The 51,585-nt window shown below is 73.2% G+C and carries 47 protein-coding genes; 14 read left to right on the forward strand and 33 right to left on the reverse strand.

What is annotated here, in order from left to right; genetic code table 11:
• The 3 genes from JWR81_RS31840 to JWR81_RS31850 all read left to right on the forward strand — a co-directional run.
• Positions 1–1,773: arabinosyltransferase domain-containing protein (locus JWR81_RS31840; protein ID WP_297661316.1), on the forward strand; the 1,773-nt coding region annotated here is incomplete at its 5' end.
• 119 nt (positions 1,774–1,892) lie between these two features.
• Complete coding sequence (locus JWR81_RS31845; protein WP_297661318.1) at positions 1,893–3,779, forward strand: glycosyltransferase; 1,887 nt, start codon at positions 1,893–1,895, stop codon at positions 3,777–3,779.
• A gap of 51 nt (positions 3,780–3,830) precedes the next feature.
• Complete coding sequence (locus tag JWR81_RS31850; protein ID WP_297661320.1) at positions 3,831–4,640, forward strand: SDR family oxidoreductase; 810 nt, start codon at positions 3,831–3,833, stop codon at positions 4,638–4,640.
• Positions 4,641–4,650: 10 nt separating this feature from the next.
• Here the strand turns inward: JWR81_RS31850 and JWR81_RS31855 are convergent, their stop codons facing one another.
• The 4 genes from JWR81_RS31855 to glf form a co-directional block, all read right to left on the reverse strand.
• Positions 4,651–6,681 (reverse strand): DUF6541 family protein, encoded by a 2,031-nt coding sequence (locus tag JWR81_RS31855; RefSeq protein ID WP_297661322.1) that lies wholly within the window; start codon positions 6,679–6,681, stop codon positions 4,651–4,653.
• Between the two features lie 130 nt (positions 6,682–6,811).
• Positions 6,812–8,830, reverse strand: coding sequence for a glycosyltransferase (locus JWR81_RS31860; RefSeq protein WP_297661324.1), 2,019 nt, complete (start codon positions 8,828–8,830; stop codon positions 6,812–6,814).
• 114 nt (positions 8,831–8,944) lie between these two features.
• The gene (locus JWR81_RS31865; RefSeq protein WP_297661326.1) at positions 8,945–10,648 is read right to left on the reverse strand and encodes a hypothetical protein; all 1,704 of its coding nucleotides are present in this window, start codon (positions 10,646–10,648) and stop codon (positions 8,945–8,947) included.
• 114 nt (positions 10,649–10,762) lie between these two features.
• Positions 10,763–11,959, reverse strand: coding sequence for a UDP-galactopyranose mutase (gene glf, locus JWR81_RS31870; RefSeq protein ID WP_297661328.1), 1,197 nt, complete (start codon positions 11,957–11,959; stop codon positions 10,763–10,765).
• A gap of 229 nt (positions 11,960–12,188) precedes the next feature.
• On the opposite strand from glf, the gene JWR81_RS31875 reads away from it, so the two are divergent.
• Complete coding sequence (locus JWR81_RS31875; RefSeq protein WP_297661330.1) at positions 12,189–12,827, forward strand: class I SAM-dependent methyltransferase; 639 nt, start codon at positions 12,189–12,191, stop codon at positions 12,825–12,827.
• Here JWR81_RS31875 and JWR81_RS31880 read toward each other — a convergent pair.
• From JWR81_RS31880 to JWR81_RS31890, 3 genes are read right to left on the reverse strand one after another with little or no spacing between them, the layout of a single operon-like run.
• Positions 12,745–13,761, reverse strand: a complete 1,017-nt coding sequence (locus tag JWR81_RS31880; RefSeq protein ID WP_297661332.1) for a lysylphosphatidylglycerol synthase transmembrane domain-containing protein — start codon at positions 13,759–13,761, stop codon at positions 12,745–12,747. The two genes, JWR81_RS31875 and JWR81_RS31880, sit on opposite strands and share 83 nt — an antisense overlap.
• Positions 13,762–13,763: 2 nt before the next feature.
• On the reverse strand, positions 13,764–14,753 hold the full coding sequence (locus JWR81_RS31885; RefSeq protein WP_297661334.1) for a glycosyltransferase family 2 protein: 990 nt from the start codon (positions 14,751–14,753) through the stop codon (positions 13,764–13,766).
• Complete coding sequence (locus JWR81_RS31890) at positions 14,740–17,664, reverse strand: hypothetical protein (protein ID WP_297661336.1); 2,925 nt, start codon at positions 17,662–17,664, stop codon at positions 14,740–14,742. Before JWR81_RS31890 ends, JWR81_RS31885 begins: the two co-directional genes overlap by 14 nt.
• A gap of 174 nt (positions 17,665–17,838) precedes the next feature.
• On the opposite strand from JWR81_RS31890, the gene JWR81_RS31895 reads away from it, so the two are divergent.
• Genes JWR81_RS31895 through JWR81_RS31905 form a run of 3 tightly spaced genes read left to right on the forward strand, consistent with a single transcriptional unit; the run spans position 17,839 to position 22,168 of the window.
• A complete protein-coding gene (locus tag JWR81_RS31895; protein ID WP_297661338.1) occupies positions 17,839–19,890 on the forward strand; it encodes a DUF6541 family protein in 2,052 nt (683 codons plus the stop codon).
• Positions 19,887–21,155: a hypothetical protein gene (locus JWR81_RS31900; protein WP_297661340.1), complete on the forward strand. Its 1,269-nt coding sequence runs from the start codon at positions 19,887–19,889 to the stop codon at positions 21,153–21,155. Before JWR81_RS31895 ends, JWR81_RS31900 begins: the two co-directional genes overlap by 4 nt.
• Entirely contained in the window at positions 21,152–22,168 is a 1,017-nt protein-coding gene (locus JWR81_RS31905) for a glycosyltransferase family 2 protein (RefSeq protein WP_297661342.1), read from the forward strand. Before JWR81_RS31900 ends, JWR81_RS31905 begins: the two co-directional genes overlap by 4 nt.
• Positions 22,169–22,247: 79 nt before the next feature.
• Here the strand turns inward: JWR81_RS31905 and JWR81_RS31910 are convergent, their stop codons facing one another.
• The 3 genes from JWR81_RS31910 to JWR81_RS31920 are packed head-to-tail and all read right to left on the reverse strand — an operon-like array spanning position 22,248 to position 24,033.
• Positions 22,248–22,652, reverse strand: coding sequence for a DUF2304 domain-containing protein (locus JWR81_RS31910; protein WP_297661343.1), 405 nt, complete (start codon positions 22,650–22,652; stop codon positions 22,248–22,250).
• Positions 22,652–23,434 (reverse strand): glycosyltransferase family 2 protein, encoded by a 783-nt coding sequence (locus tag JWR81_RS31915; protein ID WP_297661344.1) that lies wholly within the window; start codon positions 23,432–23,434, stop codon positions 22,652–22,654. Before JWR81_RS31915 ends, JWR81_RS31910 begins: the two co-directional genes overlap by 1 nt.
• Complete coding sequence (locus tag JWR81_RS31920; protein WP_297661345.1) at positions 23,431–24,033, reverse strand: class I SAM-dependent methyltransferase; 603 nt, start codon at positions 24,031–24,033, stop codon at positions 23,431–23,433. The genes JWR81_RS31915 and JWR81_RS31920 overlap by 4 nt, the downstream gene beginning before the upstream one ends.
• A gap of 75 nt (positions 24,034–24,108) precedes the next feature.
• Between JWR81_RS31920 and JWR81_RS31925 the strand changes: the two genes are divergently transcribed.
• From JWR81_RS31925 to JWR81_RS31935, 3 genes are read left to right on the forward strand one after another with little or no spacing between them, the layout of a single operon-like run.
• On the forward strand, positions 24,109–24,657 hold the full coding sequence (locus tag JWR81_RS31925; RefSeq protein WP_297661346.1) for a dTDP-4-dehydrorhamnose 3,5-epimerase family protein: 549 nt from the start codon (positions 24,109–24,111) through the stop codon (positions 24,655–24,657).
• Positions 24,645–25,484: a dTDP-4-dehydrorhamnose reductase gene (rfbD, locus tag JWR81_RS31930; protein WP_297661347.1), complete on the forward strand. Its 840-nt coding sequence runs from the start codon at positions 24,645–24,647 to the stop codon at positions 25,482–25,484. Before JWR81_RS31925 ends, rfbD begins: the two co-directional genes overlap by 13 nt.
• Entirely contained in the window at positions 25,462–26,679 is a 1,218-nt protein-coding gene (locus JWR81_RS31935; protein WP_297661348.1) for a class I SAM-dependent methyltransferase, read from the forward strand. Before rfbD ends, JWR81_RS31935 begins: the two co-directional genes overlap by 23 nt.
• Here the strand turns inward: JWR81_RS31935 and rfbB are convergent.
• The 9 genes from rfbB to JWR81_RS31980 all read right to left on the reverse strand — a co-directional run bounded on the left by rfbB (position 26,669) and on the right by JWR81_RS31980 (position 34,805).
• Positions 26,669–27,655: a dTDP-glucose 4,6-dehydratase gene (gene rfbB / locus JWR81_RS31940; RefSeq protein WP_297661349.1), complete on the reverse strand. Its 987-nt coding sequence runs from the start codon at positions 27,653–27,655 to the stop codon at positions 26,669–26,671. The genes JWR81_RS31935 and rfbB overlap by 11 nt on opposite strands.
• Before the next feature lie 3 nt (positions 27,656–27,658).
• Positions 27,659–28,576 carry a glucose-1-phosphate thymidylyltransferase RfbA gene (gene rfbA / locus JWR81_RS31945; protein WP_297661350.1) on the reverse strand — a complete coding sequence of 306 codons (918 nt, stop codon included), beginning with the start codon at positions 28,574–28,576 and terminating at the stop codon, positions 27,659–27,661.
• A 34-nt stretch (positions 28,577–28,610) separates the two neighbouring features.
• Positions 28,611–29,546, reverse strand: coding sequence for a decaprenyl-phosphate phosphoribosyltransferase (locus JWR81_RS31950; protein ID WP_297661351.1), 936 nt, complete (start codon positions 29,544–29,546; stop codon positions 28,611–28,613).
• Positions 29,543–30,031, reverse strand: a complete 489-nt coding sequence (locus JWR81_RS31955) for a phosphatase PAP2 family protein (RefSeq protein ID WP_297661398.1) — start codon at positions 30,029–30,031, stop codon at positions 29,543–29,545. The genes JWR81_RS31950 and JWR81_RS31955 overlap by 4 nt, the downstream gene beginning before the upstream one ends.
• Before the next feature lie 482 nt (positions 30,032–30,513).
• A complete protein-coding gene (locus tag JWR81_RS31960) occupies positions 30,514–31,317 on the reverse strand; it encodes an HAD family hydrolase (RefSeq protein ID WP_297661352.1) in 804 nt (267 codons plus the stop codon).
• A gap of 12 nt (positions 31,318–31,329) precedes the next feature.
• Positions 31,330–32,373 (reverse strand): MerR family transcriptional regulator, encoded by a 1,044-nt coding sequence (locus JWR81_RS31965; protein ID WP_297661353.1) that lies wholly within the window; start codon positions 32,371–32,373, stop codon positions 31,330–31,332.
• Positions 32,374–32,526: 153 nt separating this feature from the next.
• The gene (locus tag JWR81_RS31970; protein ID WP_297661354.1) at positions 32,527–32,964 is read right to left on the reverse strand and encodes a DUF350 domain-containing protein; all 438 of its coding nucleotides are present in this window, start codon (positions 32,962–32,964) and stop codon (positions 32,527–32,529) included.
• 20 nt (positions 32,965–32,984) lie between these two features.
• Positions 32,985–34,151 (reverse strand): glutathionylspermidine synthase family protein, encoded by a 1,167-nt coding sequence (locus tag JWR81_RS31975; RefSeq protein ID WP_297661356.1) that lies wholly within the window; start codon positions 34,149–34,151, stop codon positions 32,985–32,987.
• Positions 34,152–34,805 carry a hypothetical protein gene (locus JWR81_RS31980; RefSeq protein ID WP_297661358.1) on the reverse strand — a complete coding sequence of 218 codons (654 nt, stop codon included), beginning with the start codon at positions 34,803–34,805 and terminating at the stop codon, positions 34,152–34,154.
• 308 nt (positions 34,806–35,113) lie between these two features.
• Between JWR81_RS31980 and JWR81_RS31985 the strand changes: the two genes are divergently transcribed.
• Positions 35,114–36,205: a septum formation family protein gene (locus tag JWR81_RS31985; protein WP_297661360.1), complete on the forward strand. Its 1,092-nt coding sequence runs from the start codon at positions 35,114–35,116 to the stop codon at positions 36,203–36,205.
• A complete protein-coding gene (locus JWR81_RS31990) occupies positions 36,202–36,555 on the forward strand; it encodes a metallopeptidase family protein (protein WP_297661362.1) in 354 nt (117 codons plus the stop codon). Before JWR81_RS31985 ends, JWR81_RS31990 begins: the two co-directional genes overlap by 4 nt.
• 58 nt (positions 36,556–36,613) lie before the next feature.
• On the opposite strand, the gene JWR81_RS31995 is transcribed toward JWR81_RS31990, so the two are convergent.
• From JWR81_RS31995 to JWR81_RS32005, 3 genes are read right to left on the reverse strand one after another with little or no spacing between them, the layout of a single operon-like run.
• Complete coding sequence (locus JWR81_RS31995; protein WP_297661364.1) at positions 36,614–37,246, reverse strand: histidine phosphatase family protein; 633 nt, start codon at positions 37,244–37,246, stop codon at positions 36,614–36,616.
• Entirely contained in the window at positions 37,243–38,178 is a 936-nt protein-coding gene (gene pheA, locus JWR81_RS32000) for a prephenate dehydratase (RefSeq protein WP_297661366.1), read from the reverse strand. The genes JWR81_RS31995 and pheA overlap by 4 nt, the downstream gene beginning before the upstream one ends.
• A gap of 31 nt (positions 38,179–38,209) precedes the next feature.
• Positions 38,210–39,085, reverse strand: coding sequence for a hypothetical protein (locus JWR81_RS32005; protein ID WP_297661368.1), 876 nt, complete (start codon positions 39,083–39,085; stop codon positions 38,210–38,212).
• Between the two features lie 84 nt (positions 39,086–39,169).
• On the opposite strand from JWR81_RS32005, the gene JWR81_RS32010 reads away from it, so the two are divergent.
• Positions 39,170–39,985 (forward strand): DUF2470 domain-containing protein, encoded by an 816-nt coding sequence (locus JWR81_RS32010; RefSeq protein WP_297661370.1) that lies wholly within the window; start codon positions 39,170–39,172, stop codon positions 39,983–39,985.
• Here the strand turns inward: JWR81_RS32010 and JWR81_RS32015 are convergent.
• Together JWR81_RS32015 and JWR81_RS32020 are read right to left on the reverse strand one after the other, a co-directional pair.
• Entirely contained in the window at positions 39,982–40,305 is a 324-nt protein-coding gene (locus JWR81_RS32015; RefSeq protein WP_297661372.1) for a DUF3817 domain-containing protein, read from the reverse strand. The two genes, JWR81_RS32010 and JWR81_RS32015, sit on opposite strands and share 4 nt — an antisense overlap.
• A 19-nt stretch (positions 40,306–40,324) precedes the next feature.
• Entirely contained in the window at positions 40,325–40,789 is a 465-nt protein-coding gene (locus tag JWR81_RS32020) for a hypothetical protein (RefSeq protein WP_297661374.1), read from the reverse strand.
• Between the two features lie 98 nt (positions 40,790–40,887).
• Here JWR81_RS32020 and JWR81_RS32025 point away from each other — a divergent pair, with 98 nt between their 5' ends.
• Entirely contained in the window at positions 40,888–41,646 is a 759-nt protein-coding gene (locus tag JWR81_RS32025; RefSeq protein ID WP_297661400.1) for a CPBP family intramembrane glutamic endopeptidase, read from the forward strand.
• Between the two features lie 55 nt (positions 41,647–41,701).
• On the opposite strand, the gene JWR81_RS32030 is transcribed toward JWR81_RS32025, so the two are convergent.
• The 9 genes from JWR81_RS32030 to JWR81_RS32070 all read right to left on the reverse strand — a co-directional run.
• Positions 41,702–42,619, reverse strand: coding sequence for an SDR family NAD(P)-dependent oxidoreductase (locus tag JWR81_RS32030; protein ID WP_297661376.1), 918 nt, complete (start codon positions 42,617–42,619; stop codon positions 41,702–41,704).
• Positions 42,620–42,686: 67 nt separating this feature from the next.
• Positions 42,687–43,625 carry a DUF5926 family protein gene (locus tag JWR81_RS32035; RefSeq protein WP_297661378.1) on the reverse strand — a complete coding sequence of 313 codons (939 nt, stop codon included), beginning with the start codon at positions 43,623–43,625 and terminating at the stop codon, positions 42,687–42,689.
• Between the two features lie 226 nt (positions 43,626–43,851).
• Entirely contained in the window at positions 43,852–44,769 is a 918-nt protein-coding gene (locus JWR81_RS32040; protein WP_297661380.1) for a DUF4328 domain-containing protein, read from the reverse strand.
• 65 nt (positions 44,770–44,834) lie between these two features.
• On the reverse strand, positions 44,835–45,164 hold the full coding sequence (locus JWR81_RS32045) for a rhodanese-like domain-containing protein (protein WP_297661382.1): 330 nt from the start codon (positions 45,162–45,164) through the stop codon (positions 44,835–44,837).
• A gap of 127 nt (positions 45,165–45,291) precedes the next feature.
• Positions 45,292–46,926, reverse strand: coding sequence for a cation acetate symporter (locus JWR81_RS32050; protein WP_297661384.1), 1,635 nt, complete (start codon positions 46,924–46,926; stop codon positions 45,292–45,294).
• A complete protein-coding gene (locus JWR81_RS32055) occupies positions 46,923–47,255 on the reverse strand; it encodes a DUF485 domain-containing protein (protein WP_297661386.1) in 333 nt (110 codons plus the stop codon). The genes JWR81_RS32050 and JWR81_RS32055 overlap by 4 nt, the downstream gene beginning before the upstream one ends.
• A gap of 135 nt (positions 47,256–47,390) precedes the next feature.
• Entirely contained in the window at positions 47,391–49,142 is a 1,752-nt protein-coding gene (locus JWR81_RS32060; RefSeq protein ID WP_297661392.1) for a cation acetate symporter, read from the reverse strand.
• Positions 49,143–49,149: 7 nt separating this feature from the next.
• Complete coding sequence (locus JWR81_RS32065; protein ID WP_297661394.1) at positions 49,150–50,928, reverse strand: cation acetate symporter; 1,779 nt, start codon at positions 50,926–50,928, stop codon at positions 49,150–49,152.
• Between the two features lie 6 nt (positions 50,929–50,934).
• Positions 50,935–51,585, reverse strand: a 651-nt coding sequence (locus tag JWR81_RS32070) for a hypothetical protein (RefSeq protein WP_297661396.1), incomplete at its 5' end; no start/stop codon positions are given.

A 51,585-nucleotide genomic window follows, 5' to 3' on the forward strand; every position in this document is an offset into this window, starting at 1 on the left:
GGCGTCACCACCGCGCTGACGCCCGGCGGGCTCATCGCGTTCATGCCGTTCCTCGCCGGCCTGCTGCCGGTGCTGCGGGTGCTGCGGTCCCGCCGCGACCTGCACGTATGGCCGCTGGTGATCGCGCTCGTGGCCGCGCCGTCGGTGGCGGTGCTGTTCATGCTGTCCGACCAGAGCCTCGCGTCGATGCTCGAGAGCACGCGCGTCCGGACGCTCATCGGCGGCGGGATGCCCTGGTTCCAGGAGTTCGAGCGCTACGCGAACCTGCTGGAGCCCGGCTCGTTCCAGGGGTCGATCGGCAAGCGGGCCGCGGTGCTGTTCACGCTGCTCGCGGCGGCGGGCGTGATGTGGGCGCTGCACCGCGGGCCCGAGCGCCGCAACCGGGCCGGAATCGCCCCCGGCCCGGCCGGGCGGCTCGTCACGGGGTTCGGGCTCGGCCTGCTGGCCATGACGTTCACCCCCACGAAGTGGACGCAGCACTTCGGCGATTTCGCCGGCACCGGAGCGGCCGTGCTGCTGCTCGGGCTCGTGCTCTTCGCCGCGGGCCCGCTGAAGGAGCGCCCGCGGGCGCTCGTGACGGGACTCGCGGCCGTCACCGGGGTCGGCGGGCTGGTGCTCGCGGGCTACAACATCTGGCCGTACGCGTCGAACTGGTTCTCCCCCACGTTCAGCTCCGTCCCGCCGCAGCTCGCGGGCAAGGGCGTTTCGGCGTACGTGCTCGCAGTCGGCGGGCTGCTGGTGACGGTGCTGCTCGTGCGGTCGGCGTGGCTGCGGGCGGGCGGCGCGACGGCCGTCGGGACGCCGCGGCGGGTGCCCGCGCCGGGCCCGGTCACGGCGGTCGCGCTGGTGGCGGTGCTGCTGCTGCAGGTCGGCGGGCTCGCCCGGGTGGCCGTCGATCACCGCGACAGCTACACCCTCGCCTCCGACGGCCTCGCGACGCTGCGCGGCGAGCCCTGCGGCCTGGAGCGGCTGCTCTCGGTCGAGACCGACCCGTCCGCGGGGCTGCTGCCACCGGCGGGCGGCTCGATGACGGGCGCCGAGCGCACCGTCGACGTGGGGGGCACGAGACTGCCCGGCATCGCGGTGTCCGGCACGACCACCACCGGCTGGTTCACCCTCGACCCCGCCCAGCGTGACGACACGCTGCCCGTGGTGGTCACGACGTCCGGCACCACGCGACCGTCCGACCGCCTGACCGTCGAGTACGGGTCGGGCGGTCAGGTGATCGGCAGCCGGTCCGTCACCTCCGGCTCGGACACGCCCACCGACGTCCGCCTGATGGCCCCGCCCGGTGCCGACTCCGTGCGCCTCGCCGTGACCGCGCCGACGGCAGGCCCGCAGCCCGCGGCACTGGTGTCGCTGCCGCGGGTGCCCCGTCTGACGCCGATGGAGACGCTGCTGCCACCGGGCAGCAGCGCGGTCCTCGACTGGCCCGTCGCGTTCCTGTTCGGGTGCATCGAGCCGACACAGCTGCCGCTCGGCACGACGAGCCTCCCGACGTGGGAGGTCGGCCCACCGGCGACCGATCCGTCGGCCGGGATCACCTACGCGCCGAGCTTCGGCGGCCCCTTCGCCGCACCGCGGCTACTGGTCACCGAGCAGCGCATGGCCACCTACCTCGCCGGTGACCCGCTCCGTGACGCCGCTCAGCTGTTCCGCTGGACCCCCGTCACCCCGATGATCACTCCGACACCCGTCGTCGCAGTTCACAGCGTCGCGGGATGGCACTCGGACGGACGCACCCGGGTGCCGGGACTGGATCCCGTGGGCTGACCCGACGACGCACCGGCTGATCGCCGCCCCCACAATGGCAGCGAACTCGTGCACACTCGACCGGAGGACGGCCGCTTCGCATGCTTCGCACACCGGACAGCACGGACACTTCGACCGACGTGGCCGCTCCCGCTGACGACCGGGAGACCGGCCCCGCCGACGGCGGGAGGCCCGCGCCGATCCTGGCGCAGCGCGGCCTGTTCTTCGGACCGTCGGGAAAGGCACCGGAGGATCTCTACTCCGTCGTCGAGATGGGCACCGCGCGCCGCAGGCGCCACCGGATCGACCTCTCCCCGGGTTCGCGGGTGCACACCAACACCTACTTCGGCCGCTTCCACGCCACCTACTGGCAGCGCTGGACCCCGGTGACCGAGGTGGAGGTCGAGGCCGTCGTCACCGGCTCCGGCCGCGTCCGGCTGATGGCCTCGGACACCAACAAGGTCTGGCGCGTCGCCGCCGTCGCCGACGTCGAGGACGTCGTGGAGCAGAAGGTCCGCTTCGTCGCCCCCATCGACCGCTTCCTCGACGGTGGCGGCATGTGGCTGGAGCTCACCACCGAGATCGACGGCATGAGCGTCTCCGACGTCCGGTGGAGCGTCGTTGCGGTGCGCCCGGTGCCGCGCACCGACCTCGTCATCTGCACCTACAACCGCGTCGACGACTGCCTCAACACGCTCCAGTCGCTCGCCGACGACCCCGGCGCGCTCGCGCTCGTCGGCACCGTGGAGGTCGTCGACCAGGGCAGCGACCCGCTGGAGTCCCGCGAGCGCTTCCTCGATGTGGCGGCGGCGCTCGGCGAGCACCTGCGCTACGTCCGCCAGCCCAACCTCGGCGGCGCTGGCGGCTTCACCCGCGGCCTCTTCGACGCCACGGCGGGCGCCCCCGAGGAGCAGTCCGACATCCTGCTCATGGACGACGACGTGATGCTCGAGCCCGAGATCGTCGTCCGCCTGACGTCGTTCGCGGCGAGCACGGCCACGCCGATGATCATCGGCGGGCAGATGCTCAACCTGCTGCACCCGGGCCACCTGCACGTCTCGGCCGAGCGCGCCGACCCGGAGAAGCTGGTCAACGGCCTGGAGATCGCCGGGGCGCTCCGCGAGGCCTACCTCCTCGGCCTGGACGAGCGGAACCTGCCGATCAACCAGGAGCGGCGCGTCGACGCCGAGTACAACGGCTGGTGGTCGTGCCTGATCCCGGCCGCGATCGTGCGGGAGATCGGCTACCCCCTGCCAGTGTTCTTCCAGTGGGACGACGTGGAGTACGGCTACCGCGCCCGCGCCCACGGCTTCCCGACGGTCACCCTGCCCGGTGCCGGCGTCTGGCACGCCGACTTCGGGTGGAAGGACTGGGACGAGTGGCACAGGTACTTCAACCTGCGCAACGCCCTGATCATGGCGGCGCTGCACACCGACTTCTCCACCAAGCGCGTCATCACGCGCGTCGGGCACCTGCTCTCGACGTACCTCATCGCGATGCACTACGGCCTGACGGCCACGCTGCTGCAGGCCGTCGAGGACTTCCTCGATGGGCCGGAGATCCTGGATGACGGCTCGGTGGCCGCGGCCGCGGAGATCCGCCGCATCCGTGCCGCCTACCCCGAGACCATCGTGCACCCGATGTCGGAGATGTCCGACGACTTCCGCGACCTGCAAATCGTGCGCGCCGCCAACGAGCCGGGCAACCTCTGGCTGACGTTCGCGAAGCGCGCCGCGTACCACGTCTTGGGACGGGCACCGCACGGCACCGGCACCGTGGCCGCGGGTGACGCGCACTGGTGGCACGTCTCGCTGTTCGACCGCGCGGTGGTCACGGACATGGGCGAGACCGGCGTCCGCATCCGGCAGCGCGATCCCGAGCGGGTGAAGACGCTGGCCAAGCGCGGGCTCGTGGCCATGCGCCGCCTCCGCAGCGAGGGCCCGGCGGTGGCGCAGCGCTACCGCGACGACATGGGCCGGCTCACCAGCCGCGCGAACTGGGCGCGCCTGTACGGGGTGGACGAGTAGCCCCGATCGAAGGCTACCGCCGGTAAGTTACTTCGGGTAACCTCTGCGGTCATGAAGGACTTCGCGGACAAGGTCGCCGTCATCACCGGGGCCGGATCGGGCATCGGCCGGGCGCTCGCCCTCGACCTGGCACGCCGGAGCGCGCGGCTGGCCCTCTCCGACGTCAACGCCGACGGAGTGGCCGCCACCGCGCAGGCCTGCCTCGCCGCGGGCGCGAAGGCCGAGCACCAGGTGCTCGACGTCGCCGACCGCGCCGCGTTCGACGCCTACGCCGCACAGGTGGTGGCCGAGCAGGGCCGCGTCGACCTCGTGGTCAACAACGCCGGCGTGAGCATGACCGGGCCCGTCCTCGACCTCACCGTCGAGGAGATCGAGTGGATCATGGGCGTCAACTTCTGGGGCGTCGTGCACGGCACCAAGGCGTTCCTGCCGCACCTCGTCGGCGCGCACTCCGGCCACATCGTCAACATCTCGTCGGTCTTCGGGATCATCGCGGTGCCGGGGCAGTCGGCATACAACGCGTCGAAGTTCGCGGTCCGCGGCTTCACCGAGGCACTGCGCCAGGAGATGCTCTCCGCGCGCACCGGCGTGGCCGTGAGCTGCGTGCACCCCGGCGGGATCAAGACCAACATCGCGCGCGGCGGCCGGTTCGCCGCGGGTGTGGACGCGGGCGCCACCGCCGATCTGTTCGACCGCATCGCCCGCACCACCCCCGAGGTCGCCGCGGCCACGATCCTGCGCGGCGTCGAGCGCGAGCGCGCCCGCATCCTCATCGGCCCCGACGCGTTCGCCATCGACGGCATGCAGCGCCTGCTGGGATCGGGCTACCAGGCGATCGTGCGTCGCGTGGCGTCGCGCTGAGCGGGCGCGGTCAGATCCCGATCACGCGGGCGTCCAGGCGGGGCTCGTCCAGCGCCTTCAGCACCGTGTACCGATTCTCGAACGGCACGAGGACCACGGCGTCGGGGCTGGTGGCGAGGATCCACCGCACAGCCGCGGCGGCGCCCGGCCCGGGGTCGACGAAAAGGGTGCGCGCGGCCACGTAGTTGCGCTGCGTCGTCCACGTGCCGGTCAGTGCGAGATACCACTGGGACGCGAGGATCGAGTTGATCGGGCGGTCCGGGCGGGCGTCGACGTAGAACGAGTCGGGCGGGATGTCGCCGCCCGTGCGCTGCAGCCGCTCGATCCGCACGGCGATGTCGGACGACGTCGGGGGCTGCCGCAGCACGCGGACCTGCTGGACGAGGTCGGCCGACCCGGGCGCCTCGGCGGAGAGCCCGATGCCGCTCAGGCCGGCGACGGTCAACCCGAACACCTGGGTGACGGCCAGCGCGACGCACACCGAGGCGACGAACCCGCGCACCGCCGCCCACGGCCGCAGGGACGGGGGCCGCCGCCTGCCGGCGAGATGGGCCACCGGGATCGCGAGCAGCACGAGCAGGATGATCTCGGCGCCGAGCATGAACTTGAGCCCGTAGTAGGTGGCCTCGCCGCTGGCGTCGATCTGCATGACGACGAGCACGGTGGCCGTGATCGCGCCGACCACCGGCACCGCGGCCAGCGCGGCGATCCGGGCCCGGGTGCTGCGGCCCGCGGAACCGATCGCGCCGACGGACCCGCGCCGCACCATGAGGCAGGCCCCGAGCACGCCCAGCGCCGCACCGAAGGCGAAGCCGAGGTTCACCGGGGGCGCGCCGCCCGTCAGCGTCAGCGGGCTGGCCGCCTGCACCCGGGAGATGACCACGACGGTGCGCCACAGGCACCCGAGCACGGCGAGCACCACCACCGCACACACGACGGTGACCCGGACCGACGACCGCGCCCAGCGACGACGCGCGAACGGGAGCGTCAACGCGATCACCACGGGCGCCGCCAGCACGAGCAGCAGCACCCAGCTCGACGCGATGCCCACCACCGCGCCCCCGATCGCGGCGAGCGGGAGCGGCGCCCACACGCGTGCCATCGGCAGCCCGACCAGAGCGATCGCGACGACCAGCGCGCACGCGACGGTGAAGTTGCCGATCCCACCCTGGATCGAGGTGGCGCCGGGGCCGAAGTAGAACACCGCCGCGACGAACGCGGCGACCGGCGCGGCGATGCCGGGGCGCCCGCGCAGCACCGGCAGCGCGCAGAACCCGGCGACGAGCATCGTGGTCACCGCGATCACGAGCAGGGCCACGGCCTGCGAGTACAGCAGGAGCTCGGAGCCGATGCTCCCGGGCACGGGCCCGACCATCACCTCGATGAGCGTGGCGACGACCGCATGGAAGCCCTGCGGGTAGTTGAAGAACTGCCAGGTGCCCCCACCCGGGGGCGCCGCGAGTACGTCGGCCGTGACGCCGGTACGCCGGATGCCCTCGACCATGGCGAAGTGGGCCGAGTTGTCCCAGCCGCTCATCAGCATGCCCAGCGTCTGGGACGTGGTCTTGACCTGCAGCCACGGCTGGAGCTCGACCAGGCCGAGCCCGACGCTGAGCGGCACGAACACGTCCACGCGACGCAGCCGCGGGACGAGCGCCCGCATCCGCAGGCGGGGGCGGCGGCCCGCGCCGACCCAGCCGGCGACCGCAGCGGCGAGGACGGCCAGCCCGATCGCGACCCGGCCCGTGGTCCCGACCGGCAGCGGCACCCACCACAGCAGGGGTACCCAGCCGAGCAGCAGGCAGCCTGCCAGCAGGATGCGCCGGCAGAGGTCGCGCGAGGTGGGGACGAGCAGCACGAGCAGCGCCCCGACGAGCAGCCCCGCGGTGCCCTCGAGCACGCCCGCACGGCGGCCGACCAGCACGACCACGGCCGCAGCCACCGCCGCGACGAGCCCGCGCAGCAGCCTCCGGTCACGTCCCCGCGACGGTGGGGGTGGCGCGGGACGCAGAGCCGGCACGACCTGCGCAGGCGCTGCCACGGTTCTCGCTCTCTCAGCTGCCGCGGTAGGGGCTCTCGGGCCGGTGCCGGGCGGTGGGTTTCTCGGCTCCGACCCTACTGCCGGGACCTGTGCCCGCAGTGAACCCCCGTCGATCAGCGGCCGAACACGGTCAGCGGTCGAAAACGTTGCGCTTCCAGGCTTCGCGGCTCGTCAGCTCCGGCTGGGCCTCGCGGTAGCGGCGGCGCAGCTCGGGCCAGTCGCGCGCCACCTGGCGCAACTGCGCCACCGACGTCGCGAACATCGACCGGAACAGCGCGGGGTCGCGGCGACGGAATGTGACCCCGCGGCCGTCCGGCGTCGAGACGGTGGCGGAGTCCAGCCGCGCCAGGATGAACCACTGCGCGTACCGCGAGGGCAGGTTGCGCTGGGGCACGACCCGGTGGGCGGGGTCGGGCGCCCGCAGGTTGTGCACGACGCTGCGCGCGAGGTTCTTCACGATCGCGACCTTGGTGGTGGGGGGCTCGGGGAACGCCTGCGCCGCGAGGGCGTCGAGGTCCGAGAGCGGCACCTGGGTGGCCGAGTCGAGGGGGCGACCGTCGTCGTACTCGGCGCGCTTGGAGCGGATCTGCCCGAGGATCACCGGCAGCGACGGGAAGAGCTCCTCGGGGCCGGCGAGGAAGTCGCGCAGCGCCATCTCCTGCAGCGCCACGGCCGAGTACTCCATGAGCATCAGGTGCCGCAGGGTGCGCTTGATGGTGTCCTTGACCAGCGCCTTCGCGCTGTCCGGGCCGTGCAGCGCGGCCGCGACGAAGCGGTTGCGGTAGTGGAAGTAGGCCTGCCAGTCGCTGGTGTCGTCCTTCTCCAGGAAGGACATGTGCCAGATCGCGATGCCCGGCACGGTGGCGGTGCGGTAGCCGCGCGAGCGGGCGCGCAGGCCGTACTCGGCGTCGTCCCACTTGATGAACAGCGGCAGCGGCATGCCCAGGTCCTCGGCCACCGCGCGCGGGATGAGGCACATCCACCAGGCGTTGTAGTCGACGTCGGTGCGGCGGTGCAGCCACGGCGTCTGACGCAGGGTGCGGTCGGCCAGGTCGTGGTGCGGCTCGGTGCCGGGTGCGTTGCGCCAGAGGAACGCGTTGCGGTCGACGACCTCGCCCATGGTGGAGAGCTGCGAGCGCGCCTGCAGCGAGAGCATCTGCCCGCCGACGAGCATCGGCTCGCGGGCGTGCCGGGAGAACGCGACCGCGCGGAGCACCGAGTCGGGCTCCAGCAGGATGTCGTCGTCCATGAAGAGGATCTGCTCGCAGTCGGTGGTCTCGAGAGCCTCGTACATGACGCGTGCGTAGCCGCCGGAGCCACCGAGGTTGGGCTGGTCGATGATCCGCAGCTTGTCGCCGAGGACGGCCGCGGCGGCCTCGAAACCAGGCTCGTCGCGGACCTTCTTCGTGCCCTGGTCGGCGATGAGCACCTTGACGACGCTGTCGAGCACCATCGGGTCGGAGCCGATGGCGGTGATCGTGGCGACGGCGTCGGCGGGACGGTTGAACGTCGGCATGCCGATGGCGACGGCGGCCCGGCCGGGGGCGGCCTCGGCCGCGTACCAGCCGCCGCCGTGCAGCGTGAGCTCGCCGGCGTCGGTGGTGAGGTCGAACCAGTACCAGCCGCCGTCCTCGAACGGGCGCAGGTCGAGCGGCACCTCGATCCAGCGGCGGCCGCTACCGCCGATGACCTCGCCGTACTCGAAGATGTGCGAGCCGTCGGCCTTGGTGCGGTAGACGTCGACACGGCCCGTGCCCTCGACCTCGAGGCGCAGGTGCACCTCGGTGAGCGCGCTCCAGCGGCGCCAGTAGCTCGCCGCGAACGCGTTGAAGTAGGCGCCGAACGACACCTCGCTCTGCTCGCTGACCACGGCCGACGTGCGGGAGGTCGCTCGCACCTTGCGCGCGCCGATCGAGGAGCCCGCGAAGCTCAGGACCTTCCGCACCGGCTCGCCCGGCGACGACGGCATGGAGGAGACGCGCAGGCCGTTGCGCTCGTCCATGTACAGCGAGCGGACGCTCATCGGGTCGCCCGTGCGCGGCAGGAGGACGCGCTGCAGGAGGCTGCCCGGATGCTCGGACGCCGACGGCGCTCCGGCGGGGTCCGCGGACGTCGCGGAGGTGGGAGACGTGGCGGCGGTGGTGGTCAAAGCGCAGTCCTCGTGTCATCGGGGTCTCGGCCGTGCGGCGGGGCTGTCGTACACGCACCGAGGTCGAGGGTAGCGGCGTGAGGAGCGCCACCCGCGGGGCGGTCACGGCGCGGTTCAGGCCGTGGTCGCGCCCGGAGTCAGGCGGTCGCCGCACGACGCGAGCGGGGTGGCCCGCTGGGCCGCGTCGGCGGCGAGGGACTGCCGTGCCCAGGCCTGCAGCCGGGCCATCTGCTCCGGGCCCGTGACGAGGTCGCGGCGCACCCAGTTGCCGCCGCCGTTGGGCGTCGGCCCGATGAGCACGTAGCCGGCCACGAACCGCGGGTCGGTGTCGAACGCCATCTGGGTGCGGAACTGCCCGTGCGACCGGATGAACGACGGCTTCACGACGTCGAACACGTAGTTCCGGACGCCGGCCCAGTCCTTGGCCGCCCAGAACCGTGCGATGGTCGGCTCGGCCAGTCCGGCGCCGTCGGTGAGCAGCGACGTGCCGGTCAGCGCGGCACCGCCGATCTCGGGCGCGAACAGCGTGGGGCTCCTCAGCCCGAGGATCTCGACGTAGCCGTTAAACTCGCGCCCGGTGTTCTGCACGATCAGGCACATCGGGGCCACGGGCTCGGCCCGGTAGCTGCGCGCGGCGGCGACCCACTGGCTGCCCGACAGCACGGCGGCGGCCACCACCACCACGGCCACCACCGCGCGTCCGCGCAGGCGCAGCCGGCCCACCACCTCGACAGCGGCCAGCGCCACCACCAGCGAGCCCAACACCCAGACGGGCGTGGCGAAGCGGTACTGGGTCATCCAGTCCGAGATCAGCACCCCGAACGCCGCCAGGGCCAGTGCCAGCGGGACGAGCACCAGCACCACCGCGGTGCGCACCGGCGAGCGGCGCCCGAGCGCGGCCCCGACCACCAGCACCCCGCCGAGGACGGCGAGCCAGCCCGCGTACGCGACGAGGTCGCTCACCTTGGCGAACCCGGCCGCGGTGGGCAGCCCCTGCGACTTCGCGACGGCGGTGGTGGGCAGCCACGCGTGGAACGTCGACCAGCGCCAGAGCAGGTACGCCCCGTACGGCACGGCGAAGGCCAGCGCCGCGAGCACCGCCGAGCCGAGCCCGCGTAGCCACGTGCCGCGGCGGAGCAGGACGAGCATCGCCAGCGGGTACGCGGCGGCGTAGATCATGCCCTCGGGCCGGGTCAGCGCGGCGAGCGCGGCGAGCAACCCGCAGGCCACCGCGGGCCCCGGCGTGGCGAGCCGGTCGCGGGCCCCGGACCGCACCAGCACCGTGGCGATGCCCGCCGTCGCGAGCGCGAGCAGCGAGTTCTCCAGCCCCGACACGCACCAGATGACGAACGACGGGATCACCGCGCATGCGCAGCCCGCCAGCACCGTGACGACGGCGGGCCGCCGCGACACGGCCGACGCGGCGGCGAAGAAGCACGCGAACACCCCCGCGACCAGGACCAGCGCCAGCGACTTCGGGTAGGCGACGTAGTCCGGCACCCCGAACCAGGTGCCGTGGTCGAACAGCCCGAGCCACCGCCCCACGACCAGCAGCGCGAGCCAGGCCGGGTCGGAGAAACCCTCGACGGGCGGCAGCCCCGGCTGCAGCACGGGGCCCGCCCCGATCGCGACGGACCGCGCGTAGGCGAACGTGATGCCCGCGTCGTCGACCTCCCAGCGGCCGTACAGCGAGGCGTGCAGGCCGAACAGGACGGTGGGCACGAGCACCGCGGGCACGACCGCCCACGACCGCCGCCTGCATGGCCGTGACGGCGGCGCCACCTCCGTCGGGGCGGGGGCGGCGAGCGTGTCCGTCATGGTCGAGAAGTCTGTCAGCACCCGATCCGCTCGCCGTTTCGCGTCGTCGCACCCTCCAGGGAGCGTGCGAGGACGCGAAATCGCGCGCAGATGGGACGGCGCGCCGGGCCGGGCTCAGTCCTCGGCGGACTCCGTGCCCGCCAGCGCGCGGCCCTCGGTGAAATACGGAGCGATGCGGTTGTCGAACATCGTCAGCGCCGAGCCGATGGCCATGTGCATGTCGAGGTACTTGTACGTGCCCAGGCGGCCGCCGAAAAGGACGTTCGCGTTGGCCGTCTCCTTGCGGGCGAGCTCGCGGTAGCGGGTGAGCTTCGCGCGGTCCTCGGGGGTGCCCACCGGGTAGTACGGCTCGTCGCCCGGCTCGGCGAAGCGCGAGAACTCCCGGACGATGACCGTCTTGTCCTTCGGGTAGTCGCGCTCGGGGTGGAAGTGGCGGAACTCGTGGATCCGTGTGAAGGGGACGTCCTCGTCGTTGTAGTTCATGACCGAAGTGCCCTGGAAGTCACCGGTGTGGGTGAGCACCTCCTGCTCGAAGTCGAGCGTGCGCCAGGAGAGTTCGCCCTCGGAGTTGCCGAAGTAGCGGTCGAGCGGGCCGGTGTAGACGGTGGGGGTGCCCACGGGGATCTCGGCGCGCACGTCGAAGTAGTCGACGTCCGTGCGGACCTCGATGTTCGGGTGGTCTGCCATCCGCTCGAGCCACGCGGTGTAGCCCTCGCGGGGCAGGCCCTCGAACCTGTCGTTGAAGTACCGGTTGTCGAACGTGTATCGCACGGGCAGCCGGGCGATGATCGACGCGTCGAGCTCGCGCGGATCGGTCTGCCACTGCTTGGCCGTGTAGCCCTTGACGAACGCCTCGTAGAGCGGCCGCCCGACCAGGGAGACGCCCTTCTCCTCGAGGTTCTTCGCGTCCTTGGTGTCGATCTCGCCGGCCTGCTCGGCGATCAGGGCGCGGGCCTCATCGGGGGTGTGCGACTTCCCGAAGAACTGGTTGATCAGCGCCAGGTTCATCGGGAACGCGTAGACCTGGTCGGCGACGCGGGCGAAGACGCGGTGCTGGTAGCCGGTGAACTCCGTGAACCGGTTGCAGTACTCCCACACGCGCTCGTTGGAGGTGTGGAAGAGGTGGGCGCCGTAGCGGTGGATCTCGATGCCGGTCTCCGGCTCGATCTCCGAGTAGGCGTTGCCGCCGATGTGCGAGCGGCGGTCGAGCACGAGGACGCGCTTGTCCAGCTCGGAGGCGGCGCGTTCGGCGATGGTCAGCCCGAAGAAGCCCGATCCGACGACGACGAGGTCGTATCCCGTGTATCCCACGGCTCCTGAGGGTAACGGCGGCCGCGTGACGCACGGTGTCGGCCCACCGCCGCCGTGGCGACCCCCAGCACCAGCGCCACCCCCGGGACGCGCCGCCACCACCTCGGACCCGGGGGGCCGTGGGCCGGGGCCGGCGCCCCGAGGGTGACGGGACCGGCCCGTGCCCGACCGGTACCGTGGCCGCCGCGGTGGGGCGACGCCCCGTCGCGACGCGGCAGGAGGTCGGTGCGTGCAGGAGCAGAGCACGGCGTTCGAGACGCCGGATGTGGTGATCGGCAACCACACCGCCAAGTACACCGCCAAGAACCCGGCGATCCGGTGGCTCACCGAGCGCTGGGTGGCCAACCTGGAGGGACAGCTCGACCGCGTGCGTGCTGACCCGAGGCTGACGTCCGGTCGTGCGCTCGAGGTCGGCTGCGGCGAGGGCGTGATCGCCGACAAGCTGTCGCAGCGGTGGTCCACGGTGGTCGGGCTCGACCTGCCCGACTCCGGCCTGCGCCGCGACTGGAAGGCCTACTCCGCCCCGCACTTCCTGCACGCGAACGCCGAGCAGCTGCCCTTCCGCGACGGCGAGTTCGAGGTCGTCGTCTCGGTGGAGGTGCTGGAGCACCTGCGGGACCCCGAGCGCGGCCTGCGGGAGATCGCCAGGGTCGGGAGCAGGCACCTCGTGCTGTCGGTGCCGCGGGAGCCGATCTTCCGCGGCTGCAACCTGGTTGCGGGCCGCTACGTGAAGGACCTCGGCAACACCCCGGGGCACCTCAACCACTGGTCCACCCGCAGCTTCGTCAAGTTCGTCTCCACGGTCGCCGACGTGCAGCGGGTGACGACCCCGTTCCCCTGGACGACGGTGTGGGCGACACTGCGCTGATCTCGGCGCCGGTCTCGTCGGCGCTCCCCTGACGGGTGCTCATCCGCCGCGCCACCAGCGCCGGCAGGCACCACGCGACGTCGCCCACGGTGAACATCAGCCGCGACAGCACGGCGATGACCGTGGCCTGGGGGGCCGAGAGGACGCCGGCGAGCAGCAGGATCAGCGCCGCGTCGCGGACCCCCGCGCCTGCGGGCGCCACCACCACCAGGAACCCGATCGCCCATGCCGCGGCGAACGCACCCGTGGCCACCAGCAGTAGCCACGGTGTCGGCGTCGCCCCGAGCTGCAGCGCGAGCACCCAGACGTGCACGCCGTAGGCGATCCACGACAGCAGCGCCCACCCCGCCGCCCGGGCGATCCCGCCGAGCGTCAGGGGTTGCGGCAGGGCCGGCCTGCGGGCCAGCCGCAGCGCCGTGCCGATGAGGCGGTTGAGCACCGGTGGCGCCGCCACGACGATCGCGACCGGCAGCGCGATCAGCGTCCACCAGTAGGTCGCCACCGCGCCGTCGGCGAGCAGCGGCAGGGACGGGACGGCGATGACGAGCCCCGTCCCCACGATCACGACGAGGAAGACCGCGACCGCCGCGCCGGACGCCCGGGGCGGCACCTTGTAGTCGCGGCCGAGCTCCATCTGCGCGAGCACCGGCCACAGCGAGCCGGGGAGGTACTTGCCGAGCTGGCCGACGAAGAACACCCGCATCGCGCCGGGGACCGGCAGCGGGGAGCCGAGATCGGCGAGCAGCGCCCGCCAGCACAGGAACGTGCCGAAGATGCCCGCAAGCACCGCGGCGAGAGCGCCCAGCACCGACCCGGCCGAGAGCCGGCCGAGCAGCGGCTGTACCTCCTGCCACCGGCTCGCGAGCACCCACACGACCGCGCCGGCGAACGCGGCCACGACCAGCACCCGGACGGCCGTCCGCCACCGTCGCACGATCAGGTGTCCCCGCGCGACCGCACGATGAGGTCCGCCAGCAGACCCACCGCCGCGATGATCAGGCCCGTCACGAACAGCAGCATGGCGTTGGTGGTGATCCGCAGGTCGTACCGGACGAGGTCGGTGGCGCCCTTCACGAAGCCGACCGTCAGCAGCGTCAGCGCCAGCGGCATCAGCACCTTGAGCGGGTTGAAGTACATGACCATCCGCAGCACCTGCAGGATGTAGCGGTAGGCGTCGCGGACGAAGTGGAACTTCGAGGTGCCGGCCCGCTGCGCGTAGTCGATCGGCAGGTAGTCCACCGTGTGCTGGTTGGACAGGAACGACAGCGTGATCGTCGTGACGCAGGAGAAGCCCGGGGGCAGCAGCCGCAGGTAGGGCAGCGACACCTCGCGGCGGAAGGCCCGCAGCCCGGAGTTCAGGTCCGGGATCTTCGTGCCCGACAGGAACTCCGCGAAGCGGCGGATCACCCACTTCGCGGGCACCCGCAGGACCTTGTGCGTGCCCTGCTCCGAGGTGCGCGCCCCCACCACCTGGTCGACGTCCGGGTTGCTCTGCAGGTACTGCACGAACTCGGGGATGCGCTCGTTCGGGTAGGTCATGTCGGCGTCGGTCCAGACGACGATCCGGCCCGCCGCCTCCGCCGTGCCGATCCGCCGGGCGGTGCCCGAGCCGCCGTTGCGCCGGAAGGGCATGAGCCTCATGTGCGGGAAGCGCGGCAGGGACTCCTGCAGCACGGCGAGCGTGCGGTCGGTGGACTTGTCGTCGATCGCCAGCAGCTCGTAGGACAGCGGGCTGTTGTCCAGGGCCTTGGTGATGCGCTCCACCTCGTCGAGCACGTGGTCCTGCTCGTTGTAGCAGGGCAGCACGACGGTGACGTCGACCTCGCCGCGCCCGCTGCGCGAGGAGACCGGGCGCCCGGTGCTGTCGGCCACCAGGGAGGGGTGGCGCGTGTCGTCCCGTGCCGGCGGCGTGTCAGGAGTGGTCATGGCCTCGTCGAGTCCGCTCGGGGGAGCCGAGGCCGACGGACTCGAGATCGGCCTCGCCGCGAGGGCTGAGCGTATCGAGGGTCGTCATGGCGCTGTCACGGCGTCGCCGCCAGACCGTCAGACCCACGATCGCGAGCAGCCCCAGCGCTGCGACGGTACTCACCCAGACCCCGGCCGTGGCGGTGGCGGACCGGTACTGCCAGTGCACGACGTGGTGTCCCGCGGGAACGGCCACCGCGACCGTGCCGTGGTCGGCCGGACGCACCGCGGCCGGCTGCCCGTCCACCTCCACCGTCCAGCCGACCTGCAGGGCGTCGGCCACGACGAGGTATCCGCTCCCCGCCGCGTCCACGGTGACGTCGATGTCGTCGAGGCCGTCGTCGGTCACGTCGAGCGTCGCCGGGCCGGCCGTGGCCGCGGGGCCCGGCGTGCCCAGCACGACCTGGTCCGGGCGCAGGGTGCCGCTCGCCACCAGCTGGACCTGGCGCTGCGGGTCGGGCTCCACCACGGTCTCCGACGCCCAGCGGATGCGCGGCAGCGCCGTGAGCCGCTGGTAGATCACCGAGCTGCCGGCGTGGGTGAGCTGCAGCCCGTCGTCCTGGGCGCGGATCGTCGACACGGCGGGCGCGCCGGCCGTGGTCCGCACCGTGATCGGCTGCGGGCCGTGCACGGTCACCTCCGCGGTCACCGCCGGGCCGGGCGCCTCGGTGAGCGGGACGGCGAACATCTGCCCGGGGACCATGCCGGCGTCGATGCGGGAGTTGCGGGCCACGACCGACCCGTCCGCGGCGCGGAGCACGACCTCGATGCGCGTCGAGCCGGGGACGTCCGGCACCGACTCGGGGATCACCGCCAGGCCGCGCAGGGCGGCGCCGGGCGGGATCGGCACGGAGATCGGCGTCTCCGGAGCGAGACGGGTGGTGCCGCCGTCGCCGACGTCGGCGTCGAGGTCGCCGAAGACCGGCTGGATCGGCGAGGTGACGAAGTAGCGGACGCCCAGGCGGTCGAGGACCGGGCTGGTGGCCACCCCCGGTCCCGCCGAGAACACCGGCAGCGTCGGGGGGTCCTGGAACTGCGCGCCGGGGAGCGCCTCGATGAGGTCCGACATCGTCCCGTTGACGAAGATGTGCCCATTGAGCGCGCGCAGGCCCAGTGGTATGTCGGCACCGGTGCCCATCCCGTCGAGGGCGAAGGCGTAGCGCTCGTGGCCCAGGTTCTGCTGGAGGTAGAGCTGGGCGTCGGTGACCGGGTAGAAGGTGTCCCGTTCGCTGCGCGGCCAGTAGTCGCGCACCAGGCCCAGCGCCTGCACCGCGATGAGCATCGGCAGCAGCACCGCGACGCCGACGCGCAGGCCGCGCAGCACCCGCCCGCCGCCGACCCAGCGGAGCACCGCGACGCCGGCCACTGCCACCGCGACCAGCACGAGCGCGGCGAGGACCTGCCGGTCGAGCAGGTAGAGCCGGGCGACGTCGTCGGCCGCGGCGGTGTCGGTGGCCCGGGCGAGGTCGCGGGCCCGCCACCAGATCCACGCGGTGCCCGCCGCGGCCGCCAACCACACCACGGCCCCGTAGACGGGCACGGCCCACCGCAGCCGTCCGGTGGGAGCACCGGTGGGATCACCGGTGGGCTCGCGTCCACGCAGCACCACCTCGAACCCGGCGGCGGCGAGCACCGCGACCAGGAACCCGAGCACGCTGCGCACCCGCCCGACGTAGTTGTCCGAGAACAGCACCGGCAGCTTCTGCGCCACCGCGAGCAACGGGCCCCCGCCGTACGTGGTGGCGACGGTCAGGCCGATCGCGACGATCAGGAAGAACCACACGCCCCGGGGCAGCAGGCCACGCCCCCGGCCCGGGGACGCCACCGCCACCACCGCCAGCACGATCGCGACCGCCCCGACGTACGACAGCGCCTCCACGAAGTTCACGCCGAGCATGAACGCGGGCTGCTGCCCGGGGTTGACGTTGCCCAGGCCCTCCGGGGCCAGCGCCGTGATCAGCGCCTCCGGCGGCAGGTGGTCCTGCGGGGTCTGCTCGCGCCCGGCCACCAGTGCCTGTGACATGAACGACCCGAACGGCAGCAGCTGCACCGCCGCCAGCGCCACACCCCCGGCCAGACCGGCCGCCGCGCCCACCAGCACCCGGACGTCGGCGCCCCAGCGCCCGGACCGGTGCTCGGCCACCACCCGGACCACGAGGTAGATCGCGGCGAAGAACAACGTGTAGCCCGTGACGGCGGGGAACCCGCCGAAGAGCATCGCGGCGACGGACGCTGCCAGCAGCACCGCGTCCAGGGCGCGGCCGCGCTGCACCAGCCGCTCGACGGCCCAGAACACGAAGCCGATCAGCGCGGCTGTGCGCGTCTGCGGCCACCCCGTCCACGCGATGAGGAAGGCGCTGGTGGCGAACACCAGCCCGCCGACCAGCGCGGCCGGGCGGCCGAGCCCGGCCCGTCGCCCGAAGAGGAAGCACCCGCCGACGGAGACGGCGATCTCCAGCAGCTTGGTCCAGGCGGGTGCGAGCCAGCCGGGCAGCAGGTAGTACGGCAGCGTGAGCGGAGAGGCGACCGCGAAGTTCGGCGTCGCCCCCAGCGGCACCCCGCCCAGGATGTAGGGGTTCCACGCCGCGATGTGGCCCGCCTTCAGCGCGTCGGCAAAGAGCAGCGTGTTCGGGAGGAACGTGTCGTAGGTGTCGTTCTGGAACGCGGTCTGGACGGTGCCGGCGAGACCGGCGTCGCGGTACGGGCTGGACTGCACCAGCGCGTCCGTGGCGGCGAACACGCCGTGGCCGATCAGCGGGCCGCCGATCCCGATAAGCGCGAAGAGAGCCACGGCCACGACGACCGCCGCGGTCACCAATCTCGCGCCGCGCCCCTGCGCCTGCGCTGGATCCGCGTCGTCCTTCGTGCGCACGCACCACTCCCAGACCGGCGGCCCGATGTGCGGGCGCCTCTGGGACGTCATTAGACCCTGTCGTGCCACGGGGCCGGACGCCGCCCGGGCCACGCGGTGCCCCCGTCCGTAATCTTCAGGGGTCGATAGCATCCTCGGCGGACATCGTCGACCGAGTTCTCGAAGGAGGGTGTCTTGTCGATCCCCGACGTGACACCCGCCGACGTCGGCGTCATCGCGACGTACGTCGTCGTGCTGTTCCTCCCCGGCGGGCTGCTGGGGTTGCTGATCGGTCAGCGCGGCTGGACGCTCGTCGCCTCGGCCCCGCTGTTCACCTACGCGATCGCGGGCCTCGCGGGCCCGCTCTACGCGACAGTGGGTGTCCGCTGGTCAGCGCTGTCGTTCGCGCTCGGCACGCTCGTGGTCTGCATCGTGCTCGGCGGGGTGCGCGCGCTGCTGCGCCGGCACCGTCGCGGACTGCGCGAGGCCCTGCGCGGCCGTCGCGACGGGCCCGCAGCCGTCGTCGAGCCGGCCGTGCCCGTCTGGACCAGGACCGCACACCTCGGCGTGGCCGCGAGCGTCGTCGTCGCGGTGGGCGTGGGGATCGCCGCGATCCTCGGCGGGATCAAGCAGCTCGGCGCGATCCCGCAGGACTGGGACGCGGTGTTCCACGCCAACGGGATCCGGCTCATCGCCGACACCGGCGACGGCGGCCTCTACGCGATGGCCACCACCAACTGGTACGAGAACGACGGCGTCACCGTCTTCTACCCCAACGCCTACCACCTGATCGCCACGGTGGTGTACGAGCTCACCGGCGCGAGCATCCCCACCGTCCTCAACGCCCAGACGGTGCTCATCCCGGGCCTGCTCGCGCTGTCGCTGGCCGCGATGGTGCGCCGCTGCGGCGGCCGTCCGCTGCTGGCCGCGGCCACCGCGCTCGCGGCGGTGTCGGTCACGTCGATCTACGACATGCTCTGGCGCGGACCACTGCTGCCGTTCGCCACCGGGGTGGCGCTCACCCCGCTGCTGGTGGTGCTGGTCCTCGACGTGCTCGACGCCCGCGGCCTGCGGGCCGCCGTACCGCCCGCCGCGCTGTTCGCCGCCGGGCTTGCCGGGATGCTGTGCCTGCACCCCGCGATCCTCATCGGGGCCGTGCTGTTCACCCTGCCGGCGCTCGTGCAGCGCTGGTGGAGCCGGCCGGGGGCCGCGCCGCGGGAGGTCGCGCTGCTGACCGCGGGCGGGATCGGCGCGGCGGTGGTGTGCGGCCTGCAGGTGGCGGGCGCGCTGAGCAGCGGCAGCAGCATCACCACCGTCACCTGGCCGGCCGACCTCACCATGCCCGCGGCGCTCGGGCAGCTCCTCACGTTCAGCCACAACATGCCCACCGCCCAGATCCGGTTGTCACTGGTGCTCGTCCTCGGCCTGATCGGCTACCGGCGCCTCGGCGGCCTGCGCTGGGTGGCCGCGTCCGCCGCGATCTTCGGCACGCTGTTCGTGCTCGCCGCGTCGAACGACGCGCAATGGGTCAAGACGATCACCAGCATCTGGTGGAACGACCGCTACCGGCTCATCGGGCTCACCGCGGTGCCGCTGTGCATCGTGATCGGCCACGGGGTCGCCGAGGCCCAGCGCTGGTCCGTCCTCGCCCTGCGGACGCTCACCCGGCGTGCGCCCGAGGACGCCCCCCGGGCGGGCATCGCGCTCGCGCTCGTCACCTCGGCCGTCGCGATCCTCGCGTTCGGCATGGTCACCCGCGGGCTCTACCTCGGCCGCGACCAGATCCAGATGACCAACAACACCGGCAACGGCCCCGCGGTGTCGGCTCTGGAGATCCAGGGCATGAAGGCCGTGGCGCGGATCGTGCCGCCGGGCGAGCGCGTGCTCAACGACCGCGGCGACGGCTCCGCCTGGATGTACGCGCTCACCGGCGTCAAGCCCGTCGCCGCGCACTACGACGCCACCCGAACGGGGCCGGACGCGAACCTGCTCGCCGACCGGTTCAACCAGTACCCCACCGACCCGGCTGTGCGGGTCGCGGTGACCCAGCTCGACATCCGCTACGTCCAGCTCGACGCGGGCTTCCTGCGCAGCAACGCCTCCCGCGAGCCGGGGCTGGTCGACCTGGCCGGGCAGCCGTGGCTGACGAAGGTCTACAGCAACCCCGACCTGGTCCTCTACGAGATCGACGGCGCGCAGGCGCCCGCCGGGCCGCCCCAGCAGGCGCTCGCCGAGGGCCCCCGGTGACGCGGGCCGCCGTCGTGCGGCAGGGGGGCTCGGCGGCACAGGTCGCGAGCAGCCAGCTGGCGCTCGCGGCGTCCAACTACGTGGTGCTGGCGATCGCCGCGCGCAACCTCGACGCCGCCGGGCTCGCCGCCGTCACCTCGTACTACCTGCTCATCAACACCGTGGGCCGCGGACTGTTCGCCGCCGTCGAGCTGGAGACCACCCGCGCGGTGGCGTCCGCCCGGGCGGCAGGCCTCGACGACGCCCCGGCCCGGCGCGCGGCGCTGTCGCACACCGGGATGCTGCTCGTCGGGGCGTTCGTGCTGCTCGGCCTCAGCAGCCCGCTGATCGGCGGCATCATGGGCTCCGGGTCCTCCGCGATCGTCCTGCTCGCGGTGGGCGCGGTCGGCATGGCCGCGTCCTACCTGTTGCGCGGGCCGCTCGCGGGCGCCCGCCGCTACGGCCTCTACGCGGCCACGTTCTGGCTGGAGGCCGGCGTCGGCCTCGTCGCGGCCCTCACGCTGGTGCTGCTCGGCGACCGCGACACCACGTGGTGGATCGCGGTGCTGGCGCTGGCCCCGCTCGTGGCGGCGGCCGTCCTCGCCCGCCCGGCGTTGCGCAGCACGCCGGCCGGCACCGTCGCCGGGCCCGGCACGGCCGTCCCCGAGACGGGCTCGGCGCTGCGCGCGGTCGTCTGGTCGGCGGCGCTGCTGCTGGCCGGGCAGGGCGTGTGGAACCTGGCCCCCGTCGTCGTGACGTCGCGCCTCACCGACGCCCCGGCCGTCGCCGCCGGGTTCGTGACGGTCGCGGTGATCCTGCGCGCGCCCGTCCTGTTCTTCCCCTCGGTGCAGGCGCTGCTGCTGCCGATGTTCGCCGCGATGGAGCGCACCGGCGACGACGCCGCGCTACGGCGCACCACGCGCCGCCTCGGCACGGCGCTGCTGGTGGCGGGCGTCGTCTGGGGCGCGATCGCGGTGTTCGTCGTGCCCACGGTGTCGCACCTCGTCTTCGGGGCCACGATCACGCCGCCGACGTGGGTGCTGGCCGGGCTGGCCGCGTCCACCGTCGTCGGGGCGGCGGCCCAGATCGGCCAGACGCACCTGGTCGCGGTCCGACGCCCGGCCGCGGCCGCCGTCGCGTGGATCGCCGGCCTGGCCGTGCTGCTCGTGGTGGCACTGCTGGCCGCGCCGCCGCTGACCGCCGCGACCGTGGGCCAGATGGTCGGCGCCCTCGTCGTACTGATAGTCCTGTCGGTCGTGCGCCGCCGAATCCGAGCAACCCCGTGACCGCCCCGACCGTGGGCGTCGTCGTCCTCGCCTGGCAGGCCGAGCCGTACCTCGCCGACTGCGTGAGCTCGGTGCTCGCCTCCACGGACATCGACGTCCGGCTCGTGCTCGTCGACAACGAATGCCGGCCCGAGGACCTGGCCACCGTGCCGCCCGACGACCGGGTCGAGGTGCTGCACCCGGGCCGCAACACCGGCTTCGCGGGTGGCTGCAACCTCGGGGTCGAGGCGCTCGACACCGATTTCGTCGCGCTCGTGAACTCCGACTGCGTGCTGCGCCCGGACACCCTCGCGCTGCTCGCCGCCGAGGCCGTGCGCCCGGACACGGGACCGGTGATGGCCGGCGTCCGGCTCGCCGAGCCGCCGCACCTGGTCAACAGCGCGGGCAACCCCGTGCACCTCATCGGGCTGTCGTGGGCCGGCGGGATGAACACGGCCGAGACCCGCACCGAGCCCTACGACGTCACGGGGGCCAGCGGCGCCTGCGTGCTGCTGCAGAGCTCGGTGTGGAAGACCCTCGGCGGGTTCGACGAGGAGTACTTCGCCTACCTCGAGGACACCGAGCTGAGCCTGCGCGCGTGGCGGCTGGGGCTCAGCGCGCGGTGCGTCCCCACGGCGCTGGCGCTGCACCACTACGAGTTCTCCCGCAACGCCCACAAGATGTACCTGCTCGAGCGCAACCGGCTGATGATGATCTCCACGCTGTGGAGCTCCCGCGCACTGCTGCTGCTGGCGCCGGTGCTGCTCGTCATGGAGGTGCTGCTCGCCGGGTACGCCGTCGCGTCGGGGTGGGGCGGCGGGAAGGTACGTGGCTGGCTGTGGCTGTGGCGCCACCGCGCGCACATCGCGGAGCGCCGCCGCCTCGTGCAGGCCGAGCGCCGCGAGCCCGATGCGGTGTGGATGCGCCATCTGACGGCCGACTTCGACCCGTCGGCGATCGGCCCCGCACCGCTGACGCGGATCGTCAACGTCGCGGTGCGGGCCTACTGGTCGGTGGCACGCCGCCTGCTCTGACCGCACCGCACACCCGGCGTGGTGTCCGCACCCGCGCCGGGGCGCCCGTGCCGTCGCCGGAACGCCGGTGCGGAGTGTGTCACTCGCTGTCGGGCACGGTGACGGACGGCGGGCGCCCCTGCTCCGCGGCCCGCTCCTTCTCCACGGCGTCCATCCGCAGCTTGAGCGTGCCGATCTCCTCGGCGAGCTTGCGGGACTGCTCCTCGAGCAGCCCCACCTCGCGCGAGAGCTGCAACGACACCGCGAACAGGATGATCAGCGAGGCGAAGAACAGCAGGTTGCTCGGGGTCTGGATGCCCACGAGCGCGGCGACGCCGCCCAGGAGCCGCGGGAACAGCGCGACCACGAGGGTGCCGATCGAGATGACCACCCAGATCACGGCGTACTTCTCGCGCAGCCTGCGGCGGCGCAGCAGCTCGAAGACCAGCACGAGCGCCGCGAGCGCGACGATCACCGAGACGATCGTGAGGCGGGGCCCTGCCATCAGAAGTCCCGGCCGTCGCGGGGCGCGCGCCGGATGAGGGCCAGCCCCACCGCCACCACCACCCGCAGCAGGTAGACGGCCGACCGGAACGGGTTGGTGCTCGCCGCCCCGGTCTCGCGGGGACGCATCACCACCGGCACCTGGGTGATCCGCAGCCCGGCGCGGTGGGCGATCACCAGTGCCTCGACCGTGTCGCCGAGGTACTCCTCGGGGTAGTGCTCGGCGAACAGCGCGATGGCCTTGCGGTTGACCAGCCGGAAGCCCGACGTCGGGTCCTTCACGCTGGTGCCGACGATGCCGCTCAGCGCTGCCGAGAGCAGGCGCATGGCCCACCGCCGGGGACCGCGCACGGCGTAGTCACCGCGGCCGGCGAAGCGCGAGCCGATCACGACGTCGGCGTCGTCGTCGATCACGGCGAGCAGGTTGGCGATCTCGCTCGCGTCGTGCTGGCCGTCGGCGTCGACCTGCACGACGAAGGAGAAGTGGTACTCGCGGGCGTAGCGGTAGGCCGCGCGCATCGCACCGCCGACGCCGAGGTTGAACGGCAGGCGCATCACGAGCGCCCCGGCGCGGGTGGCGCGGGCCGCGGTGGCGTCGGTGGACCCGTCGTCGACGACGAGGACGGTGGCGGCGGGCTGCGCGGCCCGCACCTCCTGCACGACGCGCGCCACGCTGTCCTGCTCGTTGAGCGCGGGGAGCACCACCAGCAGCTCACCGGTGGCGGCGCCGCGGGGGGCCGGCACGGGCGCGGCGGAGGCCGGACGGAGGTCCTCGGCGGTCATCGCGCCGCGACCGTGACGAACTCGTTGTAGGTGAAGACCTTCCCCGCGATGCGCGGCAGCGGGAAGGAGTACTGCTTCTCGACGCGCAGGCCGAGCTGCCGCGCGAGCGAGCCGAGCAGCGCCTGGTCGGTGAAGGCCGTGTGCGTGGCGTCGGAGGCGAAGCCGCGCTCCTGCGGGCAGATCAGCACGATCTTGGCGTCGGGCGCGAGATAGGGCAGGTAGGGCGCCAGCACGTCGACGGCACCGCCCGCGGGCAGGTGCTCGATCAGGTGTGCGGCCAGCATCCCGCCGAAACCGCCGTGCTCCTCGGGGCTGCGCGCGAGGAGCTCGTCGACCGTGACGGCGTCGAGCCCGGCATCGCGGCACGCCTGCACCGAGGTGGCGTTGTGGTCGACGCCGAGGCTGCCGGCGGGGAGGTTGTGCAGGTTGCGGCCGATCCCGCAGCCGACGTCGAGCGTGCGGCGGTCGCCGAGGACGCGCCGCAGGTTCCACCGGTAGGGCGCCTGGACGTCGAGGACCTGCTTCCAACGGGCCCCGGATCGCCGGGTGAGCCTCTCGGTGTACGCCGCGGAAGCCGTATCGCCTTCTTGTCCCACCACGCGCAGCACCCTACCGGCCCGGGGACCTGCGGGCCCGTCCCCCCAAGGGCGGGTCGGGCTGGGAGACTGCCGTCCGTGGCTGACCCGCTCCGCGTTCACGGAACGTCCATCCCCGGACTCCTTCGCATCGACCTCGCGCTCCACGAGGACGGGCGGGGCTGGTTCAAGGAAGGCTTCCAGCGCGCGAAGCTCGAGGCGCAGGGCTTCCCGGCGTTCGAGATCGTGCAGAACAACGTCTCGTTCAACGCCGAGGTGGGCGTCACGCGCGGGATCCACGCCGAGCCGTGGGACAAGTACATCTCCCTCGCCCACGGGCGGGCGTTCGCCGCGATCGTGGACCTGCGCGACGGCGAGACCCGCGGCCGCGTCGAGACGGTCGAGCTGCACCCGGGCAACGCCCTCTACGTGCCCCGCGGGTGCGGCAACAGCTACCAGACGCTCACCCCGGACGTGGTCTACACGTACCTGGTCAACGAGCACTGGTCCCCCGACGCGGAGTACACACTGATCCAGGCGTTCGACCCGGCGCTGGGCATCGACTGGCCGATCGGGCCCGACGCCGCGATCCGCTCGGACAAGGACCGCGGCCACCCCACGCTGGCGGAGCTCGCGTGCGCGCGCTGATCCTCGGGGCCGGCGGCCAGGTCGGCCGCGCGCTGACCTCCGCGCTGCCCGACGCCACGGCGCTGGGCCGCGACGCGTTCGACATCGCCTCCCCCGCGGAGCTGGACTGGCCCGCCTACGACGTCGTCGTCAACGCGGGCGCGTTCACCGACGTCGACGGGGCGGAGACGCCCGAGGGCCGGGCCGCGGCGTGGCGGGCCAACGCCGCCGGCCCCGCCGCGCTGGCCGACATCGCCCGCCGCCACGGCCTGACGCTCGTGCACCTGTCCACCGAGTACGTCTTCGACGGCGCGCTCCAGCGCCCCTACCGCGAGGACGACGTGGTGGCGCCGCTGTCGGCGTACGGCGCGTCGAAGGCGGCCGGTGACCTCGCCGTGCGGGGCGTCGAGAGGCACTACCTGCTGCGGCCCACCTGGGTGGTCGGGGAGGGCCGCAACTTCGTGCGCACGATGCTCGGGCTCGCGGCGCGCGGGATCGCGCCGACGGTGGTGGACGACCAGATCGGCCGCCCCACGTTCGCCTCCGACCTCGCCGCGGCGATCGTGCACCTCGTGACCACGGCCGCGCCGTTCGGCAGCTACCACGTCACCGGTGGCGGTGAGCCCGCGTCGTGGGCCGAGGTCGCCCGTGCGGTCTACGCGCTGGCCGGGCGCGGCGACCTGACCATCACCGGCACGAGCACCGCCGCGTATTTCGCCGACAGGCCCCAGGCCGCACGCCGGCCGCTGAACAGCGTGCTGGACACGGAGAAGGCGGCAGATGCCGGCGTGCAGCTCCCCCACTGGCGCGACCGGCTCGCCGAGCATGTCCGATCCTGCGACCTCTGAGGGCCGCGAGCCCGGCGAGGACGCCGTCGCCCGGCTCGATGCGCTGACCGGCGAGGACGGCCGGGCGCTGCTGGCCGAGCTGGCCGGGCACGACGTGACCGGAACCGACGGCCTCCGCCTCGGGACGGCGCTGCGCCGGCGCTACCCCGCCCAGCTCGTGGTCGACGCCATGGGCCAGCAGGAGCTGCGCGCGCGGGCCGCCGGCAAGTTCGCGGGCGCCGCCGACATGTTCTTCACCCGGGCCGGGTGGGAACAGGCGTCGGCCGAGGTCGTGTCCGCCCACCGCGCCGCCCGGTTCGCGGGCGCGGCGGCCATGGCGGATCTGTGCTGCGGCATCGGCGGGGACCTCGTCGCCCTCGCCCGCGACCGGGAGGTCCTCGGCGTCGACCGGGATCCCGTCCACCTGTGGATGGCCCGCCGGAACGCATTCGTCCACGGCGTCGCCGGAAACGTGACGGTGCGCCGCTCCGACGTGCGCGACGTCGACCTGTCCGGCGTCGACGCCGTCTTCGTCGACCCGGCCCGCCGTACCGCGCGCGGGCGCAGGCCAGTCGGCGACAGCGAGCCGCCGCTGGACTGGTGCATGGCGCTGGCCGAGCGCGTGCCACGCGTCGGGATCAAGGCCGCGCCGGGACTGCCGCACGAGACCGTCCCGGCCGGCTGGGAGCTGGAGTTCGTCGCCGTGGACCGGGACCTCAAGGAGGCCACCGCATGGTCGCCCGCCCTCGCGACCGCCCGCACCCGCGCCACGATCCTGCCCGGCGGTCACACCCTGGTGGGCTCCCCCGGCGACCCGGTGCCCGTGCGCGGGCCGGGCGCGTTCCTGCTCGACCCGAGCCCCGCCGTGACCCGTGCCGGGCTGGTCGAGGACGTCGCGCGGCTCACCGGCGCGTGGAAGATCGACGACCGGATCGCGTTCCTGTCCACCGACACACTGGTCCGCACGCCGTTCGCCCGCACGCTGCAGGTGATCGACTCGGGCCCGTGGCACCAGAAGCAGCTGCCCGAGCGGCTGCGCCGCCTGGACATCGGCGCCGTCGACATCCGGCGGCGCGGGCTGGCGGGCGACGTCGACGCGCTGCAGAAGCGGCTGCGGCTGACTGGGTCGCGGCGCGCCACGCTGGTGATGACGCGCGTGAGCGACCGGCCGTGGGCGCTGGTCTGCGTCGACATCAGCCCTGACGTCAGCCCTTGAGGGGCTCCCACCAGGCGCGGTGGTCGCGGTACCACTCCACCGTGGCCGGCAGCCCCTGCTCGAACGGCACCTGCGGCGCGTAGCCCAGCTCGTCGGCGATCTTCGACCAGTCCACGCTGTAGCGGCGGTCGTGGCCCTTGCGGTCGGCGACCGGCTCGATCATCTCCTCGCCGGCCCCCACCGCGTCGAGCAGCCGGTGGGTCAGCTCCCGGTTGGTGAGCTCGGTGCCGCCGCCGATGTTGTAGACCTCGCCGTCGCGCCCCTTCTCGGCCACGAGCTGGATGCCGCGGCAGTGGTCGTCGACGTGCAGCCAGTCGCGCACGTTCTGCCCGTCGCCGTAGAGCGGGACCTTCTTCCCGTCCAGCAGGTTCGACACGAACAGCGGGATGACCTTCTCCGGGAACTGGTGCGGCCCGTAGTTGTTGGAGCAGCGCGTGATGCACACCGGCAGCCCGTGGGTGCGGTGGTAGGAGCGCGCGAGCAGGTCCGAGCCGGCCTTGGCCGCCGAGTACGGCGAGTTGGGCTCCAGCGGGTGCGTCTCGGGCCAGGAGCCGTGCTCGATCGAGCCGTACACCTCGTCGGTGGACACGTGCACGAACCGGCTCACCTCGGCCTCCAGCGCCGCCTGCAGCAGCACCTGCGTGCCCACCACGTTCGTCGAGACGAAGTCGGCGGCACCGGTGATCGAGCGGTCTACGTGGGACTCGGCGGCGAAGTGCACCACCACGTCGGTGCCGGCCATCACCTGCGCCACCGTGTCGGGGTCACGGATGTCGCCGTGCACGAACGTCAGCTGTGCCGATCTGCCCTGGGGCGAATCCAGGTACGGGGCGAGGTTGGTGAGCGTGCCCGCGTAGGTGAGCAGGTCCAGCACCACCACCCGCGCGCCCGCATAGGCGGGGTAGGCGCCGGCCAGCACCGACCGCACGTAGTTCGATCCGATGAATCCGGCACCGCCGGTGACGAGAACCTGCACGACTCACTCCTCGTGACGGCGGGGCGACCAGTTACCGGCGGCGTACGACTTCGCCACGTCCATCACGTACTCGCCGTACCCGGACTTGGCCTGGTTCTCGCCCAGCGCGTACGCCGCCGTCGGGTCGATGAAGCCCATCCGCATGGCGATCTCCTCGATGCAGGCGATCCGGATGCCCTGCCGGTTCTCCAGCACCCGCACGTACTCCCCCGCCTCCAGCAGCGACTCGTGCGTGCCGGTGTCCAGCCACGCGAAGCCGCGGCCCAGGTCCAGCAGCCGGGCGGTGCCGCGCTGCAGGTAGGCGCGGTTGACGTCGGTGATCTCCAGCTCGCCGCGCGGCGACGGCGACAGCCCCGCGGCGATCTCCAGCACGTCGTTGTCGTAGAAGTACAGGCCCGTCACGGCCCGGTTCGACCTCGGGTGCTCGGGCTTCTCCTCGATCGACAGCAGCCGCCCGTCGGCGTCGGCCTCCGCCACACCGTAGCGCTGAGGGTCGCGCACCGGGTACCCGAACAGCGCGCACCCCGCGCGACCGGCCTCGATGTCGGCGATCGCGCCCGACAGCATCCCGGAGAAACCGGGGCCGTGGAAGATGTTGTCGCCCAGCACCAGCGCCGCCGGGTCGGAGCCGACGTGGTCGGCGCCGATCACGAACGCCTCGGCCAGCCCGTTCGGGGCGGCCTGCTCGGCGTAGGAGATCGCGAGCCCCAGCTCGGCGCCGTCGCCCAGCAGCCTGCGGAACTGCGGCAGGTCGTGCGGGGTGGAGATCAGCAGGACCTCCCGGATGCCGGCCAGCATCAGCACCGACAGCGGGTAGTAGATCATCGGCTTGTCGTACACGGGCAGCAGCTGCTTCGACACGGCACGCGTGATCGGGTGCAGCCGGGTGCCCGAGCCGCCGGCCAGGATGATGCCCTTCACGTCGCCGTGCTTCTCATGTCCGTCGCCGTGCTTCTCATGTCACCGCGGGAATGTAGACGGCGAGCGTGAGCGTGCCGACCCAGACGATCGCCAGCACCTGCAGCACGCGGTCGGCCAGCGCGATCTCGTCGGGGGCGCCGCCGTTTCCGGAGTCGACGTCCACCGAGTAGCGCAGCACCGCCACCACGAACGGGACGATCGAGATCACCGACCACACGGAGTTGTGGTGCGCCTCGCGGATCTCGAACGCCCACAGGCAGTAGGTCACCGTCAGCACGGTGGCCGACAGCGCCCACACGAACCGGAGGTAGGACCCCGAGTACGCCTCCAGCGACTTGCGGATCTTCGCGCCGGTGCGCTCCGCCAGCATCATCTCGGCGTAGCGCTTGCCCGCCACCATGAACAGCGACCCGAACCCGGCCGTCAGCAGGAACCACTGCGAGAGCGGGATGCCGGTGGCCGCGCCACCGGCGATGGCGCGCAGCAGGAAGCCCGAGGCGACGATGCAGATGTCGAGCACCGGCTGGTGCTTGAGCCAGAAGCAGTAGGACAGCTGCACCGCGATGTAGACCGCCAGCACGATCGCCAGTTGCGTACTCGCCAGGAAGCTCAGCGCCAGCGAGCCCGCCAGCAGCACGACGGCGACGACGAGCGCGAGCTTCGCCGGCACGATGCCCGCCGCGATGGGGCGGTCGCGCTTCGTGGGGTGGGCGCGGTCGGCCTCGATGTCGTTGGCGTCGTTCACCAGATAGACGCCCGACGCGGCCAGCGAGAACGCCACGAACGCGACGGCCAGGTGCAGCGCGATGCCCGAGGTGAACAGGCTGCCCGCCACGAACGGCGCCGCCAGCACGAGGACGTTCTTCACCCACTGCTTGGGGCGCATCGTCCGCAGCACGCCGCGCAGCACGCCCACGGGCTTGCGCGGAGGCAGCGGCGCCTCGGTGGTGGGCACGTCGGTGCTGGTCATCTGGTCCCCCTCCGGGTGGCGCCCCAGCGGCGCGTGGCCACCGCGACGGCGGCGCCCAGCAGCGAGCCCGCGAGGACGTCGCTGGGATAGTGCACGCCCAGCACCAGCCGCGACGCCGCCATGGGCGGCACCAGCAGGGGCACGAGCGGCTTGTGGACGAGTGCGCCGAACAGCACGGCGGCGGCGGTGGTGGACGTCGCGTGCGCCGACGGGAAGCTGAGCCTGCTGGGGGTGCCCACGAGCACCTGCACCCGTGGGTCGTGCGGGCGGGGCCTGCGCACCACGCGCTTGACCCCGATCGACACGCCGTGTGCCAGCGCCACGCCCGCGGTGGCGGTGAGCCACTCCCGGCGGCGACGGCGGTCGGCGAGTGCCCCGATCGCCCCGATGGCCAGCCAGCCCGCGGCGTGCTCGCCGAAGAGCGACGCGCCCCGGGCTGCCTTCACGACGGCCGTGCCGCCGACAGCCCGCTGCACGGCCTCCAGCACCTGGACCTCGGCGCCCGCGGGCGCGAGCGGATCCGGATCGGGGGCACGGGTCGGGCCGGGGCGGTCGATGAGCTCGGCCACGGTGCGGGGGCCTCCATCAGGATCAGCGGCGTCAGGTCAGCGGGTTCGAGCGCCACCGGACGGACCGATACGGTGCTCCCGCCGCCGGTGGGTCGCGCGAACGGTGCCCGATGCTACGCGGGATCACCGGGCGCACCCTGCGGCGCCTCCGCCACGGCGCCCCACCCCCGCCGAGTTCGCCGGGCATCCACGCCCCGTTCATCCCGAGCCGGCACGAGGTGGTGCGCGAGTCGCCATGACGCGGCGAGCGGGTCAGCACGAGGAGGTGACCGAGCCTGCAGCCCGTCCCGCGAGTCGATACGTGGAAGCACGCGAGTCGACACGACGCGGCGGTCGAGCCGGCACAGGCGGGCGGGCGGGTCGGCACGCAGGGGCGGGCGAACTCGCCGCCCCGGCCGTCAGAACCAGCGTTCGAGGACCAGAGCCAGGCCGTCGTCGGCGTTGCTCGCCGTCACCTCGTCCGCGGCGTCGAGCAGGACGGGGTGCGCGTTGCCCATCGCCACGCCATGGCCGGCCCAGCGCAGCATCGCCAGGTCGTTGGGCATGTCCCCGAACGCGACGACGTCGGCGGCCGCGAGCCCGAGCCGGTCGGCCACCTCGGCGAGGCCCGTGGCCTTCGTGACGCCGGCCGGCGAGATCTCGACGAGGCCGCGCGGGTGGGAGTAGGTGAGATCGGCGGCGTCCCCGATGACGGGCGCGAGCACGGCCACCATCGCGTCGCTGCTCAGCTCCGGGCTGCGGATCAGCATCTTCACCGCGGGCCGGTCCAGCAGCCGGGCGCGGGGCACCGTGTGGTTGTCGCCGTCGGTCCAGGCGTGGATGTACTCGGGCTCGGCGGCGAAGTGGTCACCCGACGCCCCTTCGCCGACGCCCTCCACGGCGAGGCGGCTGCTGGGCAGCGTCTCGGTGATGACCGCGGCCAGCTCGGCGAGCGTGGCCGGGTCGATGGTGCGCGACCAGACCACGCGGTCCCGGGCGGCGTCGTAGAGCACCCCGCCGTTCGCGCACACGGCGAACCGGGTCATCGGCAGCTGCGCCACGACCGGCGGGATCCACCGCGGCGGACGTCCGGTGACCAGCACGAACGCGACGCCCTCCGCGGTGAGCCTGTCGATCACCGCCGCGGCCCGCGGGGTGACCTCGTCGTCGGGGTTCAGCAGCGTGCCGTCGACGTCGGTGGCGACCAACCGGGGAGCCTGCACCCGGTCAGCCTGTCACAGGCGCACGGGCATCAGCAGCGACGTCGACCGCTCCGACCGCAGCACGATCGGGGCGACCGGCCCGTCGAGGGCGAGGAGGAGCTGGCCGTCCCCGCCGGCGTCGACGGCCTCGAGCAGGAACTCCCGGTTCACGCCGATGCCGCCGGGGGCCACCGTCACACCCCCGGTACCGACGGCGAGCTCGGTGACGGCGAACTCCGAGCCGTCCTGCTCGCGGACGGACATGCGGGCCGGGGCGGCGGCGACCGCGGCCCGGAGTGCTGCGGCGTCGACCGGGACGCCGGGCAGCTCCGCGGGCAGCAGCCTGCGGTAGTCGGGATAGGCGTCGTCGAGCAGCGGACCACCGGCCTCCGCCTCGCCGCACCGGACCGTGACGGTGCTGTCGGCGACGGTGATCGCGACGGTGCCGGAGCCGGGCCCGTCGACGATCGCGGCGATCCGGTCCGCCAGCGCGACCGGCACGACGGCGGCTACCGCGGGACCCTCCGCCTCGATCACGGGTACGGGCGCCGTGGCCAGCCGGTAGCGGTCGGTGGCCACGAGCGTGAGCACGTCGGTCACGTCGAACAGCACGCTGCCGAGGACCGGCGGCCGGGGGTCGGCGCCGACGGCGAAACGGACGGCGCGCAGAGCGGCGGCGAGGTCGTGGGCGGGCACGGTGACGGTGGTGGGCACGGTGTTCTCCAGGGTCGCGAGCAGCGGAGGGACTGTGGAGAGCACGCGACGGGCGTCGGCCAGGCCCTCTTCGAGGGCGCGGACGTGATCGGCGACGATCGCGTCCACCGCGACGGGGTCGCGCCGGCGCTCCAGCACCTCCCGGATGCCCGCCAACGGCATCCCGGCGCGGCGCAGGGCGGCGACCAGCCGCGCGATCGCGACCTGCTCGGGCGCGTAGAAGCGGTAGCCGGTGTGCGGGTCCACGTGCGCCGGGCACAGCAGCCCGGCGCCGTCGTAGAACCGCAGGGCGCTGACCGTCAGCCCCGACTCCCGGGACATCCGGCCGATCCCGCGCATGCTCTCCACGCCGATCAACCTCACGTCTCGACCTGGTCGAGGGTCAACCTCGGACGCCGCTCCGTGTCGGCTCGCGCACCAGATCGTGTCGGCTCGCGCACGGAGTGCACGCATCTGGGCCCGGCTCGCGCACGGCGAACCCGGCTCGCGCGCACGGCGAACCCGGCTCGCCGGCGGCTAGATGATCGCGACCGCCACCACGAGACCCAGCGCGACGTGCACGGCCGCCACGAGGTAGGCCTGCGGCATCGTCGTCTCGCCGGCCAGCACGGCCCGCATGTCGATCCCGGTGACCCACTCCAGCAGCCGCGCGCCCAGCACCTGCGCGACCACCCCGATCACGCCGAAGATCAGGGTGGTGAGCAGGCCGTCGAGCAGCGCGCCCGACGAGCCGTAGATCGACACCACCACGATGAACGCGATGCCCACCATGCCCGCCGCCGTGATGATCACCGCGTTGGGCTTGCCCTCCTTGACCTGCAGGTTGAGGGGGCCGGGCGTGGTGAGGTCCACCGCGTAGAAGCCCAGCAGCATGAGCAGCACGCCGAGCACGGCGTAGAGCAGGATCGCGCCGATCCCGGTGCCGATCACGCCGCCGTCCAGAGCGAGATTCACGTCTTCCTCCAGGGGGAGCGTCAGTTGTCAGGTATGCGGTGGGGAACGAACGCCGCGCCGTCGTCGGTCACCAGGCCGACCGTCTCGCGGATGCCCAGCCCGGCCGCTGCGTCGCCGACCACCCACGCGCCCAGCGCGGGCCGGTAGCCGTCGAACTCGGGGAGCGGTGAGAAGAGCTGGTAGACGTAGCCCTCCTCGCCGTACACGCCGGGCGTCTCCATCTCGGAGCCGGGCGACACGATCGAGATGTTGGCGCCCTCACGGCCCAGGCGGGGCTTGCGCACGTACTCGGTGAGCATCCCGGGCTGGTCGAGGTAGGCGGGCAGCAGGTTGGGGTGGCCCGGGTACATCTCCCACATGACCGCCAGCAGCGCCTTGTTGGACAGGATCGTCTTCCACAGCGGCTCGACCCACAGCGTCTCGGGGAGGCTGCGCAGCACGTGCTTGCCGAAGTCGTCGGTGAGCACCCACTCCCACGGGTAGAGCTTGAACACCGCGGCCATCGGGGCCTCTTCGAGGTCGACGAAGCGGTCGAGCCCGGCCTCCCAGCCGATGTCCTCGATGGCCAGCCCGACGGTGTTCAGCCCCGCCTCGGCCGCGGTCTCCTGGATGTAGCCGACGGTGACGTGGTCCTCGCCGCTGGTGTCGCCGCTGGACCACGTGAAGTACACGTCGTCACCGGGGAGCGTGGCCTTGAGCTGCGCCCAGCGCTCCACGAGCTTCTCGTGGATGGAGTTCCACTGGTCGTCGGACTCGTGGGTGTCCTTGAGCCAGTTCCACTGCAGGATCGACGCCTCGAGCAGCGTGGTGGGGGTGTCGGCGTTGTACTCCAGCAGCTTGGCCGGCCCGTCGCCGCCGTAGCGCAGGTCGAAGCGGCCGTAGACGTGCGGGTCGCTGCGCTTCCACGACGCCGCGACGCCCTCCCACGCGTACTCGGGGATGGCGAAGTCGCGGAACCGCTCTCCTGTGACGACGTGGTCGACGGCCTCCAGGCACATCGAGTGCAGCACCTCGACGTCCGCCTCGAGCGAGAGGACCTCGTCCATGGAGAACGTGTAGTGCACGGACTCGTCCCAGTAGGGCCGCGGCGCCCCGCCCCGCCCGCGGCCGGGCGCGCCGTAGACCATGCCCTGCTCCTGGACGGTCTTCTCCCAGCCCGAGCGGGGCGCCCCCGTGTGCCGTTCCATCTACGAGCCGCTGCTGGAGCCGCTGCTGGACGACCCGAGGCCGCCGCGCGAGACCGAGCTGCTGCTGCCGTCGGACACGGAGCTGCCCGACGAGCTCGAGACCCTGCCACCCGACAGCGACTTCCCCGACGACGTGGTGACGCGCGTGGAGTCCTTCGGGACCGTGGCGGTGCCGCCGGTGACCGTCTGGCCGATACCGCCGGTGCCGCCGTAGTTGTAGTGGTACTGCCGGCCGCCGCCCCCGATGAAGATCGGGTAGAAGCCGCCACCGCTGTGGTAGGTGTTGTTCGAGGCGGGCGTGACGCAGTTGGAGTCGGGGACGATCACGCCGTCCTCCTCCACGCACTGGGCCTGCACCTCGTCGTCGCCGGCCTGTGACACGGCGTAGCCGATGGCGATCACCGCGACGACCCCCACCGTGACGCCACCGCCGATGAGCAGGCGCTTGCGCTTGCGCCGCTTGTGCTCGGCCTCGTCGGCCTCCTGCTGCGCTGCCGCCTGCCGGCGACGTTCTACCTGCTCACGAGCCTTCTTCTCGGCCAGGGTGGGCTCACGCGGGGTGGTGTTCTCGTCCTGGAAGCGCATCGAGCCCTGCGGATGCCGCGGGATGCCCCCCGGATCCGTCGGGCCGTCGCCCTGGTCACTGTCCGCCACTCGAGCCCCCTCGGCCGCTTCGCCCCGCCGTTCGCAGGACGCCCCCCGCGCGCGGAACCGTACCGGTAGGGACCAATCGGGCCAACGGTGACGCTCGCAGCACACCGACGACCGATGATCGCGCGGATCGGCCCCACCCCCCGGACGGGCGACGAGGTAACGGCATGATGACGGTCGACATGGACCGACTCCTCACGGCGCCGAGGCCCTCCTCCCCAAGGACCCCTCCGCGCAGCGCAGCCGGCTCGACAGGGGCTCCTCCCCGGGCACCCGGCCCCGGTGGCGCCGACGACCAGCAGAGCCGCACCGTGCGCCGCATCGTCGCGGCCGTGGTGGTGGGCGCGCTCACGATGCTCGGCGTCGCCACGCTGGACACGTTCGCCGGCGCCACCGTGCCCGTCCTCGGCACGTTCGCCGCACTGCCCGCCCCGGCCAACCAGCCCGAGGTGGTGGAGGTGCCCGCGCCGCCGTCGCAGCCGGGCACGTGCCTGAGCTGGTCGCGGGCCGACGCCGCCGACGCGCAGGTCGTCGACTGCGCCAAGCCGCACCTGTTCGAGCAGGCCGGGTCCGTGACGCTCACCGACCAGCCGGCGCTCCCGGACGACCAGCAGTGGCGCCAGCTCGTCAAGGAGCGGTGCGACCCAGTGGTCCTGAAGTACCTGAACAACAAGTTCGACCCCGACGGCCGCTTCCGCATCGGCGCGCTCAAGCCGTCGGCCACGAAGTGGGCCGAGGGCGACCGCGAGCTGCGGTGCGGCCTGCAGAGCGCGTCGCAGTCCGGCGCGCTCTACCCGATGACCGGCAAGGTGGCCGGCAGCGACCAGTCCGACGTCCAGCAGCCCGGCACGTGCCTCGCCATCAACGGCCGCACGATCGGCGACCCGATCGACTGCGCCAAGCCGCACGCCGTGGAGACCGTCGGCATCATCGACGTCTCGAAGCAGTTCCCCGGCGCGTTCCCCGCGGTGGCCGACCAGGACTCGTTCCTGCAGCCGGAGTGCGACAAGGTCGCCGACGCCTACGCCGGCAACCCGGACGTGATCGCCCAGAAGAAGCTCACCGTCTACTGGGACAACATCACCCAGGACTCCTGGAACGCCGGCACGCGCAAGGTCAACTGCAACCTGGGCGCACTGCTGCCCGACCGCAGCGGGTTCGCCCCGGTCACCGGCTCGGTGAAGGGTGCCGTCGCCGTCGGCAGCACCCCGGCGCCACCGGCATCCGACACGCCGGACCCGGGCGCCCCGGCCCCGCCCACGAGCGACCCGGCGCCGTCGAGCGGTGCGGCGGCCACGCCGACGGCCGACGCCAGCCCCGGCCCGTCCGCCTCGGCGACGCCGCCCGCAGGCGAACCCGTCCCGGCGAACCCGCCCATCACGCTGGGACCGACGAGCGGGTGAGCGGCCCCCGGCTGACCCGCCGGGAGTTCGAGGAGCTGGTCGCCGACGCGCTCGACACGATCCCGGCCGAGCTCGCGGCGGCGATGGACAACGTCGTGGTGCTCGTCGACGGGCGCCATCCCGACGAGCCCGACCTGCTCGGGCTGTACGAGGGCATCGCGCTGACCGAGCGCACCAGCGACTACGGGGGCGTCCTCCCGGACCGCATCACGATCTTCCAGGACGCGATCCTCGACGTCTGCGCCGACCGTGACGAGGTGGTGCGGGAGGTGGCGGTCACGGTGGTGCACGAGATCGCCCACCACTTCGGCATCGACGAGGCCACCCTCCACGATCTGGGCTGGGGCTGAGACCACCCCCGGCGGGTCGACACCCGATCCCGCGGGTCGGCACGACCCGGCGGGGGTGTCAGTCGGCGTCGCCGCCGCCCGTCACGTCGCCCGTGATCGGTGGGGCCTCGTCCCAGTGCTCCAGCTCCCAGCCGCCTGCGGTGGGGCGCAGGATCACCAGGCCCGTGTTGGGGACGTACTGCGTCTCCGCCGTGTCACCGAGCAGGGCGGCGGCCACGAGACGGATCGCCGCCCCGTGGCTCACGAGCACCACCGTGTCGCTCCCGGCGTCCCGGACGGCCTCCACCGCCGGCACGTAGCGGGCGCGCAGGTCACGGGCCGACTCCCCGCCGGGCAGGTGGGCGTCGAAGTCACCACGCCACCACGCCGCGTACGTCTCGTCGAACAGCGCGCGGGCCTCGTGGTCCGCTCGCCCCTCGAGGTCGCCGCAGAACACCTCCTGCACGCCGTCGATCACCTCGACGGCGAGGCCGTGCTCGGCCGCGACGGGAGCGGCGGTCTGCTGGGCCCGGGTGGCCCGCGAGGCGTACACGGCCGAGATCGGATGGCCCGCGAGGCGCTTCCCGAGCGCGGCGGCCTGCGTCAGGCCCAGCTCGTCGAGCGGGGCGCCGGGAGGGCGGGAGTCCAGCGCCTTGGTGACGTTGGAGATCGTCCGCCCGTGGCGGGCCAGGACGACGCGCTGCGCCGTCACGACGTCACCCCGGCCCGCAGGCCCTCGAGCCACTCCTGCGCGGCCGCGAACCCGTCCGAGACGCCCAGCGGACCGGAGGGGGCCGATCGGGCGGCCGGGCGGCCGTTGCCCGCGCGGGGGTAGGAGCCCAGGAAACGGACGCGGTCGCAGCGGCGGTGCAGCGCGGCCAGCGCCTCCCCCATGGCGGGCTCGTCGACGTGGCCGAGACAGTCGAGGTGGAACCAGTACTCCGCATGCCGGCCCTTGATGGGCCGCGACTCGATGCGAGTCAGGTCGATGCCCCGCACCGCGAGCTCGGTGAGCAGGCCCAGCAGCGTGCCCGGGCGGTTCTCGGTGGTGGCCGCGATCGTGGTGCGGTCGTTGCCCGTGGGCTTCGGTGGTGGCCCCGGCCGCGAGACGAGCGCGAACCGGGTGACCGCCCCCGTGTTGTCGGCGACGTCGGAGCTCAGCACGTCGAGCCCGTGCAGCTCGGCGGCCAGCGGCGAGGCCACGGCCGCGTCGAACTCACGGCGGGCGACCTGCGCCGCCGCCTCCGACGTCGACGTCGAGAGCAGCACCTCCGCGTCCGGGAGGTTCGCGGCGATCCACCCACGGGTCTGGGCGATGCCGTGCGTGTGGGAGGCCACCGTGCGGATGTCGGAGACCCGCGTGCCCGGCCGCACCATCAGGTCGAACCGCACCGCGACGAGCGCCTCCGCGACGATGACGAGCGGGGGGTCCTCCACCAGACCGTCGAGGACGGCGGGCACCGCGCCCTCGACGGTGTTCTCGATCGGGACGCAGCCGGCGTCCACCGACCCGTCACGCACAGCGGCGAGCACCGCGGGGCTGCCGGCGCAGGGCACGAGTTCGGCGCCCTCGGCCTCGGGGAGCGAGCGGAGCGCCTGCTCGGTGAAGGTGGCGCGAGGCCCGAGGAACGCGAGACGAGGCACGTCCGCGACCTTAGGCCATGGGTCAGCCCCGTCAGGTGAGGAGGCCGAGGCCCGCGAGCTGGGCGGCGGGCACCGGCTCCAGGTCGACGCCGCAGTGTGACAGGAGGCCGCGCACGGCCTTGACATCACGGTCGGCGAGCCCCTCGATCTCCGCGGCGAGAGCCGGCCCCTCGGTGCTCTCTAGCGCGGAGGTGATGTCGCCGCCGCTCAGCGCCCGCGACACCGCGACGAGGATGTTGAGGATGCCGTGGCGGGCGGGCACGTCGGTGGAGCGCACGACGTCGCGCAGCCCGAGGACCGTGAACGGCCGCCCCTCCGCGACGACGACGCGCACGAACTGCTCGACGTCGGACGTGGCCGGTACATCGGCGGCTCGCGGACCGCCGCAGCGCAGCTTGGGGGCGCAGCCGTGCTCGGCGACCCGCCGGACGGCCGCGAGCCAGGCCGCGGTGCCGGGCCCGTCGCCGGCCTGCGGGCGACGCGGTTCCACGACGGGGACGACGTCCTCGGGGACGAACTCCGACACCCGCTCCAGCCACACGGCGTCAACATCGGGCGGCGCGGCCGTCTCGACGGAGCGCGGGGTGAGCAGGCTCGACCGGGAGAACACCGTGGACAGCGCCTTGGGCACCGCGCCGAGCCCGGTGTCGACGACGAGCGACACGTCGACGGGCCGGACCGGCACGGAGCGCGCGAGCTCGGTGACCACGGCGGGGAGCCGGGACACGGGGCACACGAGTCGTCCGACGAGCCCGCCGTAGCGGCCGTCGCGGGAGCTGAGGTAGCGGGCGATCACCGCGTCGAGGCCAAGGGCGATGGTGCGCGGCTGCAGCAGGCTGGTGTCGTCGACGAGCTGCGCGAACAACGGAGGAATGGCCCAGGAGTTCGTATCGGCCGCCGACGTCACAGTTCCAGACGCTAACGAATGCGGCGTCTGGACTCGGCGCCCCCCTCGATATAGCTTAGGCTTACCTAACAAGGAGGTGCCCGCGTGGGTTCCACACAGATCCGCCGCCCGCCCGCCCCGACCGACGCCGAGCGGGCCCGGAGCATCACCGCCCGGGGCGGCATGGCGTCCCTCGTCGGCACCGGGTGCACGCCCAGCACGCCCACCGTGCACCACGTCTGGGCCGACGGTTCCGCGGCGGTCCTCCTGTCCGACGGCGACCCGCTGCTCGAGCGCGTCACCGCGGCAGGCGAGGCCGGCGCCGCCGCGATGCTGGAGCTCGCCGACCGTGCGCCCGTGGACCTGCGCGAGCCCGTCCGGGCGCTGCTGTGGATCACGGGGCAGCTCACGGTGCCCACAGCCGACCACGCCCGCCGGATCGCGGCCCGCATCGCCGACGTCCACCCGGATCCGGCCCTGCTCGACCTCGGCCACGGCGCCACGCTCGTGCGGCTCGTCCCCGGGTCCGTGGTGCTGTCCGACGCCGAGGGCACCGCGGCGCTGGCGCCCGTCGCTCTCGCCGCCGCGCGGCCCGACCCCTTCTGCCGCTACGAGCAGCACTGGCTCTCCCACCTCGAGGCCGCGCACCCCGAGGTGTTCGTCGCGCTGGCCCGCCACCTGCCGGATGCGCTGCGGCGGGCGTCGATCCGCCCGTTGGGCGTGGACCGGTGCGGGCTGCGGCTGCGCGTCGAGACCGATGTCCGCGACCACGACGTGCGCCTGTGCTGGGAGCAGGACGTCAGCACGGTCGACGAGCTGCGCACCCAGATGGGGCTGCTGGTGGGATGCCCGTTCCGCCGGGCCGCGCACGAGGCCGGGAAGGCGGCCGAGCGTGCGGACGGCCCTGAGGCCGTGTCCTAGGCGGACGCGAGCGGGGAACGACGCTCCCGCACGCGGGCGGTGACCCGGCGCTCGGCGAAGAACGACGCGAACGGGATGGTGCCGGCGACGAGGATGACCAGCGCGTCGACGGGCTTCCAGCGGCAGCGCTCCGCGAGCAGCAGCGTGCACACGATGTAGATCATGTACAGGAAGCCGTGGGTGACGCCCACGATGGACACCAGCGTCGGCTGCCCGAAGAAGTACTTCAGCGGCATCGCCACGAGCACGAGGACGAGGAGTCCGATGCCCGTCACCCACGCGATGACGCGGTAGTTGCGAAGAGCGGTTTCGATCGACACGGGAGCGTTCTCCAGGGGGTCAGTCGCGACTGTCGCGGGCGGCCAGCGCGGCCAGCATGCGGTTGTAGGCGGCGAGCTCGGGGTCGCCCGCGTCGTCGAGGCGCGGCACGACCGAGCGTGGCCGCGGCCCGAACGGGGACGGCTCGTCGTCCTCCGCGGAGCGCGCGGGCTCCGGGACGGCGTGGGGCTCTTCGACGACGGGCTCGGCCTCGATGCGCTCGGCAGCGGAACCGCCGTACCACGGCACGTCGACGTCCTCACCGCGGATGCGGCGGATCTCCATGCGCAGCATCCGCCACCACATGAAGCCGAAGAAGATCGCGAACAGCGGCCACTGCAGGCCGTAGCCGACGTTGAGCGCGCTGCCCATCGCCGATCCCGCCCGACGCCACTGCCAGGCCGCGAGCAGGGCGCAGGTGACCATGGCCCCGATGGTGAGGAGATGAAACATCATCCATCGCGGGGAGAGGACCAGCTGGCGCACGTCGGCCAGGGTACGCCGACCGGTAGCGTCCAGCCGTGTCCCGGCCCCGCACGGCAACCCTGCGCACGTGGCTCGCGCCCGCTTCGTCCGAGCAGGGCGTGATCACCGATCCGGGTGTTCGCAGGCTCGTCGTCACGGAGATCCTGGTCGTCCTCACGGTGACGCTCGGGCTCTCCGCGCTGAGCAGCGCGCTGAGCCTGATCGAGGCCCTGCTGCAGCCCGTGCCCCTCAACCAGCAGCAGGTGGCGCTCAACGCCCCGGCCGCGCAGGTCGACCTCGTGGACCTCGCGCTGCAGCTCGCGCGCGTGCTGCAGCTCGTCGGGTGGGGGGCGCTCGCCGCGTACCTGCTGGTCCGCGCCGGGATCGCGCTGCGGCAGGTGGGGCTGGACGGCCGGCGACCGGGCCGGGACGCGCTGGGGGCCGTCGGGCTGGCCGCGCTGATCGGGATCCCCGGGCTGGGGCTGTACCTGGTGGCGCGCTCTCTCGGGGTGAGCGTGACCATCGCGCCGACCACACTGGACGACACGTGGTGGCGCATCCCCGTGCTCGTGCTCTCGGCCGCGGCGAACGCGTGGGCCGAGGAAGTGGTGATGATCGGCTACCTGCTCACGCGGCTGCGCCAACTCGGCTGGTCGGCGAACCGCTCCGTGCTCGCCGCCGCGGTGCTGCGCGGCTGCTACCACCTCTACCAGGGGCTCGGTGGGTTCGTCGGCAACCTGGTCATGGGGTGCGTCTTCGGCCGCGTGTGGCAGCGGACGAACAGGCTATGGGCCCTGGTGGGCGCCCACACCCTGATCGACGTGGTGGCCTTCCTCGGCTACGCGGCGCTGTCGGGGAAGGTCGGCTGGCTCCCCTGACGCCGGCCGTGCGCGGAGACCGCGGCCCGGCCCGTGGTCTCCGCGCACGAGCAGGTCAGTGCTCGGCCAGGATCTGGTAGCGCATCTTGGCCATCATGTTCTCCGCGCCCGCCTGGATGCCCGACGCCGAGAACAGCTCGTCGATACGGCCCGGGATGTCCTCCGGGTCCCACTTCTTCCCGCCGTTGGTCACCTCGGCAACCGACGTGAACGGCTGGAAGATCTCGATGCTGTCGCCCTGCACGCCGAATACCTTGCCGCTGATGTGCGCCGAGGCGTCCGAGCAGAGGAACGCCACGAGCGGCGCGACGTTCTCAGGGGCGAAGAAGTCGAACTCGCCGCGCTCGATCGACGCGTCGCGCTTGTCGCGAAACTCCTGAGGCATGAGGTCGAGCGTCATGCGCGTGAGCGCGGTGGGGGCGATCGCGTTGCTCGTGATGCCACCGCGCGCGCCCTCCATCGCGACGATCGTGGAGAACGCGGCGATGCCGGCCTTGGCCGCGCCGTAGTTGGTCTGGCCGAAGTTGCCCAGCAGCCCCGACGTGGACGCGGTGCTCACCACGTGGCCGGGCCGCTTGGCGTCCTTCCAGTACTGGACGGCCGCGCGCGTGGGCAGGAAGTGCCCGCGCAGGTGCACGCGGACGACCGCGTCCCAGTCGTCGTCGGAGAGCTTGGCGAGCGTCTTGTCGCGGAGGATGCCCGCGTTGTTGACCAGCGCGTCGAGCTGGCCGAACTCGGTCACCGCGGTGCTGACCAACCCGTTCGCCACGTCGGCGTCGGCGACGTCACCGCTCGCGGCCACCGCGCGGCCACCGGCGGCGACGATCTCCTTGGCCACCGCCTCGCCCGCGTCCGGGTCGAACTCGGCCACCACCACCGCGGCACCCTGTGCCGCGCACTCCAGCGCCTCGCCGCGTCCGATGCCGCGTCCGGCCCCGGTGACGATGACGACCTTGCCGTCGAGAAGTCCCATGGCGGGACTATATGACCCGCCGGTAACCACGGAAGGTGGAGCCGGTCACACCCGACCGTTTCGCCGGTCAGCGGAGAGTGATCTGCTTGCCGGCCAGCGCGTCCTTCGCCCGGCGCTCGGCGTCCGTCAGCGGGGCGTCTTCCGCCAGTGCCGCGTCGAGACGCTTCGCGAACGCCGCCACCGGTTCGGTCCACTCCTTCGGGTGCAGGTCGCGGTCGAGGTCCCAGACCGGTACGAGCAGGCCGTGGGCGCGGAAGGCACCGGCGTAGCGGGTCTCCTCCCCCAAGCCGAGCTCGCCGCGGGCCTGCAGCCGCGCCAGCGCCGCCATGAGCGCGTCCTCGGGCTCGGGGCGGACCCAGCGCAGATGCGCCTTCGAGCCGGTGTCCACCCAGTACGCGGCGCGGACGCCGGGTGCCACGACGGCCTCGGTCGGCATGATCACCGCGTTGGCGCGCTCGAGCGTGGCCGTGACCTCGGCGCTCGGCTCGGAGCCGTCGGCGCTCGGCGGGATCCACCAGGCGAAGTCGCTGAACAGCGTGACGCCGAGGGCGGCGGCGGGGTCGAGGAGGTCCTGCATCCGCTCGGTGCCGTGGGTGGCAGGCGGGACGACGGGCAGCGACGTGCCCGGCTCGGCGTCACGGGCCCACGCCAGCGCGCGGGCGAGGTCTGCGGACAGATCGCCCGAACGGGTCTGCACCTGCATGCCGAGGAAGATCTCGCCGCCGTCGCGCACGAGCGCCGCGGACGCGCCGGGCAGCACCGACGCGAGCGTGACGGGGACGCCGGGCGATTGCTTGAGCGGCAGCGGCGCCGTGGCCGACGGCAGGAACTCCCGCATCGCCACGAGGTCGCACTCGGCCGCGAGACCCTCGAACGGCCGGATGACGATGACGTCGTCCCCCGCGCCGTGGCAGGCCTTGAAGCGCTTGCCGGAGCCGCACGGGCAGGGACGACGGGGGTTCTCGCCCGCGGGAACCGCCTCGCGGGTACGTGTCTTCTTCGCCATGGTGCCGATGACGGTAGCGGTCCGGCCGGACGGGGCAGGATGGGACCGTCACGTCCCGCCGCCGGCAGGCGCCCGTCCTGATCCCCTTCGACCCCGCGGACGCCGGCTCCCCTGCCGATCCCTACCCCACGCGCGCAGCAACGCCCGCGCCGGTGACAGGACACGCGCGCCGGCCCACTGCGGCTCCTGCCGCGCCAGGCGGGGTGCCCGCACCAGGCCGGTCGGGCTAGGAGCCCGCCACCGCCGGCTCGGCGGCGACGTCCGTCTCCCCGGACGGGGCGGGGCCCACCCGCACCAGCACCTCCCGCCGTCCGGCGCGGGCCGGGCCCAGCAGCCGGGTCAGCCGCACCACCAGCACCGCGGTGTACCCGGCCGTGACGGCCGCGAGGAGGTCCACCAGCGCGTGCAGCACGACCCCGTCGGCGCGGGCCTGCACGCCGGAGCGCAGCGACAGCAGCAGCACCACGATGCCGAACACCACGCCCGCCGCCCACAGCGCCCACCACACGAGCAGCAGCCGGGACGGGCGGGGGCGCTCGTCGGCGGGACGGCCGAGCGCGGCGTGCTCGATCTCGGCGAGCACCGAGCCGGGGACGGCGAGGTTGAGCCCGGGCACCGCCCAGCCGAGCACGATCGCGCGGACGCCGTGGGCAGGGCGGACACCCGCCGCGTCGGCCGCGGCGCGGGACGCGCGCACCGTCCAGAGCACGAGCCGGATCCCCGCCAGCACCGCCAGCAGCGGGGCCACGGTGCCCGCGGCGGACACCAGCGCGTCGGACATGGCGACGACGCGGGCGGAGAGTGCCTCGTCCCGGCTGTCCAGCAGCAGGACGTAGCGCCACACCTCGGCGCCCGCCGCGAGCACGGCCACCGTGGCGGCGGCCCAGAGCAGGGGCACGAGGCTGCCGAGCGTCGTCCGCGTGGCGGACAACGGGTCCGGGGCGGCGGGCAGCGGCTCCGGCGGCTCCCAGGCCTGCGCCGGGAATCCCCAGCTCGGCAGGAAGCGGTATCGCGGCGGCCCCGTGTAGGGCGCGCCGTAGCGGGGCGGCGTGACCGGCACCGTGGACGGCGGCGGCTCGGCCACCCAGCGCAACGGGGCCAGGTAGCGGCCGCAGTGCGGGCAGAACGGGCCGCCGGCGGGCACCGATCGCTGCCCGCACCGCGGACAGGTGACCGGCGACCCGGCGGCGGGGGTGGCCACGGCGGCGGCTAGATGACGTCCGGCGGGACGCCGTCGCGCTCGGACACCATCGGGCGGCCGGCCGCGGCCCAGGCCTGCATCCCGCCGTCGACGTTCACGGCCTGGACGCCCTGCTGGGCGAGGAACGCCACGACCCGGCCCGACCGGCCGCCGGAGCGGCAGATCACGTAGAGCGGGTCACCGTCGGGCAGATCGGCGATCCGGCCTGGCACCTCGTTCATCGGCACGTGCGTGGCATCGGGGGCGTGGCCCGCCGTCCACTCGTCGTCCTCGCGGACGTCGAGCAGGACGGCGTCGGTAGGGAGGTCGGTCATGCCGACCGCGGGCACCGCGTTCATGCCGGCATCCTGCCACGCGGGGGCGTCACGGTCCGGTGAACGCCCGGCCCCGGTGACGCCGCTCCCCCGAGACGACGCAGGGGCGCCGCGACGGATCGCGACGCCCCTGCGGGCTCGAGCACGTGCGTCAGTGCATGACGGCCTTCTCCGCGCCGGCGCCGGTCAGCGACCGGACCTCCATCTCGGCGTACTTGGCCCGGTCGACAGCCTTGCGGCCGCCGACGAAGGTGCCGATCACACCCAGGAGGAACGACACGGGGATCGAGACGATCCCGGGGTTCTCCAGCGGGAAGAAGTCCCAGCCGCCGCCCGGGAAGATCACGCTCTTCGGGCCGGAGACCACCGGCGAGAAGATGATCAGCAGCACACACACGCCGAGGCCGCCGTAGATGCTCCACAGCGCACCGGTGGTGTTGAACCGCTTCCAGAACAGCGAGTAGATGATCGTCGGCAGGTTCGCCGATGCGGCCACGGCGAACGCCAGTGCCACCAGGAACGCGATGTTGATGCCGTTGACGAGGATGCCGCCGACGATCGCGAACGCGCCGACCACGAGCGCCGTGCGCCGCGCGACCTTCACCTCCTGGTCCGGCGACGCCTGCCCCTTCTTGATCACGTTGGCGTAGACGTCGTGCGCGAAGGACGCCGATGCCGTGATCGTCAGGCCCGCCACCACCGCGAGGATCGTGGCGAACGCGACCGCGGAGATCAGGCCGAGCAGCACCTCGCCGCCGAGCCGGTAGGCCAGCAGCGGCGCGGCGGAGTTGGCCCCGCCGGGAGCGGCCTTGATCGCGTCCGGGCCGACCAGCGCGGCCGCGCCGAAGCCGAGCACCAGCGTGAACAGATAGAAGATCCCGATCAGCCAGATGGCCCAGACCACCGAGCTGCGGGCCTCCTTGGCCGTGGGCACGGTGTAGAAGCGCATGAGGATGTGCGGCAGACCCGCGGTGCCGAGCACCAGGGCGAGGCCCAGTGAGATGAAGTCGATCTTCGCGGTGGGCGTGGTGCCGTACTGCAGGCCCGGGGCCAGCAGCTTCTCGCCGACCTTCGGGCTGGCCGCGACGGCGTCACCGAGGAGCTGCGAGAAGTTGAACCCGACGAAGCCGAGCACCCAGACCGTCATGACCGCGGCACCGATGATGAGCAGCACGGCCTTGATGATCTGGACGTAGGTGGTGCCCTTCATGCCGCCGACCAGCACGTAGATGATCATGATGACGCCGACCACCGCGATGACGACGCTCTGCAGCCCGCGGTTGCTGTTGGGGATCTGCAGCAGCAGCGCGATCAGGCCGCCCGCTCCCGCCATCTGCGCGAGCAGGTAGAAGAACGACACGACCAGCGTGGACGTGGCCGCCGCGGCGCGCACGGGGCGCTGCCGCATGCGGAACGCGAGCACGTCGCCCATCGTGAACTTGCCCGTGTTGCGCAGCAGCTCGGCCACCAGCAGCAGCGCGACGAGCCACGCCACCAGGAAGCCGATGGAGTAGAGGAAGCCGTCGTAGCCGCTGGTCGCGATGGCACCGGCGATGCCGAGGAACGACGCGGCCGAGAGGTAGTCGCCCGCGATCGCGACGCCGTTCTGCTGGCCCGTGAACGACCGGCCGGCGGCGTAGTAGTCCGACGCGGTCCGGTTGGTGCGGCTCGCCCGGTACACGAAGATCAGCGTGATGCCGATGAACACGACGAAGATGCCGATGTTCAGTCCCACGCTGCCGATCACGGGCGCGGCGGGCGCGGGCGCCTGTGCGAGGACGCTCACGCCACTCCCTCGATGCGCTTGCGGATCCGCTCGGCGGCCGGGTCGAGGTTCCGGCTCGCGTAGCGCACGTAGACGGTGGCGATCACGAACGTGCTGACGAACTGCAGCAGGCCGATGATCAGGCCGATGTTGATGTTGCCGGCGACCTTCGTGGCCATGAACTCCGGCGCGTAGGACGCCAGCAGCACGTAGACCAGGTACCAGATCAGGAACGCCGCGCTCATCGGGAAAACGAAACGCCGGAGCCGCGACCGCAGGTCAGCGAACTCCGGGCTGCCCTGGACTTGCTCGTAGACCGATCCTGTCGACCGCTCGCCTGTCGTGCTCACGGCATCACTCCCCGTCTCGTGTCCTACATACGCCGAGTAGTCATGAGGCCCTGGAGGGCGACAGCGCGGCAGACGGTAAACGACACGGGCGCAAGGTGTGGAATGCGCCACTCGGGTGATAAAGATCCCTCTGTCCTACGAACCGCCGCGGCGGGGCCGGTCCTCGAGCCGGTCCCGGCTCAGGCCGAGACGCTCGGGGGCGTGCAGGCGCAGCAGCACCTGGTCGGCGTCGGCGGGCCGTCGTCCGGCCGTCCATCGGCTGACACCGATCATCACGAGGAACGCCGCGGGCACGCTGACCAGCGCGGGCCGGTAGAGCAGCACGCCCGTCCAGCCGGATCCGCCGAACCCCGCCAGGCTCACCCCGACCGCACCCGCCGAGAGGATGCCGCCGACGAGCACGCCCGCGATGGCGCCGCGGTCGGTGAGACCGCGCCACCAGATGCCGAGCAGCAGCAGCGGGCAGAACGTGGAGGCGGCCACCGCGAACACCAGGGCCACGGCTTCCGAGAAGTCGAGCCTGGTCACGAAGAGCGACAGCACGAGCGGCACGGCGCCGGCGATCACCGCGGCCAGCCGGAAGTCGCGGACCCGGCCGCTGCCCAGCACGTCGGTGGACAGGACGCCGGCGATGCTCACCACCAGGCCCGACGACGTCGAGAGGAACGCCGCCCACGCGCCGGCCGCCACGAGCGCGCCCAGCAGGGCGCCCGCCCAGCCGCTGCCCAGCACGGCCGTCGGGAGCAGCAGCACCGCCGCATCGGTGTCGCCGCTGACCAGCAGCTGCGGGGTGTAGAGCCGCGACAGCGCCCCGACCAGCGAGGCCGTGATGTAGAAGGCCCCGATGAGCGCCAGCACGAAGACGGCCGTGCGGCGGGCTGCCCGGCCGTCGGGGTTGGTGTAGAAGCGCACGAGGACGTGCGGCAGGCCCATCGTGCCGAGGAACGTCGCGAGGATGAGCGAGTACGTGCCGAGCAGCCCGTCGGGCCGGTCCTCGGGGAACGGCGTGAGCCAGCTGTCGTTCTGGACGGGGGCACCGGCGACGACCGGCACCGGCGAGCCCGCAGCGAACTCGAGCGTGGCGCCCGCCGTCACCGTGTGGGTCCCGGGTTCCCAGACGAGCGGCGCGTCGACGCGCCGCACGCCGTCGACCGTGCCGGTGGCGGTGACGGGGATCGGGGTGCGCACCTGCAGCAGGACGTCGGTCCGGACGTCGACGGTGGTGGGGTCGCGGAACGACGGCGGTGCGGGACGGTCGAACGTGGTGCCGCCGCCGAGGAAGAAGACCAGCGCGATGACGGCGGGCAGCGCCAGCGCGGCGAACTTGAACCAGTACTGGAACGCCTGCACGAACGTGATCGAGCGCATCCCTCCCAGCACCACGGTGGCGACGACCACTACGGCGGCGGCGGCCTCGCCGGACCAGGAGGGCAGCGCGGTGACGGTGGCGACGGTCAGGCCCGCGCCCTGCAGCTGCGGCAGCAGGTACAGCCAGCCGATGAGCACCACGAACGCCGTGCAGACCTTCCGCAGGACGGGTGAGCGCAGCCGGGCCTCGGCGAAGTCGGGCACCGTGTACGCGCCGGACCGCCGCAGCGGGGCTGCGACGAACAGCACGAGCGCGAGGTAGCCCGCCGCGTAGCCCACGGGGTACCAGAGGGCGTCCACGCCGTCACGCAGGATGAGCCCGGCGACGCCGAGGAACGACGCCGCCGAGAGGTACTCCCCGGAGATCGCCCCGGCGTTGGCCACCGGGCCGACGGTGCGCGAGGCAACCAGGAAGTCCGACGTGCTGCGCGCCACGCGCACGCCGATGGCGCCGATCACCGCGGACAGCACCGCGATCAGCCCCATGGCCGCGATCGCGAGGATGCCCGTGGTGGTCACGGCGCCACTATGTCAACTCGGGCCGGGCCTGGTCACCGGCTCGGTACCGATCGACGGTCCTGGGGCGGTCGACACGGTCCGGGTTGAGCCCGAGCCGCTCCGGCGCGTGCAGCCGCAGCAGCGCACGTTCGACGTCGGACGGGACCTGTTCCCGGGACATCCGGCTGACCACGATCATGGCGAGGAAGGCGGCCGGCACGGTGACCACCGCCGGCCGGTAGAGCAGCACGCCGACCCAGTTGGCCGGCAGGGCCATGAACATGCTCAGTCCGGTGGCGACGCCTGACAGCACCCCGCCGACGAGGACCCCGGCGATCGCCCCGCGCGCCGTGAGCCCCCGCCACCAGATGCCGAGCACGAGCAGCGGGCAGAACGTCGACGCGGCGACGGCGAACACCAGCGGCACGGTGAGCGAGAAGTCCAGCCGCGTGACCGTGAGGGCGAGCGCCATCGGGATGACGCTGGAGAGCACGGCGGCGAGCCGGAAGTCCTTCAGCTTCCCCCGCAGCACGTCGGTGAACAGCACGCCGGCGAGGCTCACCACGAGGCCCGACGACGTGGAGAGGAACGCCGCGGCGGCACCGGCTGCCACCAGCCCGCCGAGCAGCCACCCGACCCATCCCGGCCCGAGCGCGGCCGTGGGCACGAGCAGGATCGCCGCGTCGCTCTGGTCGCTGACCATCAGCTGCGGCGTGTAGAACCGGGACAGCGCCCCGAGCAGCGTGATCAGCATGTAGGCGCCGCCGATCATCGCCAGCACGGCCACCGTGGTGCGACGGGCCGCCCGCCCGTCGGCGTTGGTGTAGAAGCGCACCAGCACGTGCGGCAGCCCCATCGTGCCCAGGAAGCCGGCGATGAGGATCGAGTAGATCTCCAGCAGCTGGTCGCTCCTGTCGCCCGACATCGGCCGCAGCCAGTCGCGGTCGGTGGTGGGGGTGCCGACCGGCGTCGGCACCGCCGATCCCGCGTCGAACGTCAGCGAGGTCTGCGCCGCCACCGTGTGCCGGCCCGCCACCCACTCCACGGGCCCGTTCACCGGTTGCCCGTCGACCACGCCGGAGGCGGTGAAACCCACCGGTCCGACGGTCTGCAGCACCACGGGGGTCCGGACGTCCACGGTGGTCCGCTCGGGGAACTGGGGCGGGGCGGGCCGGTCGAACGTGCGGGCGTCGGAGAGGAAGACCCCGAGGACGACGATCGCGGGGATCGCCAGCGCGGTGAGCTTGAGCCAGTACTGGAACGCCTGCACGAACGTGATGGAGCGCATTCCACCGCCGACGACGGTCAGCAGCACCACCACGCCCGTCACGGCGACGCCGCTCCACGCCGGCAGGGACGTGAGCGTGGTGAGTGCGAGGCCTGCGCCCTGCAGCTGCGGCAGCAGGTACAGCCAGCCGATGATCAGCACGAACACGGTGCAGATCTTGCGCAGCGCGGGTGAGGCGAGCCGGGCCTCGGCGAAGTCGGGCACCGTGTACGCGCCCGAGCGGCGCAGCGGGGCCGCGACGAACAGCACGAGCGCGAGGTAGCCCGCCACGAACGCGACCGGGTACCAGAGCGCGTCGGTGCCCTCCCGCAGGATGAGCCCGGCGATGCCCAGGAACGACGCCGCCGAGAGGTACTCGCCGGAGATCGCGCTGGCGTTCGCGACGGGGGTGACGGTGCGCGAGGCCACCAGGAAGTCGGAGGTGCTGCGCGCGACACGGACGCCGAACGATCCGATCCCGGCCGACACGACACCGACGAGCGCGATGGCGACCAGCGCCACCAGGGAGGGTGTGCTCATCCCTTCCTATTCTTGCACGTGGTCGGCGAAGCTCTGCTCCACGCGCTCGGCCGTCCGCGTGTGCCACCAGCCCAGCCCGAGCAGGAACGGGTAGACCAGCACGCCGAGCAGCAGCCACGGCAGGCGCAGACCCAGGACGTCGGTCTCACCGATGGCGGGGAACAGCGCGAACAGCAGCGGCAGGATCCCCAGCGTCAGTCCGGCGCCCGCGGCGAACCGCAGCGCCACCCGCAGCTGCGAGCTGATGAGGTTGCTGCGCAGCAGCTCACCGACGGCGGTGCCCTCCTGGATGTCGACGACCGTGCGCACCGGGCGGGCCACGCCCTTGCGCTCGGCCAGCACGACGCGGACCCGCTTGGCGGGCGCGTCGTCGTCCTCGGGACGCGGGAAACGGGCACCGCGGGGCGCGTCGGCCGTCTCCTGCTCACCGGCGCGCTGGGCCGGGACCGCGACGCCCGGCGCCGGGGTGTCGGGCTCGGCGGGCGGCATCGAGCTGGCCGACCAGAGGATGCCGTCCGCGGGCTCGTCGACATCGTCATCGTCGTCGTGGGCGTCGCGGCCGGGGTCGGCGAAGGGCTCGACCGGACCCTTCAGCGGGCCCGGGTCGGGACGTCCGCGCGGGGCCGCGGTCGGCGGCCCCGCCGTGGGCGGCGTGCC

The organism is Pseudonocardia sp. (assembly GCF_025965585.1).
Lineage (GTDB): Bacteria > Actinomycetota > Actinomycetes > Mycobacteriales > Pseudonocardiaceae > Pseudonocardia.

What these genes read in the sequence shown, in the direction of transcription:
- JWR81_RS31885 (WP_297661334.1), bottom strand. Translation starts at nt 14,753, where the DNA reads ATGACCACTCCTGACACGCCGCCGGCACGGGACGACACGCGCCACCCC.
- JWR81_RS31935 (WP_297661348.1), top strand. Translation starts at nt 25,462, where the DNA reads ATGTCCGATCCTGCGACCTCTGAGGGCCGCGAGCCCGGCGAGGACGCC.
- JWR81_RS32045 (WP_297661382.1), bottom strand. Translation starts at nt 45,164, where the DNA reads ATGAACGCGGTGCCCGCGGTCGGCATGACCGACCTCCCTACCGACGCC.
- JWR81_RS32030 (WP_297661376.1), bottom strand. Translation starts at nt 42,619, where the DNA reads ATGGGACTTCTCGACGGCAAGGTCGTCATCGTCACCGGGGCCGGACGC.
- JWR81_RS31865 (WP_297661326.1), bottom strand. Translation starts at nt 10,648, where the DNA reads ATGACGGACACGCTCGCCGCCCCCGCCCCGACGGAGGTGGCGCCGCCG.
- JWR81_RS31950 (WP_297661351.1), bottom strand. Translation starts at nt 29,546, where the DNA reads ATGACCAGCACCGACGTGCCCACCACCGAGGCGCCGCTGCCTCCGCGC.
- JWR81_RS32035 (WP_297661378.1), bottom strand. Translation starts at nt 43,625, where the DNA reads ATGGCGAAGAAGACACGTACCCGCGAGGCGGTTCCCGCGGGCGAGAAC.
- JWR81_RS31915 (WP_297661344.1), bottom strand. Translation starts at nt 23,434, where the DNA reads ATGACCGCCGAGGACCTCCGTCCGGCCTCCGCCGCGCCCGTGCCGGCC.
- JWR81_RS31910 (WP_297661343.1), bottom strand. Translation starts at nt 22,652, where the DNA reads ATGGCAGGGCCCCGCCTCACGATCGTCTCGGTGATCGTCGCGCTCGCG.
- JWR81_RS31850 (WP_297661320.1), top strand. Translation starts at nt 3,831, where the DNA reads ATGAAGGACTTCGCGGACAAGGTCGCCGTCATCACCGGGGCCGGATCG.
- JWR81_RS32065 (WP_297661394.1), bottom strand. Translation starts at nt 50,928, where the DNA reads ATGAGCACACCCTCCCTGGTGGCGCTGGTCGCCATCGCGCTCGTCGGT.
- JWR81_RS31975 (WP_297661356.1), bottom strand. Translation starts at nt 34,151, where the DNA reads ATGGAACGGCACACGGGGGCGCCCCGCTCGGGCTGGGAGAAGACCGTC.